Source organism: Holdemania massiliensis AP2 (genome assembly GCF_000327285.1).
Lineage (GTDB): Bacteria > Bacillota_I > Bacilli_A > Erysipelotrichales > Erysipelotrichaceae > Holdemania > Holdemania massiliensis.
Map to the genome: position 1 here is coordinate 87,167 of NZ_HE998572.1, position 57,671 is coordinate 144,837.

Below are 57,671 nucleotides of genomic sequence, written 5' to 3' on the forward strand. Positions count from 1 at the left end.
TACTCCTTATTGCTGTATTATTCCACAAAACAACTGCAATTAAAACTAGTAAAACTGGGTATAAACTGCCAGCAAGATATTTCATAAATTCACCTCAATAGTCATCCCTTATTTTATCCTGTCTATTCAAGTAATGCAAGTTTCTAAAAATTTCATTAATTTCTCTAGTTTTAACATATTTTCAATATATAATTATGAATACAGTATACATATAAAGAGGTTAAATTATGAACTTAAATGATGATTTTTTAGAGCTCGCTTCAAAAAACGAAGACATTCAACTATTAGAAAATAGAACGATCTTAATTACTGGTGCTACTGGTATGTTAGCTCGTTATCTAACGCGTTATCTAATTTATTTGAATGAAGAAAAACATTTAAATATGCGTTTTATTTTAGCTGTTAGGAATATTGAGAAAGCTAAAAAAATATACCACGATCAGCTAAATAACAGGATTCATTTGTTGGCAACGAATTTGAGCTCACCACTCAATGTTGAAGAGCCCACTCATATTATTATTCATGCGGCTTCCCTGGCTGATCCTCAATTCTACAAAACGAATCCAGTTGACGTAGCTTTGCCCAATGTTTTAGGTACATATCACTGCTTAGAACTAGCTAGAAAGAAACAAGCAGAACATTTTCTTTATTTTTCAAGTGCTGAAGTTTATGGAAAACTTTCCGATACAAATCTCATTACTGAATCAATGACAGGACAGATTGATCCGTTAGATATTCGGAGCTGCTATAGTGAAAGTAAACGAATGGGCGAGACATTATGTAAGGCCTATTGTGAACAATATCAAGTTCCTGCAACTTGTTTAAGAATTTTTCACACTTATGGTCCTACTTTAGACTACAAGCATGATCAACGCGTTTTTAGTGAATTTGTAAAGTCTGTAATTGAGGACAATCAGATCATTATGAAATCTTCAGGTGAAGCTAAAAGAGCCTTCTGCTATGCTCTGGATTTGGTTTCCGCTTGTCTCACCGTTCTTTTTCACGGCTGCCCGGGCGAGGCATACAATATGGCTAACGACGACTGTTTCATTTCTATAAAAGAACTAGCACAGGAAATTATTGCGGCATTTCCAGAGCGCTCAATTCAGCTTAAACTTCAACAAAGAGAATTGACTTCTAACTATATTGAAAATAAAACTACTACTTACATAAACGTATCTACTGACAAACTACGGAAACTCGGCTGGAAGCCAACTATCTCTGTGCGAGAAGGTTTCCGCAGAACAATTACATTACTCGAAAATGAAATAAAGCAGCAGAGATAATCAATGCTGCTTTTTAATTCGTTTTTCGTATACGAATAGACTTGCTAAAGCAATTAAGCCAAAAAAGCTGGCGGCCAAGCCTATTTTAAATCCTTGAGGTGTAAAAATCATCTGAATTTCACTATATCCTGACGGTACTGAAAAACCTATCATTCCTCCATTGACTGAATAAATATCTACAGTTTGCCCGTTAACTTTAACATTCCAGCCCTGATCGTAAGGAATCGCTACAGAAATAAAGCTCTCTGCCGAAGAATCAATACCAGCAAAAACAGTATTACCACTATGATTGACGTATGTGCAAGTTACAGTGCCAATCAAGCTTACATTATTACTCAAGAGCTCATAATCTTTCTGAGAAACTATTAGAGTATCCAAAATATCCTCACTTTTTAATTCTGCCTGCTCTAAAATGGAGATTTTGTTATAACTTCGCGAAAAATTCTGATAATGGAGATTCTGATACACTGGAAGATAATTAAATTCACCAACTTGCACAAAATCTTGGTGTGGTAATTGCGAAGCATTCGTCACAATTGCGTATTTCGTACAAAGAAAATCAACCAGAGCGGGATCTTTTATTTCATACGACCAAGGTAAATAAGATTCTATTTTAGATATTTTATTCATATCAACGATTGAAGAAGAAACGGTAGAATCATATGTCATTAATCCCATAATATTAAAATTAAGATTTAAATTAGTTGAATAATCCCAATAAACTGAACTTGGATCAATATATATTCGATAGAATTCATTTTTATTTTGTTCATCCAATTCAAGCAAGTAACGATTTAAATCATTCCGATTTTGAAGTACATGCGTTACACCTTGAATTGTATCTTTACTGAATTGCCGATAATAGCTATTAGAATAAACTGACAAATATGAAACTATAAGCATCTCTGTAAAGGTAAACACGATCAGACCCGTCCTGTTTCCTTTTATAACAATAAAGTAAGCCATCCATAAAAAAGGCAATGTAGTCAAAATCAATGTGTATTCACGGCTATATTCTTCGAAAGGAACATGAGCGAATATCCCTAATAATGGAGTTCCTAATAAGAGTATTCCAGATATAAAAACAACTGAATAAAAGAGAAATTTTTTATTTATGTTCTGAATATTCTCTAAATAGGGTAACACAAATGTTATGTTCATGAATAATGGAAATTGAAGCCATCGGAAAGCAGGTTCACTAAACCCATGCATCATCGAAGAGCCGATTGGAATCAACATCAAAATCCCATTAAGAAACAGGAACAGTTTAGTATTTTTATTTTCTTCTTTCTTTGAGAAAATCTGCGGCAATAAGAGTGAGCATAAGGAACCCGCCCACAAACAAACATAGAGAACAGTGTTGTTTTGAGAAACAAATGTATAAATTGACGAGAATTCATTAGTTCTGTTAATTATTATGCTGGATGGGAAAAATAGTCCTGTTAATACATAAAAGTATGTTTTTATACTATCATATTTTAAAAACGCTGACGAATTACCAATTCTTTGATTTGTAATAATATTAAACGCCTCCGGAACCAAGGCGAAACCAGCTATCATAACAGCGATGAAATAACAGCCAATCAAAGGCAAAGCTTCTTTAAAGAATCCTTTTATAGTTTTGTGCAGACAAGAATATCGGTAAATAAAGTAAAATACACTGAAAATACTCAGTGAATAGAAATGATAGTAATTGGTTACAGCCAAAAAGGCTGTAATAATAATATATCCTAGTTTCTTCTTTTCCTGTAAATACTTATCTATTTTAAGGATATACAAAGGAATAAAAATATAAAACGAAAGGAAAAAAGGATCCTTGAGTGCCTCTAAAGCATAAGAAGAAAAAGCAAACATTAAAGAACCAATAATATTGGTTGCTTCTGAGTAACGATGATATCGTCCATAATGATAAAAACAAAAACCTGCAATAATCAATTTAACGAAAGTTTGAAGCATAATTACTCTGTTATACTCTAAAAATGGAAATAACAACAATGTAAAATAATCAAAAACATCATGATAGTAAAACAACTTGCTTCCCCAAAAATTATTGCCTAAAAATGTTGCCCAGGAATAAAAAGGTAAATTATGGAGTTGCTTCATTTCAATAAACATCGTCTTGAGGTTTTCATAAAATGAACTATATTGGGTTCGCATATCCCAGCCCAACATGAAAGGAGTATCTGTTATTATATATGGAAGCAAAATGCTTCCGGCAAGAACAATCAAACAAAAGGCAAGCAAAATTGAAGGATGCTTTTTACAGATCCTAATCATATACTGATCTCCTTATTTTCTTCGCTCGTAGCAATTCACAACTGATCAATAAAATGTAAGCTGAGAATCCTAGGATTGATAAAATCGCTCCCTGTTTAAATCCAACAGGAGTGAAATACATTTCTATCTGATTTTCGCCTTGAGAAACGCCGAAACCGATAAATCCTCCATTAACATCATAAGTTTTAACTTGAGTACCATTAACTAAAACATTCCAGCCTGCGTCGTAAGGCAACGATAACACTAGGAAACTGGAATCATCAGTATAGCAGCTCCCAGTCAAATGATTTCCTGCATATTTAACATTTTCCAGTTCATTGAGATTAGAACTCTTCATAACCTGCTGTATCTCTGAATAATCTTCCTCATTACATAACACGTGACTCATCAGTATTGACATGGAATTGCCATCTTCCAATTCATTCATTTTTTTAATCTGATTATATGTCACTCCTAATGATCGATAGTCATCATTTCTGTAAACGAGCAAACCTGATCGATAATTGTCAGTTAATAATCGCCAGTTCATACCGCTTGGCAACTGTTCAGAATCCGTTACAATTGCATATTTCACACTTAAGAATTTCAGAATCTCGGGATCTTTTATATTAAATATCCAATCGGACTCATAATCTTTAACTTGCGGAGCAATTTTTTTCATTTTATTAAAGCTTGGCGCGTAGGTTGAATCATAAGTCATCGTTCCTTGTAATTGAACCATTAAACTCATATTATGACTGAAATCCCAATAAATTGGCTCTAGAGGGATGTATGTTCTATAATACTGCATTGGATTAATTGGCTCGATATTCTCTAAAAACTCATTTAATTCATTATCTTCATCCTGCAATACGTGTGTCACTGAGTCTACGAATTCATAACTAATACCTTCACTTTTCATTCTTGAATAATAAAGTGTAAGACCCGATAAAGAATACTCAATGCAAAGTAAAAACAAAAGTAATAAATAAGATTTTTTCTTTAGTATCACCCATGAATTCAGGACTACAAAAAACGCAGCCATTATAAATAGAATAATTTGATTTACATAATCTATAACTGGTTTATTTATTATGTATGCAGTCATAGGAATGATTGTTAATAAAATAAACACGGAGAAAACTGTTGTGATTTTTAAATTTTTAATATCTAAAGAATCTATTTTTTCTAAATAATGACTCATTATAATAATTTGAACTATGATTAGAATAAGTGTACATCGAAATGAATTGCTGCTAAATCCATGAATTACAGAACTAAACACTGGAAAAACCAGAAATAAATTTAAAAATAGATAAAATATCAATGTATTCTTTCTATATCGTTTATCTTTATCAGAAAAAACTTGAGGAAGTAAAAGCGCAGATAACACTCCGCTATATAGGCACAATTCTCGCGTTGTATGTGATGCAGTTTCAAAGATATTGGTACGATAAATATAAATATAATTAGGTACTAACCTAGCACATAATTCATGAAGATAAATGCTAATTTGATTAAAGAATAATTGGAGAGAAAATTGTCCAACACGGTCATTTTGAAGAATATAAGATGCCGTTGGTATCGTTAATATACCAGTCATACAAACACCAATAAGATAACATCCGGCTAATATTAGAGTGTCCTTGACAACATTCTTATAATTAGGTTTCACCAAGGAATATCGATAGAGATAATAAAACGGTGTTATGCATGATAATGTAAAAAAGAAATAAAAATTCGTGAATAAAAGCAGCATACTAGTGAGAGGAAATAGGAGCTTTTTACCTTTCTTCAGATAGAGCTCAATGGCAGCAAAATAGAGAGGCATCCAGCTATAAAAGGATAAAAATGAGAGTTGACCGCTAAAAAAGATTGCCCAAGAACTAAAAGTATAGGCTATAGCACCTATCATTTTGACTTTTGACTTGAATTCAAAGCAGCTCAACAGGTAATACATCGTTAATCCAGAAACTAAAAACTTTAATATCTCCAATATTTGTGCAACATCAAAGAATTGTAAAGGAAACAACAAACCAATATAACTAAATATATCTCCCATCAAGTAATAGCTTTTTGATGCATAAAAGTTGTTCCCTAAAAATAAATTCCAAGAATAAAAAGGTAATTGCTTTGTTTCAAAAAACTGATTAATTAAATTTTTAAATTCTGTATAAAACTCAAACCATTGAGGTTTAATATCAGTGCCATAAGTTAACGGCATATGATTAATCAAATACGGTGAAAATATAATTAAACTGACCAGAATTATTAGAATACTTAATAATATTATTTCTTTTGCATCTTTTCGCTTCATAGCTAGCTCCTTCTTAACAATATACCAAATAAAGTGATTCCTTTTAATTTTTATTACTTTCATTATATTTACTTCTAATAACTTGATAAATTAAATAATTAAATTAACATCGTTTATTCATTTAATATATTTGAATAGTTAAATCTGTTAAATTAATTCTAATATAAACCTTTTTTCCTTCTTTGTACATACTATTTCTTTATTTTAAATATCCAGAAAAATAAAGTAACTAGCGATATGACAGATATAATCCCCCCTAGTTTTAATCCTCTTGGTATATAAATAGCTTGTATTGTATGAAAACCTTCACTCATTTTTAAGGTGGTATAAATTCCTATACATTCGGTTGCCAAAGTCTTTATACCATCTACATAAAAGTGCCAGTTTAGATCATAAGGTACTTGTAACAATAAAAATGAGGATGAATCGACTTCAATTTCACCAGCAATATAACCATTTTTCAATTTTTTTATCCTTAATTGATCTTTAGTAAGTGTTTCATATCCAATAGAATAAGCCTTCATATCTTGATAAAAAATATTAACAGTATTTATATTCATCACATCATTTTCTATTTTTATCTTTAAAGAAAAGGTTTCATCCTTAGCAAATTCACCTAATCTTATAATTTGATGTTGACCATAAGTAAAATAATCACTTAAGTATTGATCATTTATAAATAAACTTACTTTACTTTCATCAGTAGATGTAAAATAAGCAAATGCAGGGGCACTTTCAGGCATAGTGATACTGAATTCAAGATAAGCATCATTTCCTGTTTTATAATAGACTGAATCATTTTCAACTTTAATGTTATTCCTCACAATTTTTGGTTCTAAAACTTTTAATATCTCCAAGTCTGGTTTATTGGTAAGCACTTTCCAAATTTCATTCTGATTTTTCATCCATGAAAAATCAGATGGAATAAAGCTTATTGCATCATCTGGTATCAAATAGCCCAGTGGTAATGAATAATCATTCTTATATAATATGTATTCATTATAAGTCTTTATTTTAGAATAGCCTTTTGTCAATTTTTGATCAGTCAAAACGTATTTTATTCCAAGTAATGAATCATTAACATATGTAGTACCACTATTGTAATATGTCCAATTATCCTCTGTACAAAAGCCTAGCTGTGAATGCAAATAACTACGTACAAATGGAGCCTCTGCAGAGCTATTATGAGATAGGCCTGCATAATTAAATAACATTGAATCATTTTGTGTTCGTTGAAAGGTTTTCTCAAATCTATAAAATCCGCCATCAATACTTTTTATCTCATTAATTACAGGTTCTATTTGGGAAATGAATTCACGATATTCTTGCGTTGACATATGTGGTATTTCTATGAACGTGTAGATCCCATTAACAACCAGTTCAAAAACACTTATAATTAATAATAAATTTACTCTTCTAACTTTTTTATTTGAAAGAAATATTGATATTATACCAACAAATATAATACTTATGACCGTCTTTTTTAAATTCAAATATGCATAAGAACCCATAAATCCATAGAGGATAGCTAGTCCCCATAAAAATCCAATAACAATTACTATATAACTTACATCTTTATTATTTAAAAGTCTATAACCTTTATATCCAAAATATAAAATAAGAAAGCTAAAAATGAAACTATACCGGTAAGGAAACCAATTTGGTTCGCTGAAGCCATGCCATACTAAATTCAATGGTTTTAACATAAATGAGAGTATTAAAATGAGCATAATCAGCAAACAGCCAAGCCTCTCTTTTTTATCAAATTTACTAAATAAAAGATAATATGTAAAACTGATTAAACCTATATAACCACAGTAGATATTAGGAAGCCCAGATATGACTTCTTGAAAGTTATGACTTCCTAAAATTAATTTACTAGAAAAGTCTCTAACTGAAAAATTGAAGTTCCATACTACATCAGATAAATCAAACAACACTTTAGTAGTTTCTAACGAATACTTAACTGGAATCAATAACACTGCTGATAAGCCGCCAGCGATGATTGAAGCTATAGAAAATGTTATAAATACTTTAGATGATCTGAAAAACCTTGTATCTTCTTTAAATAAAACACAAAAAAGAAAGTATATAACAGAAAAAATACAAAGCATGTAACCAATATAATAATTCGTAAAAATACTTAAAGACAAACACAGAATATAGAGTAATGGTGATTTTCCAATTACAAGCTTTTCTATTCCATATACAATTAATGGTAAAAGTATTATTCCATCTAGCCAAATAATATTACTATAATAAGCAATGATAAATGCCATTAAAGCATAACAAGAAGAGTATATTAAAGAGGAATATTCTTCTTTTCTCAGCAACAAGTTAAAACTTACCCCTGCACAGCCAATTTTAAGAATGATGATAATTGTTATAGCGATGGGTAAATCTCCCGTTGAAAAAAACAACGTAATAATATTAAATGGACTAATTAAATAATAAGCGACAAGTCCAATCATATCTCCGCCCAGCGTTTTTGAAAATGTATAAAATAGAGTTGTAGGATCCCTAAAAATTTCTTTTAAATAACTAAAAAAAGAAATATACTGTGAATCTAAATCAAGGCATACAATTGATTGATCTCCAAATGGCCAAAGATGAAAAAAATAAAGAATAAATACGAATCCGATTACAGGAATTACAAAAGAAAGGAACAAAATTATACCTCTCTTAGAAAATGAATTTTTCCGAATAGATTCCATAATATTAATTCCTTTCCTTCTATTACTAATACTTTTTATCTCTATAGTTTATAATACCAATTAATTTAAAAATTAATTTTTTCTTCCTCAACGACAAGCGGTCGGTTCATTAACCTTTTGTTCATCGCTATGATATATTCACCAATGAGCCCTATAAAGAAAAGTTGAAGTGAGCCAAAGACAAATACACCTAATAATATCGGTGCTTGCCCCATAGGAAAGGTATACCAGTTAATTAGCTTCAAAATTAAGTAGATAAAGGCGACAACTAAACTTAATATTGAGAAAATAAATCCAGTAAATGTAGCAATGCGCAATCCAATTGTCGTATAAGAGGTAAAGCTGAGCATTGCTAAATCGTACAACCTAAAAAAATTATTCTTCGTTTTTCCTGCCCTGCGTTCTTGCTGAGTATAAGGAATTTCTTTTCTCTCGGGACCCAATTCTGCAACGATCCCCCGTAAGAATGGCGTAGGATCTTTTAATTCTCGCAATGTTTGGACAAAGCTGGAATCATATAAGCCAAAACCAGTAAAGTGTTCAATTTGTTCAAAATCTGAGAACTTATTCAAGAGTTTGTAGTACATACTGCGCAGAGTATACATTAATTTATTTTCTTTACTTGTTGTTTTTCTACCAATAACAATTTTATATCCGTTTTCCCATTCAGCAACAAATGTATGAATCATCTCAATCGGATCTTGGAAATCCGCACAAATTAAAATTGTACAATCACCTGTACTGGATAAAATACCATAGAAAGGAGAATTAGCTTGACCAAAATTCTTAGTATTGAAGATTGCTTTTATTTTATGATTATCCTGACACAAACTACGAATTATGCTCCGCGTATTATCTTTAGAATTGTTGTCAATAAAAATCAGTTCATAATCGTAGTTACTGCAATGAGTTTGCAATTCATTGATTATAGCTTCTGATAATGGTTTAACATTTTCTTCTTCATTATAAGTCGGTACAACAATGCTAATCTTTTTCATAATTCCAATCCATCCTTTTCAACTCAATAATCATACGTTATTTTTGTTATAGTGACAACTCCGAGTTGTTCTGATCTCTTTATAAGTCATCGCAACTAAAATAAGCAATGCAATTCCACTAACTCCTAATCCAAGCTTCATTCCCACCGGAGTAAACTCCATTTTAATCTGATGCTCTCCCTCTTCTAATTCAAATCCAATAAACACTTGATTTACTTCTGTTACTTTAAGTTCTTTTCCATTATCCCAAACTTTCCATCCCGGATTATAAGGAATTGTGGTTGCTACCCATTTTTTTTCACCTGTGATTGTAATGGAAGCAGAAATGTGCTCTCCATTCACACTTATATTTTCGAATCGGTCTTCTGAATTCAACCGTTGAAAACTATCATTAATTGCATTGCCAGAAATCCAATAAACATTCACAGGAATGTATTCATTGACATTATTGAAGTTCTTGCAGTATATATAGACTTCATCAATATCTTGATCCATTCTAATCGCAGTATAACCAAATTCATAATTTTCTTCATATTTAATTTGTTTACCATCTTTATAGAATTCATAAGCAACAACACCATAGGGATTAGTTTGGCTATAATCAACGAATAAATATCCATCGCTTTGATACCATTTAAACCCAGAGTTGACTAAGCTCTCCGCAATCAAAGGATACATATCATCAATATGTATTTTCTTTTCTGTATTCGGTACAACTATTGAGTTTAACATGATGATATCTTCTTTAGATTTATCAATATTCTGCATTTGTTCAATACCCGAGATTTGAGAGCTGGCATAGCCCAATGCCATATCCAATGAATTCCTGTAAACTTTTTGATGTGAAACCTCATGAATAAGTTCATAGGTATGTGGAATCAGATATTGATTTTCCTCCCAAACAACCATATACTTGGATCCCAATAATGATTTCAACAAAAATTTCGATGGTTGAAATCCTAAAAACCAATTATCAGTAGATCGGTTATCATATAAAGGCCGTGTTTCATGATTATAAATATTAAAATAAGAAGTAAATCCATTGTAGCGTTTTACAATAGGATAATTGTAAGCATAACTGGAATTATCCGCAAAATCAATTCGATAGAAACTCGAATCTTGAGATTTTATAAAATCGATAGCCTCTGTATTAAACATTTTTTGCTGATATGCATCCCAGGTCTCTGTATTAGCCACTAGAATACTGTTACCATTCACTATTCTTAAATACAGACAAAATATTGCCTCGAATAATACTGTCCCCACCAGTAAAAGATTCCATAGGCTATGCTTCGCCTTCAATAAAGAAAGCGTATATAAAATAAGGCAACCCGTTAAAACCAAACATGATCTTTTTATGACTCCTTGATTGATATCGGTTGTCCATCCTAGTTTTAAACTCAGTACAGAGATACCCATTAGTATTATTATGCTGCTTATACCCGAAGCGATTAACAATTTTCTATTTATTTGAGAACCGTGATCTAAAACTATCGCAACAAGCATAATATTAAAGACAATGTAGTAAAAACTCCATCGTATTGATGTATTCCCATTAAAAACTAGATAAAACACGGGGAATAGAAGCATCGCATACAAAATCCCCATTGTCAATGCAAACGGTTTTTTCCCTTTAAATTTAATTTTAATCAACTGTGGCAGTAATAAAACGTAAAGGATAAATGAATAATTATAAACTGTATAAACACGATTATCTAATTTCAAAAAAGGAGAGCTGAATATATTATAGTCATAATCATTGATGACAGGTGAGAATAATGATGTCAGCACGCGAATTAAATCACCACCATACAACGGCGTCAATAAACTTTCTGTTCCATTTCCAATACGATTTGTCGATAATAACATTAAACCTGCTGGAATCAAAGCAAAAGCTGACAAGGCTACACCTAATAAGTAAAAGCCAAAAATAGCAATAAATTTCTGAAAGAAGAAACTGATCGTTACTTTATCGTACTTCATAAAAACTCGGCATGTCATATAAATTAATAACAGCCAGGAGAACATATACAAAATATATGGACTGATAATAGAAGACAGACAAATAATGAGTGAAAATCCTATTCTCTTTCTGTTTTCTAAGATTTCTTCACTGAAATACAGAAGAAGAGCTAGATAAAGATAAGCATCTAAAAAATAATTAAAGTGCAGCCAATACATTGCCCAGCCTGAGAATGTAAAAATTAAAGCTCCAACAAGCTTAGCCCTATCCGTTTGAACTAACTTATCCAACCATAACCAGGCTACCGTTCCAATCAGAAAGAAACGCAACGTATCAATTACAGGAATAAAATAAGGAATCCAATCACTGCTAGGCAACAGTAAATTTAAATAAAATGATGGCGATCCCAAGATAGTATAATAGTATACTAAATTGCTGGCGCCGAGTCCAATTGAATGGTTCCAAAGTGTAAATCCAGTTTCTTTAATTTGTGTATATAAGTCAACCATATAGGGAATTAATGCTTCCGTCTGATCACCCCAAAAAACTAAGGTAAAATGATTGACAACGAAGACATAACAATAGAACACACCTAAAATGACAGCTAAACATCCCCATAGCGGCATTAATTTACGTAATTTATTTTTCATAAGTTCATCAACTTTCTATAAAGATCCCGATCCAATGGAGGCTCTTGATCTGTATTTGGCTTACCAACTGCTAATTTAGGGATTACATAAGTTTCTTCTGGTAAAACAACTTCAATTAAATAAGGCCCCTCTTGGTCGATGCAAGTATTGATCGATTCTCCCATCTCATATTGCATATAAGGAATATCATAAGCTTCAGCTATCTTTTTAAGATCACAGTTAAAATAGCCTCCTGCTGACAAAGTTTGAGTATACCTGGAATCAAAATACATCTCTTGAAAATGCCGAATCATACCTAAAGCGTGATTATTAAAAACGACAATTTTAATCGGTAGTTTTTGCTTAGAAATAAACTGTAACTCCTGAATATTCATTTGGAAGCCACCGTCGCCATTAAAAGAAAGAACAGGCTTCTTTAAAGCATAATAGGCGCCAATTGCTGCAGGAAGTGAGTAGCCCATCGCACCATGTCCACCGGAATACAGAATTCTTTGATTTTCTTTCACATAAAAAGACTGTGAAATCCACACTTGATTTTGTCCAACGTCCGTAGTTATTATTAAATCTTCAGGGAGTTCTTTGCTCAACTGCTGAACAATTTGATTTGGGAGCTGAGCATCAATTTCCAAAAGCTCCTGTTTAATTTGATTACAGGTATTAATCCATGGCTTGCAAGCCTTTAAATTTTCTTTTAATAATTGATGGAAAAGTGGAATTGCTTGATTTAAATCCATATGGATATCGATTTCATCAGTTTTTATTTTATTTGTGCATTCTAAAGGATCGATATCTATGCGAATAAGTTTTGCATAAGGTGCAAAATTCTCTTGATTGACGCCGGTTTGTCGAATATCCAAGCGACTTCCTAATGTAATCAACAAATCGCATTTATCGACAATAAAATTAGCTGTTCGATCTCCATAAGCACCAATAAAACCATATTTTAATGGATGATCACTCGGTAAAGCATCAATAGCAATCATGCTTGTCACAACCGGAATATGAATCTCTTCCATCATTTTTTTAAATAAAGCTGACGAACCACTCTGTCGGATTCCCGCCCCAGCCAATAGACAGGGTTTATGAGCTGCCTTGATCAATTGAATGATCGCTTTCATTTTTTCTTCGTCACTTTCCTGAATATCTTGTTCAGGTATATCATCGATTGAATATTCAATTTCTGATCGCTGAATATTCATGGGTATATCTAAAACTACTGGCCCACAGCGTCCTTCTAACGCAATAGAATAAGCCTTCTTTAACTCCGGTAATAAATCTTCTGGATTTTCAATGTAAGCGCAGTATTTCGTAACTGGATTTACTATACCTAAGATATCCGTTTCCTGAAACCCTTTCTGCCTGCAGGAAAGTCCTTTGCCACTTTCATATGTATTAACCTGACCTGTAATAAATAATGCAGGAATTCCATCAAAATAGGCATTGCATATCCCTGTGATTAAATTTGTTGCTCCAGGGCCACTCGTCGCATAAGCGACACCGGGTTTTAAACTAACCTGAGCGTATCCGCAAGCGGCAAACGAAGCTCCTTGTTCATTATAAGTAACATGAGCTGAAATTTTATCTTTATATTTATCGAAAGAATCCATTAAATGAGTGACCATCCCACCTGGATATCCAAAAACATCTGTAATTTGCTTATCAATTAAGAATTGAACAATCGCCTCAGAAGCTTTCATAATCATTCTCCTTTTACTTCTTTTATTTTACACTAAGAGGAATATGAATAAAAGTGATTCTCATTTACAAAAAGAGAGAAGAGATCAGCACTCTTCTCGTTTAACAAAATATTGATGAATAACTTTACTCATAAAATCCAGCTTTTGTTGATTCATTTTAGGAGATACTCCAATCCAAAATGTATTTTCCATAATATGATCTGTATTCTTAAGTTCTCCAATTACTCGATATCCGGAATGTAATTCCCTTAATTGATCGAAACAAGGATGCTTTATCATATTCCCTGCAAAAAGCATTCTTGTCTGAATGTTATTTTTTTCAATATACTGAACTAAGTTATTTCTGCTTACCCCTTCTTTGACTGTAATTAAAAAACCAAACCAGGAGGGATTAGAATTTTCTGTTGCTTCTGGAAGAATCAAATAAGGTTCAAGATCTTTCAAACTGTCTTTTAAATAGTTAAAATTATTCCGACGCCGTTCTGTAAAGCTATCCAGCTTCTTTAACTGAGCAACGCCAATAGCTGCCTGCATCTCAGTTGCTTTTAAGTTATAACCAAAATGAGAATAAACATATTTATGATCATAGCCTTGCGGCAGCAAACCATACTGCCCATCATATCGATGCCCACAGAAATTATCATGACCACTAGGACAAATGCAGTCTCTGCCCCAATCTCTAAATGAAAGTGCAATTTTATAAAGCAAAGCGTTGTTAGTGTAAACAGCTCCTCCTTCACCCATCGTCATGTGATGCGGTGGATAAAAACTGGATGTACCAATATCCCCAATAGTTCCTGTTAATCTTTCTTCACCTTTATACATATAAGTAGAGCCTAAAGCATCACAGTTATCCTCGATTAACCACAGATTATATTTTTCGCAGAACATTTTTACTTTTTCCAAATTAAACGGATTGCCTAATGTATGCGCGATCATTACTGCTTTAGTTTTCTCACTCACTGCAGCCTCTAATTGGTTTACATCAATGTTATATGTTGGAATGCTAACATCCACAAAAACAGGAACAGCACCGTACTGCAAGATTGGAGAAATTGTCGTAGGAAAACCTGCAGCAACTGTGATCACTTCATCACCACGCTTAATCTGTCTATCTTTCAGCATGGGTGAGGTTAATGTCATAAAAGCAATTAAGTTCGAAGAAGATCCTGAATTGGTCAACAGACAATGTTTTACTTTTAAGAACCTTGAAAAATCTTTTTCAAACTGATTACAATATCTGCCTGATGTAAGCCAGAAATCTAAAGCACTATCGACCAAATTTACCATTTCTTCTTCATCATAAACTCTTCCGGCATAAGCGATCCGATCACCTTCATTATATTCTTCAGACTCTTTATGATAATGATTGCAATACGTTTTTACTAATTCTAAAATTTGCTTCTTATCTTCTACCATTGATGTCATTTCTGTTCCTCCATATATTTTAAAATCTGACGCTGTGTAATTTCCTTTAGATTTTCTTTGTCCGCAAAAGCTTTCGACCATTCCACCGTTAATTTAACAGCTTCATCTACATGCCAACGAGGTTGCCACTGCAAAATACTTTTTGCTTTTGAACAGTTTAATTTTAAGTAATTTGCTTCATGAGGCCCTTGATAATCTATAGCTTTCCATTCAGCCCCATCCCAGAATCGGCAAAATAAATCACAGAGCTGACTTGTGGTTATACAATCCCCATCCTCTGGCCCAATATTGTAATTACCAGCATACGCCTTATCTTTATACTGTTTCATCGCTAACATTAAATAAAACATATCTGCTTCCAATACATGTTGATATGGGCGAACAGAATTAGGATTCCGAACGACAATAGCCTGCTTATTCATTGTATATTTAACGCAGTCAGGAACAATTCGATTTTCAGAAAAATCTCCACCGCCAATTACATTCCCTGCTCTGCATGTAGAGATTGCCAAATCACGCTCTCCAAAAAAAGATTTACAATAAGAGTCCGTTACTAGTTCTGAACAAGATTTACTATTTGAATAGGGATCATATCCATTCAGTCGATCTGTCTCCATATAGCCATAATCCTCTTGTTCGTGATTCTCATAGACTTTATCTGTAGTCACATTGACAAAAGACTTTACACAGTTGTTTAACCGAATACATTCTAAGATATTCACTGTCCCTAAAACATTGACCTCAAACGTGTACACAGGCTTCATATAGGAATCAATGACTAATGGCTGCGCTGCTAAATGTATAACGATTTCCGGATGAAACTTATCAAAAATATCCTTCACTGCTTCAAGATCTCTGATATCTAAGATATGAGATTCTAAACGATTGCCTAAGTCTAGCAGGTGAAATAACGATGGCTTTGTATTCGGCTCTAAGCCAATGCCACAAACCTCCGCACCACATTCTAACAGAATACTGCAAAGCCAGCTCCCTTTAAATCCAGTATGTCCGGTAACTAAGACTTTCTTTCCTTGATAAAATGCTTTCATTAATCCCACACCTTCCATGGCGCTTCATTCTTTTCCAAAAGTTTTTCCAATTTGTTCTTATCATTCATAGTATCCATACATTGCCAAAACCCATAATGTTTATATGCCTGTAATTTGCCCATGCTGGCCAGTGTTTCTAAGGGTTCTCTTTCAAAGACGCATGAATCACCATCTAGATATTTAAATATTTCAGGTTCGATGACCATAAAGCCGCCATTAATCCAACCGCCATCGTCAATATTTTTTTCTTTGAATGACCGTATTTCATTCGTTTCTGATAACTCTAAAGCCCCGAAACGTCCTCCTGGTCTAACTGCGGTTAACGTGAGCGTTTTATTAGCTTGATTATGGTGTTGGATCAAAGCATTAATATCAACATCACTCACCCCATCACCATACGTCATCAAAAAGGGTTCTTGATCAACAAACTTTTGAATTCGTTTTATCCTTCCTCCAGTCATTGTATTCAATCCTGTATCAACACAAGTTACCTTCCATGGCTCAGAGTCATTATTTAGAACTTCTAATCTATTACTCTTTAAATCAAAAGTAATATCTGAATTGTGCAAAAAATAATCAGCAAAGAACTCTTTGATTACATAGCCTTTATATCCGCAGCAAATAATAAAATCTTGGAAACCAAAACTACTGTAGTATTTCATAATATGCCACATAATCGGTTTTCCATCAATTTCAATCATTGGTTTAGGTTTCAAATGAGATTCTTCACTAATTCGAGTACCATAACCACCGGCTAAAATTACAACTTTCATAATAATTCCTAAAAGTAATTGCTTTTAAATGGCAATTGTCTTTCCTTTCATTTCTACGATAAGGCAAAAACATTAAATTGTAAATCATGTTTTATTCGTTTTAAAGATTTTTTGTTTATACTTATTTATCCAAAATAATATAATAAATGTAAAAGTAATTAAAGATATTAACGTTCCTGGAATTTTTAAAGGTGTTTTATATTCCAATTTAATTTTACTATCGCCACCTGGGATATCAAATCCTAAAAAGCCATCATTTACTTTCTGAGTATTCACTTTCATACCATTTACATATACTTGCCAGCCTTTAGAATAAGGGATTGATGTATAGATCAAGGACTCATCAATTGTCTCTATGCTGCAAGTTAATTTATTCTTACTGTATTGAATATTTTCTAGCAATTTCCTATTTTCTTTCTCTCTAAGTAAGCTTTCATGGCTTTTAAGAAATACATTCATGAACAAATTCGTGTCATATATATCTTCACCAATAACAACTATTTTATTAACATATTCAGTGTCATTGATTATTAGGTCTATATAGTCAAATTGCTCTACAGTGACTTTTTTAATTAAAATATCTTCATTCCATAATTCAATAGTAAGACAGGGTATTCCAAAATTTTCAAAATATAGTATTCCATCATGAATAGGGATATCTAGCCATAGCTCCCTATAAGAATCGCTTGTTAATTTTCCTAAAAATTTCAATGAGTTAGTCCAATTACTATTTTCTCCATCTGACGAAATAATAAAATTTTGCATAATCTGATCTTGCTCTAGATAACTACTCGGCATTTTTTCTTCAGAATAAGAAGGTAAAGCATAACCTAATCCTATAGAATAATTATTCACATAAACATTAAAACCGTTCTTATCAAACAAATACTCATAGTCGAGAGGAATACTCTGCGAGCTATTTTCACCATAAGTAATATAGTATTTTGCGGATAACTGATCATACATTTCACTTCTTCCAAATAACGTATCATAAATCCATAAGCCACTATTAATTCTTCTCAAATAATTTGATAAATTTCCTTCATATGTAGAAGTATACATTGACACTCCTGGAAAATCATACGCAAATGGTATATTTGCTTTCTTATAATAATCTGGCATAGATTCTTTATCCAATACAATCCGATAAAAGGATGAATCATTCTCTTTAATAACCTTAATAACATCTTCTAACAAAAATTCAGTTTTAAAAAAGACCTCTTCTAAAGGTGTATTTGATTTACAGTATAAATAACCAGAAATAATCGCCTCAAATGAAAGAATTGCTATTAATACCAAAGATAAACTTTTATATTTCATGTAGTAAATATAGTATAAAATAATACAGAGATACACAGGTATCAATGTTTTTAAAATGTTTTTTATAGATGATAAGTCATTAAATTTAAAAATATAACTACATACAAAAACCATAAATATGCAAGCAATTATCGAAATAAGTGAATATGTAATCTGTTTCCTGGTTATGTTCTCTTTTTCAATTTCTTCGTTAATATATGTTAAAGCAAACGCTGCAAGAAATGTGAACATATAAAACCAGCGACTTTCTAATGTTCTCTGAAAAAGAATATAAAAAGATTTAAAATATAAGAATATGAATAACAACAAAAAACTTGTCAGCAGTATTTTTTTCTTTCTTTTGTCTTTAATAGCAAATAATAAAGGAATCAAAAATGGAAATATTATCAATGAATATAAAGAGCCTCCTCCGTTCCATCCTATATTAATTCCATCCCAAGAACTGATAAATGGATTATATGAAAAAATATTCATTACTGGTGTATATATAGAACTAAACAATCGATATACTTCATTAAAATTAAGATGCGTTAGCAAGGATGTTGCATTATCTGCAAATCTAGGCATAGAAAATACTATATATGCATTAGGTAATAGTGAAAAAGCTGCTAATAGAAGGCCTAAAAAAATAATCCCTATATATTTAATTTCAATAAAAACAATAGGTTTCAATTCGAGCAATTTATTCATCCATATATATCTAAAAAGTATATACAAACAAAGAAAAGGAACCAACATATACATAAAATAATAGTTATGTATTGTTAACAAAAACACCAACATTGTTAGCAAAACTTTTTGTTTTTTTTGCAAATAGTTCTCTGTAGCACCAAGGATTAACGGAAAAAAATAAAAGCATCAATATAATTCATAAAATTTAAATAACGAAAAGTCCAACCTGAGAATGTTATAACGAAGCTTCCTATAAGAATACTTCTGAAATTGTTAGTTATTTTTGAAAACCAATAGTAGTTAGCGATAAAAAGCAATACTATTTTTAACAATTGATAATACAAGAAAAAATACTTTATTAAAAACTTGGGCAATAAACTAAACATAAAAAATAGAGGACTCGAATAAAAAGAATAGCATAGAAAATCATTACCAAACCCACTTGTCCAATCATATGAAGAAAAAGATCCATCTTTTAATTTTGAAAGTCCCCCTAGCAAGAATAGATAACCTTGTTCAAAATTATCACCATCTAAGATAAATAATGATCGATAATTTATTATTGCGTATGAAAAAGCAGCAACAACAATTATAGTCATATAGATAAATAAATTCCTTTTTTATTTTTCATTTTGCTATCTCATTTCTAAAAGTACATATTTATCATCAACAAAGATAGGATCCATACATTCTCTGATATCTAGCCAGATTTTAACATACTCTCCCTCTTTCTCTTTTACTTGATCTTGTCTTAAAATTAAATACTCTATATCTTCACTTTTTAAAACAGGACATGCACTTTTATAGTCAAGATTATTTAAGAATACTTTTTGATCTGCAAACTCCCTGACTATAAATAAATTTAGTATTTCAGATACATTTTGTTTTTCCTCTATTGGTGCATTCCTTATAACATCTCTAGTAGATGGAACTCCAAATGGCGTTTCAACATTATAAAAATAAGCTTTCAATGAGTCTGCTTGAGTTACCACTCTTACTCTATATGTTTTTTTACTTAATTTCTCCTCAAGTACCTTATACATATTCATCTCGGAATTTGTTATTTTATATAAAGGATTAAAATCATCGCTTGGCCTAGATCTCTCCATTTCATAAGTATTCAAACGATTTATAATTAAAAATAGTAAGCATATTATAGGTAGACAATATACGTAATCTGGAAATTTCATATTCCGATAAAAATAAGTGAATAAGTGACCTAATGTGAATGTATTAAAAAGAATGTCAAATGCACGATAGTATACAAAATCACTGATATACTCGATTACAGTTGGCATTGTAATAGGATTAATAAAAAATAAAATAACTAAAAACATATACTTAGTTGTATTTCCTAATTTCTCTCCTTTTAATATTTTTTTTGAAAACATATATAGTATCAATAGAATCCAGCTACTATTAATAAATACGTTTATTGGATTTTTAAAATCAAAAAAATCATTACACACATCATACCAACTATGATTTATAAAAAAGTAATCATAAGAAGTTAACCCCTGTCTTATTAATGGAATAACAACCAGGAAACTTAATAACGCTCCAGCTAAAAAGTAATTCAATATAACAAATTGCTTTCTTAGGTTTTTGTCTAAAATTAATTTAATAATAAATAACACACATAAATAAACTATCAACAAAATGAAAAAAGATATTCCATACATTGATTCAGCCACTAAAAAAAATAAACAAACAAGGAGATATTACATAATATAAATTTCAAAATAAGTGAAGTATAGTCTTTCCTTAATAACATTAAATATAAAGGAAAAGCTAAGAAAATCCCAATAAATAAACCCGATGAGCTCACAGCAATCAGAGATGACATTAATAATCCATAAATGTATAATAATTTCTCATTCCTGCTATTTAACAACTCATTAGTTACCAATAAGATTAGCGATATAATAATATACTTCCATATGTTTCCAATAAATGCTAATGATACATTCCAATACCTACTATTTAAAAATAATATTATTAAAAAAAGGAAGAAAAAACCACAGGATGTTTTAGAAAAAAACGTTTTAAAATAACATATATACTGTCAATCAAACAATAGAAATACATAATTTGAGCACACCAAATATATATAGGAATATTACTAATCTCAAAATAGGTAATACGATTAGCAATCCTTAATAAGGAAGAAAAAACATAATAGAATGATGAATAATTATGCAGAACATCACGTCCTGTTTGTGTACCAGTGTAAAAATTCATGCCCATAAAATTAGAAGATATTGAATTTTCACCAACCATGGATAGGTAGTAAACAGTATCAAACCCACTTTCCCCTAATGTAAATCGAGTTGAAAAAAATATCATAACAATAGTTATCATTAAACAAAAGCAAATTCGATAAATATCATTTCTTGAAGGAATAAGTGGTACTTTTAAAATTAATGGCATTATATATGCCAATACTATTAGAACTATAAGAATATAGCTAAATATTTTAGGAGATAAATCAAACTTCACAAAAAAATAAGAAATCATTTGAACAACTCCTAAAAAAGCAAGAAAACCTACTGCTATAGAAAACTTAAAATCAAATTTGAACTCAATTGTTTTTGCTAGAAAATAAGACATTGATATTAATATTATACAATAGCCTAAAATGAATATAATCATTGCATCCTCCTTTAGTAGCATTTAAATTCTTCACATTGTCTCTACTACAACTTAATTGTATAGAACATTTCATCTGCATATTCTCCGTTTTTCCTTATGCATTCGATTTCCTAGAAACTATTTAGTTTTTTAATAATATAATCAATCTCAATAGAAAGCATTCCGTTATATAATGGTAATGAGATAATATGATCTGCCATATTTTCAGTGATAGGAAAATTTCCTTTTTGATATCCTAAATAACTATATGCTTCACTTAAATGAGGCGGCTGCGGATAGTGTATTTTTAATCCTATCCCCATTTTTTCGCAATAAGCTATGAAATCTTTACGATTCTCAACTTCAACTACAAACAAATGAAAGACATGTCCATCCGTTCCAAATTGAAGCTTAGGCATTTTAATTTTAGAATTTTTAAGTTCATTCAAATATCTCATCGCATCATTTCTTCTATCATTAGTTAATTCGTCAAGATGTTGTAATTTAACCCTTAACAACCCAGCTTGCAATTCATCTAGTCGTGAGTTATAGCCTACTTTTTCAAAATAATAAGTTTTCTTTGAACCATAGTTACGCATCATACGAATTTCATCATCGATTTCTTTATTGTTAGTAATTATTGCACCTCCATCACCAAATCCCCCCAGATTTTTTGTAGGATAGAAACTGAAACATCCAACATCTCCCCAAGTACCACATTTCTTTCCATTTATGGAGGCTCCATGAGATTGCGCACAATCTTCAACTACTTTTAAATTATATTTATTTGCTATTTTCATAATCTCTGGCATATTTGCAATTTGGCCATATAAATGCACAACACAAATCGCTTTAGTTTTAGGTCCAATCGCTTCTTCAATTTTAGTAGCATCCAAGTTGTAATATTCATCAGGCTCTACAAACTTAGGTACAAGCCCATTCCTGGTAAATCCCATTATTGACGCAATATAAGTGTTCGCAGGAGCAATTACCTCATCTCCTGGGTTCAAGTGAAGTGCTTCAAAAGCCAAAATTAATGCATCAAGTCCACTTGCTACCCCTACACAGTATTTGGCTCCATTATATTCAGCGAATTCCTGTTCGAAGTTTTTCACTTCATTTCCAAGAACATACCATCCACTTTCCAAAACTTCTTCAACTTTTTCTAGGTATTCTTCCTTATACATTAAATACTGAGGTAATAATTGATTATTTTCTATTTTCATAATTTTCCTTCTTTCAACTTTTTGAATTCACTATATTCTCTTATATAATCTTCTTCTTCATACCCCTCACTTGCCAAGACCATTAAAATTGCGTCATCATGATATGTTAATGTATGCCATATATGAGGTCCGCATATTAATCCAACATGGGGATCATTCAATTCAAAGGTTTCCTTGTTACCATTTGGATCCTCGCATTGAACAATAATCCTTCCTTTTAAAGCAAAAAATATCTGATTTAAATTCTTATGCGCATGATAACCACGAACATTTCCTTCTTTTGTATTAATAACGGTATACACTCTCTTAATATCAAAGGGAAGACCAGTATTTCTTTCTATTGCACTAAGGTATCCATCATTTACGCTTCCATGTGCTTTAAAAGGCTGCAAATAAACGTTATTCATTATTTTTCACCTCTATTATTTCATCAATAATGTACAAAGGACGTTTTCTTGATTCATCAAGATTCCTCCACATATATTCTCCAATCACTCCAAGCATAATCATTTGTACACCAGCTAGAACAAGAACTACAACCATAAGCGATGTCCACCCTGCAACATCAGAACCATGTGCAAGTTTATCATAAACCAACAATAAGGCTGATATAAATCCACTCACGCTCATCAAAAAACCAAAGCCACTAATCCATCGAATGGGTGTATGCGAAAAAACAATAAAAGTATCAATGAAAAGATCAATCCTCTTTTTATAAGACCACATTGATTTGCCAGCTTCTCTAGCTTTACGAGTATACTCAATTATTTTTGGTTTAAAACCAGTCCAAATCAATTGGACATAAATTGAAGAATTCTTTTCCTGCATATTAACTAATATATCAGCAACACTTCTATCCATTAAGAAAAAATCAAAGCCTTGCTTCGGGTAATCTGCAATAACTAGTTTACGCACTATTTTATAGTAAGTATTAGCAAAAAAATTCTTAATCCAAGGTTCGTCCCGCTTACTTCTCGCAGCAATGACGACTTTCTCCCCCTCTTGCCAATAATGGATCATCTCTGTTATCAAATATGGAGGATCCTGCAAATCTGCACTCATAACCGCAATTGCGTCACCTGATGCCTGACTCATTCCAGCAACAATTGCCCGAAATTCCCCAAAATTTCTGGAAAGTTTAACGATCTTTACTCTTATATCTAGTTGCTGGACTTTCCTTATTTCATCTAGTGTCTTATCTTTTGAACCGTCATCTACAAATATAATTTCAAAATCTATATCTGCTCGTTTATCAAGAACATCCTGCAATAATACTTCATACGTTTCTTTTATATTCATCTCGTTGAAATAACAAGGTATAACTATAGATACTTTCGGCATACAAAACTCCTTTTTATTCAATGTTAATTATATCAAAAAAGTCCATTAGATACCGGACTTTTTTTAAGTTTTTAAGTTTTTTATGCTTTTCGTAATAATTTCATCTTTATAAAGTAAATCTATATCAAGATTTATATGGGAAAATATAATTATATATCATCTCAATTAACTTTAAGATTCATAGAGCTTATTTCTCTAATTATTTCTTGCTTATATTTTTTCTCTCGATAAAGTATAAAATAATTGCCAATACACCTCCAACGCCACTTATTAACAGACCTAATTTAAAGCCAGAAGGCATAAAATACATTTCCACCTTATTCTGACCTTGTTTCACAGGTATACCTATAAATCCGCCATTTACATTGTATTTCTTCGCTTCTTCACCATTTACTAAAATCTTCCATCCCTCATCAAATGGCAATGTAATTATCATAAAACTATTCTCTTCCGAATATAGATCGCCAACAAGCTGATTCCCACCATATTGAATATTCACTAATGCCGATTTATTCTTAGAAGGTAATAAATAATCCTGAATTTCTTCGAGATCACTCTCCTCGCAAACAATTATGTCGTTTAGATCTATCAAATTATTATTTTTTTTAAATTCTTTATAAGTTGTCACTGTATTGTACGTTGTTCCTAACGGTCTATATCCTTCATTTTCATAAATAGAAATATTACCGCGATAATCATCCTGAATTAGTTTCCAATTAACACCTTTAGGTAATTCCTCAGATTTGAGAACTAATGCGTATTTAACATTTAAAAAATTCATTAATTGCCCATCTTTTATATCAAAAATCATTCCGGAATTAAACGCTCTTATATCCGGGTTCATTTCAGCCAGCTTATTGAGTGAAGGTGAATACGTTGAATCATATATCATTAATCCATTCAATTGATATGCTACCGACAGGTTATGACTATAATTCCAGTACAAAGAATCATGAGGAACATATACTCTGTAATACTCTGTATAATTATTTTCATCTAAATAATTGAGATAATTATTTAATTCATGATCTTCATCTTGCAACACATGAGTTACTTTATCAACAAATTCATAACTTCCGCGTTCTGAGGTATCCATTTTATTTATGTAATGAAAGCCCCCAGAGATACTAAATTCAAAGATTGATAATACAATTAATATATTAATCAACTTATGCTTTAATAAGTATGCGTTAATTAAAATCAAAACAGAACAAACTGTAAATAGTATGATTTGATACAGATAATTACTGAAAACATGTTCTAGTTTTCCTTCTATTAATGCTGAAAATGGAATAATTAATAAACAAAATATGCAAATAGCAATCGCTGTAAAATAGATTTTCTTTGTATCAATTATTTCAAAATGCTCTAAAAGATAACATGCAATCAGAATATTAAATAATGTTAGTAAGAAAGTCCATCTAAAGGATGGCTCACTAAACCCATGCAAAGCTGCATCACCAATGGGAAATAATGCAAAAAGCACTAATACAAAATAAAATAATAAAGTTTTCTTTTTAAATACTTTATCTTTAATCCAGAATATCTGACAAATTAACAAAGCTGTTAAGCTTCCTGCCCAAATACATATTTCTCGGGTCACATGCCAATTCGTTTCAAATATATTTACACCATATATATATTGGTAGTTAGGAACAAACATAGATGTAAGCAGATGCAAATAGACCTGCGGATCCTGAAATAATAATGTAACATTCAAGCCTATACGATTATTACCAGTCATGTAACTTAATGTTGGAATAAGCACTACCCCAGCAATCATAACGCCTATGAAATATACTCCAATTAAATTTAGCGTATCTTGCATAAATTTTTTAAAATTTGACTTCAATAAACTATAACGATAGATATAATAAAGCGGCGTGAGGAAAGATAACGTATAGAAAAAATACCAATGTGTAGTCAATAAAAGAGTCACTGAAAATAAAAACAGCATTTTTTTCCCTGATTGAAGATATTTTTCTATGCCGCAAAAGTATAAAGGTGCTAAGCAATAAAAAGAATGAAACATAAGCTGGCCGCTGAAGAAAATTGCCCATCCGCTGAAAGCATAACATAGACTTCCAAAAACGCTTATTTTAGGCGATATATGAATCTCTCTTAGCAAAAAATACATTGAAAAAGAACTGACAAAAAATTTAATTATCTCTAATACTAATGTACGATCAAAAAAATTTAATCCTTGTAAAAGCAAGCTAGCCCAAGTAAAAGGATCACCCATGATATAAAAAGTTTGCGAAGCATAAAAATTGGTGCCTAAAAACATGCTCCACGAATAAAATGGCAATGTTCTAGTCTTAAAAAAAGTATTTAACAGATTAGTAAACTCCATATTAAAGAAAAACTGTTCAGGTTTAAGATCGGTACCATATGTTACCGGTATATGTGCAATTAGATTAGGTAAAAACATACAACTGCATACAATTGCAGTAACTCCAGCTAAGAGTAACAAGTATTTTTTATTTTCTCTCATAATTTCCTCCCTAAAGGCTAAAAAAGCATCAAAGCACAATTGCTATATGATTCCAGATCTAATTATAGCCTAAAATTTAGAATTAAACTATCGCAAAACTTTGTTTATCACATTTGACATTCTAATTTAGTTCATTTTTTCTATAACTTACTTTGATTTATGTAAAATTTTGCTTATAATAATAACCAGGTGATAAATTATGAAAGTGACAAAAAAAATCAGAAAACAATTAGTAAGTAATATAGATGTCTTAATATTTTTCTTTTCTATATTATTTTTTGACTATTATTTTCGATCACAGCTAGCTTTTACCACTACCAATTCCAGGCTTATTTTTGTAAATATTTTTATCGGATTATTCTTAAGTTCATTTCTTTTCCTATTAGGGAAAAAGACTCGGCTTGTAATAGGTTCTTTAATTCTCTTAATTCTTAGTTTACTATGTTTTTGTCAAAATCTTCATTACAATTATTTTACGACATTTTTCTCTTTTTCAAAGGCAAGTATCTTGAAAGAGTTTTTCCAAGTGAAGAATGAAGCAACAGGCAAGATAACCTTAGATTTATTTATTTATTTTATTCCTGTAATTCTTTTTATTCTTAGCAACTGCATTAAAGGTAAACAAATAAAATATAAACCTATTATTAAAATATCTAGCTTTGTTTTTATTTCAATTTTGAGTACTGTTTGTTTGATATTAACTTTTTCGAATTATCCTAATGCTTCTAAAAAAAGTGAAAGTGATGCTTACTTATATGAAACTCTATATAATAAAGTTAGAGCGGTTGAACGTTTGGGTTTATACTCATATACAATAAAAGATGCCCAGTTGACATTGAGTAACAAAGTTTCCAATGCAGATGAAGAAAAAGCATTAATTGATCTTTATATTGAAGAACATGGATATACTTCTGAAACTAATGAATATACTGGATTGTTTAAAGGAAAAAATTTGATACTTATACTTTGTGAGTCATTATCAAATATCGTCGTAGACGAAGACCTTACTCCAACACTTTATATGATGCAAACTCAAGGAATCAATTTTAATAATCATTATGCTCCTGTATATCAATCCGCAACTGCTGACAGTGAGTTCATAAGTTTAATGTCTCAAATTCCATCTATTGAAAACGGTCCGTTAGCTTATGATTTCTATGAAAACACCTTCCCAAATGCACTTCCGCAATTGTTTCGAGAAATCGGTTATTCCGCTAACTCATTTCATTCCTTTAAAAAAGAGTTCTACAATCGTGAGACTTTACATTACACTTATGGTTTTACCTATTTATACGATTGGCTTGATTTAAACTTAGAAAAAAAACCTGAATTTGTAGAAGCTTATAACTGGATTCATGACCGAGAATTATTTACTAAAGCAATAGATGCTACTAATGAAAATGCATCTGAACCTTTCTTCGATTTCTTCATTAGTGTTTCTGGACACGTTCCTTATGTCAGAGAGCGCTATGAATTAGAATATGACCTATGGCAGACGATTGTCTTGCATGGTGAAGCAGGTGAAAAATATTCTACAGAAGCACTTTGTTACTTGGCTGCACAAAAGACTCTGGACACCGGTTTAGAAGCTTTAATAGAAAAACTTAGAAATACGGGACAACTTGAGAATACTGTTATAGCATTGTATGGTGATCATTACCCTTATGGATTGACGAAATCAGCAACAAAAGAATTATTCACTAATCTTAAAAATGATTATGAAATTTACAGAGTTCCTTTCATTATATGGACTCCTGAATTAACAGAAAGTACAACTATTGAAAAAGTAACATCAACTTATGATATTATGCCCACTTTATGTAATCTATTTGATATTAATCTAGATGGTCATCTTATTACTGGGAGAGATGCCTTATCTCAAAAAGATGGTTTAGTTATATTTGAAGATCATTCTTGGCTAAACGACAGAGCTTATTTTAACGCAACAAAAGGTTCTGTAATAAAGTTAGACCCCTCAATTACTGATCAAGAAATTAATGAGATAAATGATCAAGTATTTGAAGAAATCCAAATTAGCCAAAGTATATTAACTACTGATTATTTCTCTGATTCTAAATAATATAGATAATGATTAGTAAATCAAAAAGTAAAATATTTATTGAGTATCTGATATGATCCCACTAGAGTAGATAAGGTAAATAATCAAACGACTTAAAAGCGATTATGTATCTGAAAAACACTCAGTTGAATATTTTTTATTGTTGCTTATGGTACTCAAAACCAACAAGCAGAATTAATGTTACATGAAATCCTACTCATATAGCAGAGTATGATATAAGTTCATCAGAATGTATTTTAAAGGAAAAGACCCTTTAGAAAATCTATCTACATAATAAAACAATGGCTGGATTAGAATGTATAATGCCAATAAAAATCAGTCGAATTGGCCACTTAACAAGAGGTTTTTACCAGCTTGTTATTTCGGTTGAAATGATGACAAGTTGGCATTAAGAAGATTCACCAATGCCATGACTGAAAATATAGAAGTAAGACTGATTTTTACATATCACACCAATACATCATCAGGTCTTCTTAACCAAGCTTCTAGAACAAAGCCTAGAGTAATCCATGTTTATGGCATGACATTGCATAGGTAGTGGTTCAACAAAAGAATCGTGGATTATAATACAGGTATCCAATATCTGACGAAGAGTCTCTTAGTTTAGCTATTAACTGATACTTCAAATTTTTTCGTCGAGAAAAACACTCTCAATCTGTTCTATAAAAGTTGCTTTATGTCAGTTATTACGGGTATATAACTAGTCTGCAACTGTTCACTAGATAGATACTTCTTACACCCAGTGAAAGCTGCCTAACCATCTGAATATAGGGTCAAAACACCACTTAACAAAAACGTCCGCCAAATTAATTTCGATTTGGCAGATAGACTATTTACTTAGTTAAGATTTAACTTTCCTTTTTGACAAGGAACTAGAAACAGAGAATCCGTTTTGTTCCTTACTTCAAGTTTTCATTCAATTCATTTTCACTAATATAGTCCGAATAAACTCCAAAAAAGTGATTATTGTTAATAATTTCCAAGGCCTTGTCAATCTTATTTACAGTATGGATGTAAATTGTAAACTCATCTTCATATTCTTGCATTTCTGCATAAGCGTAGATGTCTGTAATCACTTTAGTAGCCCATTCATTATCCATATGCATAACTACAACCGGAACCTTACGATCTTTTACGAACGCATAAATTTTCTGTCCATCTGAATCTACATAATAGTGATAAAGAGTAAATATAATCTTATCAAAATCATAATTTTCATTCAGAAAATCATACATATCCGGTGTATATGCCTGTGGAACAATACGCTTAACTAACTCTGGATTTACTGTATTAACTTCATCCATCATTCGATTGTACATGACTTCAGACCCTTCAATATCAAATGTCTTCGAGTCGATTATAATATAAAAATCAGGTATCTCTTCCATTAGTTCAAGAAGATCCTTAAACATCACCGTTGTATATTTCCCGTGAATTTTTGCTTGTTTAAATTCTTCCGTCGACATTGGCCAATCTCCACCTATATCTGTTAATTTATTACGGAAGTCTTCCCAAGTATGAATTAAACAAATATCTCCATCAGAGGTTGTATCCAAGTCTATCTCAAATAACCTAGTTCCAGCATTATAATTCTGATAAAACGCTTCTAATGAATTTGTATAATCATAATTATCAATTCCGCCAAGGGCATGAGCCATAACTCTATAAGTGTGATTCCAATCCTCGATAAGTTCTCCAGGTATAGAAGTAATGATTAATGGTACTGGCGTTTCTAATGGAATATCAACTTTGCTCAGCTCATTGTCTGGAGCACTTAAAATTCTTTGATAGATAAGAATTCCAAAACCACCTAATGCACAAATAGCTAATGCAATAACTAAAGCTACAAATAATTTTTTCACTTCTTAATCCCTCGATTCTTCTCAGCTTCATGATATTCAAATTGATTAAGCTGATTTTCAAATAAAATACAAGACTGATTTTTTATCGCATCTAATATAACACCGACAAAAAACAATAAAAAGGCTATAATAAATAAAGCCGCCGCAAGCACTGCACTGGGTACTTTGGTTATGTAAGCAGTTTTTATAAACTCAACAATCACGGGGATACCAACGATAATTCCTAGCAACAAGAATAGAAAACACAAACCGCTGAAAAAAAGCATTGGTCTGTAGTTCTTAAATAGATCAAATAATGTCATAAGAACTTTGAACCCATCTGAAAAAGTATTCAACTTTGATTCACTTCCCTCAGGTCGGTCACGATACGTAATAGGTATTTCAACAATCTTCATTCTATACACTAAAGAGAAAATAGTCATTTCTGTTTCTATTTGAAAACCAGCACTCATAATCGGCATATTCTTAACAAAACGCCTGCTATATGCGCGATATCCCGTCATAATATCTCTTATATCACTCTTAAAAAGCCAATTAATTAAGTTTCTTACTAAATGATTACCAAATCCATGAAATCCTCTTTTATTCTCCGCAAAATAAGTACCGTTGGATAACCTGTCTCCAATAACCATATCAGCTTCTCCATCTAACACTGGCTTTATCAACTTCCCAACTTCTTCTGCAGGGTAAGTGTCATCTCCATCAACAAGAATATAAACATCCGCGTCAATTTCTTTAAACATAGTGCGCACTACATTGCCTTTTCCCTGCTTTGTTTCCTTGCGTACGTCAGCACCTGCTGCCTTCGCTAATTCTACAGTTTTATCTTTGGAATTATTATCATAGACATAAATATCTGCTTTGGGTAGTTCTCGTTTAAAATCATTAATAACTTTGCTTACTGTTAGTTCTTCATTATAACAAGGTACAAGAACAGCAACTTTTTGATTAGTATTCATAAATATTTATTCACCAATATACTATAATTGACTGTTTTACACACAGTTTATAATATATCTTTCCTTTCTATTAATACAAATTATATACAATTTATCAAACTGTTTTTAATAACAGCGATAAGTTCTATTTATTCTATGAATAACACATAATTATCAATCAAGTGGCTAACTAGTATTAAGAATACATTATTCATATTTTTTCCCTCTTAAACTGTAATTTATTTTTATTATAACCTAAAACTAATACAATTAACAGACAGAATATAGAAATCATTTTACTAACTTTTTGCACAAAAGTGTCTTCATATTTGATAGTGTATTGGACATCAATTTTTGTTTGTCTGTTTTGAAAAGCAATATATCCTTCTTCACTTGGATAAGCAACAATTTCTAGTTTTATACCATTGTACTCTTGAAGAATTTTATATCCTTTATAATAAATTAAAGGAACCACATATTCAACAATTGCTTCACTACTATCTGTAAAACTCAGTAAATTATATCCCTGTTCAAAATTTGTAATTTTTCGATCATTGCTTATAAATATGCATTTTTCTCTACTTTCTATCTCAGTATAAATACTTGATGGCATATAGTCTAGAGCTCCTAAAGCCCATATTTCTTTACTAAGCTGATCACCTCTACCATAATAATATAGATCTAACGTTCTTAAATTAGTCTCATTGATCTTAGATAAAGATACAACAGGTACGATATGAATTAATCCAAATGTAACACAAAGAAACATCAAAAGAATAGTAATTCTTTTCCTTCCTTTGCATACAGCACCTCCAATTAATGCGCAAATTGGTATTGCTATAATTAATAATCGACAGCTAAATTGTATAAAATTAGGTCTAGGCATAATTCTCCAGGGAAATATATTTGATGTCATCAAAATTATCAGAATGACGCTAAAAGAACAAATAAGAACTTTAGGATTCTTTTTCATTAAAAATAGAGATATAATGACTACTAAAATTTGGATGATACCAATGCTCATATTAATTGCATTGTTTTTTTCACCCCAAATTAAACCTGTTCCTGAACGAATATCTATAATTTGCGATAAAGAAAGTAGACTATTAATGAAACTATCATCAAAAAAATATGTGGAAACTCTATATATTCCTAACTGTAATTGCTCTATCATTGGAAAGAGGAAAAAAGCCGTCAATCCTAAAGCCAATACTATAGCTTTAAATAAGCTTTTCCACTTTTCTACATTCATTTTTTTTAGATTTAGCATTATATAGATTCCAAAAGCTATACAAATTAAGAAAAAACTTATATTATGAGTCAAGAGCAAAAGAGAAAAACCAATGCTGAGCAATAGCCACGGATTATCATTTTTTTCTATTAAATAGTAAGCACCCAGTATAATAATTGGAACTATTGCAAAAGCGAACACTTCACCTAAGGCCCCTCTATAAAAAACATCTGTTATATAGTAACCGGAAAAAATATATAAAGTGCTAGAAATTGCACCACTCAATAAACTATTAAATATTTTATAAGAGCACATAAACATAAAAAGCGCAGAAATCATCACACATAAAAGCAGTAACACTTTATAACTAATAGTTATATTTAATCCTAGCACATTCAAGAAGGATGGTATATATATTAAAAAATTTGAATAAAACAAAGGTGAAGCATAGCCATAACCATAACATTGATTGTAAAATAACGAAGGAAAATAATCGTGATATCTAATTGCCTGTGCCAGAGAATAGATTCTTGCTATATGATAATCTGTATCATGTCCAGTATACAGTGAAACAGAAGTAAATAGAGGCAAACAAAATATCAATGTTATGAACAAGATAAATAATAATATTAGCATTTTTTTCTTCATGATGTTTTTTTCACACTTTTCAGTTTAAACTTTGATGTCGTCACTTCTGTTATCGAGCAAGCCTCCGTTGCTTCATCGAACTCAGGGTTTTCCCAATACTGAACAATTAGATAATCAACATCATAATAATCTAAATAGCCACAAGATCGAGCATAATCTTCCGTAGCCGGATCTTCCCAATCATAATGCCTGCGAGCGAGATCATAGAAAATCCAATCAACACGATTCCAGATATAATAATAATCTCTTGCTGTAAAAATCTGATATACATTAGGCAGGAAAGTTCTTACTCCCTCTGCATGAGAAATAATTGTTGGCTGGTGTGCTTCATTAAATCGATCCTGATCCCGCTCAATTAATTTCTCAAGAATATGAATCGCCTCAATCTCTTCATCACTGATTTTAACAATTGGATTGACTGTTTTCCCGCCATTAACATGGAAAGTGTACAATCCCCAGTCAGAATTTAAATAGGATGCAATATGGCCCACAAGAATCTCAGCGCAAAGGATTAATAGTAAGCCTTGTTTTAACCATTCACGCTGTTCCAGCCATTGTATAACAGCCAAAATAATCAACATCTCTGTAAATGGATTAAATAAAACTTCAACAGTTCGATAAAAAACATTAGATGCTATCAAATAGGCCACAGCTGTCGTTGCTAAAGGATTTAAGAAAAGAATAAGCATCATAACAAACAATGATTTTATATACTTTTGCTCTTCAGAATGTGCTTTCCAAAGAATCAATATTACTCCGAACCAGCGTATTACATTCAAAATGTTATCAAAAGCATGGGAATAAATAAAATAATAATCTTTAACCATATCATAATCTTGATGGTTATTAAAATAATACGCGTAGTCATATAAGTAATCAGGCTTAAAGAAATTAACATATGCTGAAAATAACATCATGAGTATTGGAATAAGAACAAAGAAAATAAATTTGCCATATCTAAAAAAGAATTCCTCAATTTTCTCAATGATTCTCTTCATCAGCTTAGTAAATCGCAAACTATAATAGGCGATGAAAACAATTGCTATTGTCGGAGCAATCCAGGGTACTTCTTTATTCCGACTAAACATCGCTACGGCATAAACAGCCATAGGCAGGACAATAATGGACATATCAACAAATGCATTTGTTTTCTGACTCACAAAAAGGTAAGCTGCCAGGCTGAATAAAATCGCAAAGGAAATAAACAGATATGAAGAAGAACAAGCCAATCCAGCACCAACAATGAACATCATAACATACTTCAAAGGTTCTTCTTTATCCCGCAGCCAACAATAGGCCGTATAAATTAAATACGCTGCAAGTAAAGTGCGGTATGTGTTGCCATAAAACGCAAAAGCAACACGCCAATAATAGAAATTACTGAAAAACAAAGTAAAAGCGATCAGTACATATTTTACACTTTTTTGTTTGATCTTTAATCCTTCCGCAAAATTAGCAATCAACATCGAGGATATTAGAGAGTAAATCATTCCTAATCCCCATGTTGAAATTACAATATTATCAATTTGACCACCAATCCCCAACAACGTCGAAGGAACATTAATCGCATGACATAAGAATGTGCCAAAATGATAATATCCTTGAAACAAATATAATGCATCCCATTCTGCCCCAATTTGTCCTGAATACAAGTTAAACAAATTCAAATGCTGATTATCAATATTCTGGGCAATATAATTCAGGTACATTGGCGAATCAGAAAAACCGATATCAATAAACAAGTGATAGAACACAGCTACAAAGACAAGAAACGACACAAGAATCCAACATAGATTCCAGTGCCAATAGCGTTTAAATAATTCTCGAATATGAAATAAAGAATAAACGATCAAGCAGCCTAAAATAAGATAGCTGCTCGCATAGATCCAATAAACAGAGCCGTTAAAGAACTGAACAGGATAGTAACACAACTGCAGCGTACATAGTAAGAGAACAAAGCCCAGCGGGGCAGTAAAGCCTGAAGGCTTCAGTTTTAACATTTTTTCTGCCAACAAGCCATAGCCCGCACTGCAGAATATAACTAGCATCACCGCTAATAGTATTTTAATCATATTCCAATCACCTTGTAAATCATATCATAGATTAATGGTACTTTCTATAAAAGCCGGCCCAGAAAACACTGGAACCGGCCTGATTTTGCTCATTTTTTATCTTTGTTGGATGTTAATTTTACAATCAACGACATCGTTAAATAATTAATTGGAATGGTCAGCGGCAAGGCAAAGGCTTTGGCAAACAGCTTGTCAACGCCTAACCAATTTACGAAAATCACTGTCATCACCATATTAATTATGATTCCTGGAAGATAACTGATTGGAAAAGAAATAAAGCTTTTCCAATTTGGCTTTTCATGATAAGTAAAGCGCATATTCAAAAAGTACGAAAAGAACATTGGAACGACATCCCCAAGCAAGCTTGAAGTAGATACTGCAATACTGAAGCTAACGAAAATCATATATAATATTTGCGATAAAATAGTATTGAACGCCCCGATAAACGCAAATGACAAAAAACTCTTACTTAGAAATTTATCTTTAATTTTTTCAATCATATTGAACTCCTTAACTCATTAACCTTATCTAGTTTATCATATTTTAGCTTAGAAAGCTCTCTTAAAATTCAAATAAAAAGGCTTGAATGCGATAAGCAAACAAGTCCTTAGTAATTATTCAGTTTTAATTCAGTAAGATCACGATAGACTTTCTTGTAATCAGCCTCTAAGTCATGAATCACAAACATCAATTCTTCTGGGACCTGTTTATGCTTGTCCGTAAAATCATGACAAGCTTTTAATCCCATATCCATAGCTTTGATTGACTGATTCAAAATTTCTTCATCACTATCTGCCATCATGGTTTTAATTTTTTCCGCCATTTCAGACATCATTGCCATAATTCCAGTAGAATCTGCCGCATTTTCTCCATAGGAATTAATCCGACTCGTCAGTTCTGTTTCATGCTTTTGAAAGACATCTAATGAATGCTTCAGGGTTTCTCTTAGTTTCTCCGATTGTGCTTCAACTAGATATTCCTTAAAAGTAGAAGCGCCCATATGACATCCTCTTAATAATTCGTTTAAATCTTTTACGATTTCACTATCCATAGAATTCATTTTCACTCACCTCTGGAAATAGTATTACCCATTTTGAAATGATTCTATCCTTTTTCCTATCGGTAATTGCTTAAATATCCACAAACAGCAGGTTAACAACGAAATCAGGGCTGAAACTTTTTGAATTCCTGTTCCGGAATAAATGACAACAATTTTCCCAGAGGTTACATTGTTATTGTTGACTTCAATCAGTCCAAGATCTTTATTTTTCGTTAAAATGAGATGAACTTTATTTCCGCTGTTATCTATGGCATATGCCGAATACCCTTTATAATAAGTCATAGGAACTAACAATTTGGCATTCGCTTGAACATTGGTGATTTCAAAGCTTGTTTGGATACCCTTTTTTTCCAGCAAACAGGCAATTTCCTGGTGATCAACAGTCACACAGCGCGAGGCCGTTCTATAATCCGTCTGCGCTGCAGGCAGATAATCCGCTCCCGCAATTTCCGGCCTAACGTAAAAGGAATCACCATAATAAGGATCCAGTAAAGTACCATCAATTAACGACTCATACGGCATATCAATGCCGAATACAATTGGCCGCTCAATCACTGGCAAGATTCGGATCAGACCGAGCCCTGCTCCAGCAATCATCAAAACAGAGATCACCGCTGAACTTCTTTTATTAAAGAAACGAACAGTGATTACCGCAGCAACAGGACATAAAAATAAATCCGCAAGGCTCATCAAACGCCATGGGAATTGAATGATCCTCATCCATGCAAAATATTCCCAGGGAAATAATCGACTGCATAGAAAATAGCAAAAATAGCCTAAACCGCAAAGCAAACAGAGGAACTTCCTTTCTTCCGTTTTCTTCTGGTCAAACAGAAAAATTCCAAGCAAGGGCAGTACGAGAATTAAAAGCCCTAAATTCGTGCTTAATGCCTGACCCGGCTCATTGAAAACACTGGAAACCGCAAAATTCATTGTCATTTCAGTATACTGCCAAGCATTCAGGGCTGTAGCTGCTAAGTCGGAGCTTCCTGCATAATAATGCAAATATAATTCCTGACTGGTTATTTGTTCCAACATGGGCCAAAGATAAAAAGAACACAAACCAAGCGACCACAATACTGCTTTGACAATTGCAACAATTCTGTGCTTTTGCTGACTTAGTTCATGATGACGAAAGAGAATAAACACGCCAAAGCTCAAAACCATTAAATAAAAGGAAATAGTATGGGAGAGCAACAGCCCCGAATATCCTGCTGCCAGCCACGGCCACTTTTTATTATCAGCCCAAAGGACTTCATAGATACCGATTAAAGCCACTGGCATAAAGACAAAGGCCAATACTTCCCCCAATGCTCCACGTACGTAAATATCCGTCAATCGATAAAGCGAGAAAATATAAAGAAAGGAAGAAAAGTATGCTGCCAATTGTCGCTTACTAATCTTCATTGTCAAAATTCCCATAAATCCTGCTGAAAAGAAACCGCAAAGCAACAACAGGAATTGATAACTGCGCGCCAGACTTAAGCCGGCATTATAGAGCAAAGCAGGTAGTACCAGGAAAAAATCACTATAAAAGAGTGGGCTGGCATAGCCAAAATTGTTATTCTTGTAGGGATAAATCCTCGGCAAAAAAACGCCTTCTTTAAAACTCTGTGCCAAGCCTTCAATTCGGCTTAAATGAAAACATGTGTCATGTTCTAAATTTACGCCATGAAACCAATAAGGGGCCAACGAGATCAGGGCTATGCCAAAACAGAACAGGGCAAAAAGCAACCATTGTTTTCGCTTCATCATATATCCCCCTTACCCAAAATACCAGCTCGGAAACCAGCGCATAAATCCATCAATATAGGTCTGCGTTGTTCCAAACCCCGCCGTTGCTGGCAGGAATAAAACAAAAAGCAAAATACAAACAAGCGTAAAAATCCTTATGCGCTTTTCATATCGGACATCCTTCTCCACTAAACATTTCAAACCATATACAAGTGCAATGATCAAAAAAGGGACAGATGGATAATAGTGATAAATGAATACACAGCGGGTAACCAACATCCAAGGAATGAGCTGAGCCAGGTAGCATACTAAGATCATTCCTGCCATCTTCGACTTATTCTTAATTAACTGATAAGCGCAAAAGAAGATCGCCACCAATCCCGACCACCAGAGGAGCGGATGACCAAAAGCGGATATTGTATAAACAACGTTTTGACTGATGTGATGATAATACCAAATTGGACGGGCATCCAGGATCCATTGCCACCATACCGATTGGAATGGGTGAGTCGCATCCAGATTCGCGTGGTAATTATACATCCCCATTGTCTGCTTGAAAACTCCGCTTAGACTCCAGCCTTCTCCACGATAAAGTATACAAGGCAAATAGGATAGCGCATAAATTATTAACGGAACAAGCACAAACCACAAACAGCACCAAAGTAGAGTAATCCAGCAATATCGTGGAAAGACTTCTATTCTGTGCTTTTCCTCTATAGTTGGCTCCTTGCTTTTCTTCGCTCGCTGATATTCACAATACCGCTGAATCAAGCTGCTGAAAAAAAGAACGGCCAATCCAATTCCTGCATATACACCAGTCCATTTAACCGCGATTCCAATTCCCATACTGATTCCAGCAGCAGCCAATAAACCCAATGTTTTTTTGAAATCATCTTCATAAAAACTCATCCTCCAATAACGGATCATGAAATAAGTCATCAGCAAAATAAAGAACACAGAGAAAGGTTCTAAGGTTGCAATTCGCGCTGTCGTTAGATGCATAAAATCGCAAGCCAGGAAAATTGCACCTAACGCAGCATAAAATGTTTTCTTAAACAATCTTCGGCAAAGATCATAGATTAGTGGAATCATCGCGGCACTGAATAAAACTCCGCCGATCCGCCATGCAAACGGATTGTTGCCAAGCAGTTTGATAAAGAACGCTATCACTTGGGTTCCCAAAAGCGGATGGACAAAAGCATATAAAACTTGTCCTTCCGCAATTTCCTGAGCGTTTCTTACATGATAAATCTCGTCAAAGTAAGTTTCATTTAAATATAACGGATCAATTTTTAGCATCGACTGCTCGTCAATAACCCATTGTGGATCATAAGTACTTTCAAGATCACTGGAATAAACTGCTAAGGGTAAAAATTCATCAAATCCTGCACGTTTTAAACCAATTTCATTAATTACGTTATTTTTTTCTCCCGCAGTTATGCGAAGATAACGGTAATTCCACTGGCCCTCTATTTTTTTCCATTGCAAATAACTGCTGTTATCAATTTGTGTGATCTTATCCCAGGAAGATAAATCATTCGATCCTTCGATTAACACATTCTTTAAACCAAGCTGATATCCGCTGCTTAACGCGTTATTATTCCCTTCTCCAGATAGTAAATAGATCGTATCAAAAGCACTGCTGCCATCCGTCACTTCCAAAATGAAAGAGTCATTGGCTTGATCCGGCTGCCAGCGTGTCTGGGGTAATTGCCAATCACCTAACTGCCACAAGGCAACGACGAGGAACAGGACTGTGATCGTGCCGCAAATTAAACTGTCAAGTTTCGTCCAATGCAGATCCTTAAACTTTTTATCGCTCGAATCGCTTACGATCTTATTACTAGGTTTCAATTTCTTGTATAGCACATAAGAACCAAACAGAATAATGCTTTCAACCAAAAGTAAACTAATTAATTCTTGATTATGAAAAAGTGATAAACTTATCTCTTTAAACATGACAGAGGACTCCTTTTGATTAATAGTATAGCAGATTCATCTCATGCTTTCTACTCAGTACCTTATTACAATTATTTTACAACTTCACACTTGGTATAGAATTTCTGCAATAAATTGTGTATTATTTTTTTAGTATTACTTTGGGGATTTATTTATACAGGGGAGAAGAAAATGAAGAAGAAATTTTACCCTTATTTCATTTTTTTACTAGCATGTTTAGCAATTGAAATTATTATATGTAATGGACGAACCTGGGAATCACTAATTTTTCCTCAGGCCAAACCGGGTTATCAAATTACCATTCTTGGAAATACCACCTCTGATAATAACGTATTTCCTGATCAAAGCCTACAAACAATACGATTTCAATATTTAAACCAAAATGTTCAAAATATCAAACTCGATCTGCATTGTGAAGGAACCGGATGTCCGACGCCCCTTCAGCTTAATGTCAGCTTCAGTGATGAAGGCCGAGCTCAAATGACTTATAAAGGCCAACATTCCTACGTAGCATCGCTTGAACAGACACACATTCTCCGCCTTCATCCTTATGGCGACATGAGTAATCTTCAAATCTCTTTTTCTAATCCGGATGACGCTCAATTCAAGCTTATAACTGCGGAAGTGAATGTCCGTGTTCCATTAATAATACAACCGCTTAGAATGCTAAGTCTGTTCCTGCTCCTTACAACAGCCTATCAAGTTTACAAGCATCGGGAGTTCTTTCTTCTCCCTTATCGAGGAAGCGAGAAAAGACGGCAACATTGGATCATCTTTGCTGCATCGCTTCACATCTTATTATTTGTACTTGTTCTTTTTTCGAACCCTTTTTTCTGGAAAAACACTGCTTATCCCCATCCTCAGGAATATCATTATTTAGCGGAGGCGCTGGCTCAGGGACAAACATCATTGTTGGTCGAACCAACAGAAGAACTGAAGCAGCTTTCAAATCCTTATGACAGTTCGCTTCGAATCCAGGAAGATGTCTATTATTTCTGGGATTTTGCTTACTACGAAGGAAAATATTATGTCTATTTAGGCATCGGTCCTGAGCTTGTTTTCTATTTACCTTATTTTCTGATGACTGGTAATCATCTGCCTAATCCTATCCCAATAATGATTTCAGAGATCTTTTTTATCCTGGGAATCTTTTTGTTTATAGAAGAAATCGTGAGCCGGTATTATCAAAGAAAAGTCCCATTCGGTTTAAGTCTATTACTGAGCTCAGTCGCGGTTTTAGGCTGTGGAGCGTTCTTTATCGCCCGGCGCCCAGACATTTATTCTGTTCCTATTATGATGGCTTTAGCGCTTACCCTATGGGGATGGCTGTTCTGGAACCGTGCACGACGTTCTGATCACACACTGAAGATTAAAAATTTATTGATCGGATCCAGCTGCATGGCTTTCGTTGCTGCATGCAGACCACAATTAATATTGGGTTCATTTTTAGCACTTCTATTCTTTTCCCCAGAATTAAAAAATCTCAAAAAAAGGCAAAATCAAAAATATCTTATCCTTGCTTTACTTCCATTTTTTGTCGTTGCAGCAGGATTGATGTTTTATAATTGGACACGCTTTGATTCTCCATTTGATTTTGGCTCCAATTATAACCTGACTACCAATGACATGACTCGCCGCGGATTCGTTTTTGATCGGTTCTTTACCGGAATCTTCACTTATCTATTCCAACTACCGAATATACAGACAACCTTTCCTTACCTCCAATATGTGTCATTCGAAACAAACTATATCGGAGAGATCACCCGTGAATCAACGACAGGCGGTTTATTATCGTGTAATCCTGTTCTTTATTTTGCATTCCTTTTGCCCCTTCTAAAGAAAAATAAAAATCAAAACTTTATTTATTTACCAATCGCATTTCTGATTACGGGTATCCTTATTATGTTTATTGATATCCAAGGTGCTGGCCTGCTGCAGCGATATATCTCTGACTTTGCACTCTTTATTTTTATAGGAATGATCCTCATTCTCTTTTCTCTTTACACGCAAACTAAAAGACTTGAGGTAAAGAAAATCCTGTTTTACTCAACATTAGTTCTCTGTTTAATCAGTCTTCTTTATAACTTATCGCTATTCTTACTTCCGGACGCCGATAATATTGCATTGACAAATCCTCAGCTTTATTCACAAATTTTCAGCTTATTCCATTAAAGAAAGGGGAAGAACCATGCAGCCAATGTCTTTAGCCTTCTTAGCTTTCTTTTTATTCAGTTTGTTTCTATATTATGTCATCCCACACCGAATCCAACGATACGTACTTGCGCTTATCAATTTATTCTATGTTAGTACCTTTGGAGTTTTGAGTCTAATTTATTTACTGATTGCAAGCTTCGCTGTCTATATTTTTGGGATGCGACTAAGCAAAACAAGAAGGAGAAATTCAGGTTCTGATTTAAGCTTCGCTATCTGTTTGTTTGTAGCAGGTCTTGCTATTTTTAAGTATTCCCGGCTTTTATTTCCAATTCTTCATTTTTCATGGCTTGCCCCTGTCGGCATTTCATTTTATACCTTTAAAGCGATCAGTTACTGTGTAGACGTTGCAAAAGGAAGATTAGAAGCAGAGTCCAGTTACTTAAATTGTTGGCTTTATCTCTCTTTCTTTCCTGTTTTTACTGCTGGCCCGATTAATCGTCCGAAATCATTTTTCGCACAGCTCAAAAAAAGACGTACTTGGAAACCACAACGTGTCGAAGCAGGCTTAATTCGAGCCGCCTTCGGATGCTTTGAAAAGGTAGTGATTGCTGATAATCTCTTAATTTTAATCGATTCAATTTATTTACAGTGGCAAAGCGCTTCTGGTGGATTACTATGGATCGCTATGCTTTTATATTCATTTCAAATTTATTTAGACTTTGATGCTTATTCCAATATCGCAATCGGACTCTCCCGTTGTTTGGGTTTTAAGATTGAAGAAAACTTTAAAACTCCCTACCTTGCTGAAAATATCTCAGAATTCTGGAGACGTTGGCATATTTCCTTAAGTTCCTGGCTGCGTGATTATATCTATATTCCTCTAGGCGGAAATCGAAAAGGGACCTCGAAAAAATACAGAAACTTAATCATTGTTTTCTTGATCAGCGGATTATGGCACGGCGCCTCTTGGTCCTTTGTTTTCTGGGGGCTCTTTCATGGGCTGCTGCAAATTGTTGAACAGCTTATACATTTATCAAAGGAAACTTCAAATTCTTGGGTTCGTTGCTTAAAGATCCTATTGAATTTTATTTTAGTCACTATTTCTTGGGTCTTCTTTAAAGTTACTGACATTCATCAAGCATTGGCAATGCTGCAAAAAGCTTTGTTTTTTCCATCTTTTAAGCTTGATCTAAATGTACTTAAAATCTCGCCTACAGAATTAATGATTGCTTTATTCTTTATATCCGTCATCATTATCTTAGATATTCTGCGAAACCGCGCAGACATGATTAAATGGTTTAGAAAAAGAAATTTGATTATCCGCTTCTTCGTTTATATTATATTATTTTCCACGTTCTTAATACTTGGCGTCTATGGAACTGGCTATGATGCAAATCAGTTCATTTATATTCAATTTTAACAGAAGAAGGTGATGAATATGAAAAAAACAATTCAATTCTTGATTAAATGTCTATTGCTTATCTTAATCGCTTGTATGTTGATGACCTATTTTTCCATTGTCCTGCGTCCTAAATACTACGAAGCGCCGGATGATACGACAAACAAAACGGAAGGCTTCTATGCGCTTGAAAAGAATTCGTTGGACGCTCTTTTTCTTGGCTCTAGTCATTCTTACTACGCCTTTAACCCCGCCGTTCTCTGGAAAAAAACAGGGGCTTACAGTTACGTCTTCGCAGGAGAATGTCAGCCGTTCTCTCAGACCTATTACTATCTCAAGCAAGCATTAAACACGCAGACCCCACAAGTCATTGTGCTCGATGTTTTCGGCCTTCTAGACAGTGCAAAAGCCTGTCAGACAGATGGAATTTATAAAAAGAATTCCGAAGGTCTGCGTAATGAAATCTATCGTGCACAGTCTTTAAAAGAGATCAGTGATCAGTCCTTGAAATTAGATTACTTGTTTGATTTAAGACTCTATCACTCACGATGGAATGAAATGACCCTAGATGATTTTAAGTTTCCCTTCGAAAAACATTTTAATCCCTTCTTCGGCTGGACCCTGGGTTATCCAGAATCTGATAAAAAAATAGAACGAGACATTTATCAACAAACTGAAACTGTAAAACCTGATAAAACAAATTTACAGTACTTAGACAAAATAATTGAGCTGTGTAAGAAAAATGATTTACCACTTTTATTAGTTAAAACCCCATTTTATGTGACTCAGCACGAATACAATATGCTTCAATCTATAAAACAATATGTTCAAGGCAAAGGCCTTCAGTTTATTGACTTCAATGATCTGTATGAAGAAATGAATTTTCATTTCGATCAAGATGGAGATATCTGGCATACTAACATTCGTGGATCCACTAAATTAATGAATAAATTAATTGGCATTCTAGAGCAGGAGTATCATTTAGGTACAGCAAAAACAAATAAAATCGAGTCTTATGAAACAGCTTTAGACCAGCTTTATAACGATACGATGGAGAAGCTGTTACAAAGTGTCGATGATATTTACAATTATTTCGATTATATTCAGAAATCCGGTTTTACTTTTGCCATCAGTTATCAAGGGACGGAAGAACGCTCCTTTATCGGCGAATATGAAAATCAAATGTTGAATGAGACTGGTATCCAATTTGACTTTATCGAGAACAAAGATAAAGATTTCATTATGGTTACACAAAATGATCAAGTTTTGTTTTATAATGACGACGATCAGTCAAATCAAGAATACAAGACTGATAAAAACATTATAGAATTTAAAGACAATTGCATCCTTGTTGATAATAAGCAAGAAGCTTCAGAAGAACCTGGACTTAAAATAGTAATTATAGATACCCAGGGAAGAGTTCTTGATTCTTTATATATTGACTATTCGATGGTATTTTGGTTGAAAAATCGTTGACTTAACCTAGTTCGAGTTAATGTAATTAATAAGCTCTTCAACGCATTTTTCATTCTCAAATTGATTAATATCATAAGACAACTTCTCATATTCTCCACTTATTAAATTTTTAAGTTGATTCTTAATTTCGCTTACTTCATAAGGAGTACACGTATAATTTAATTCAGAAAAGATTCTAAAAGTTGGGCTATTTTTCATCGCTAAAATAAATAATGGTTTTTTAAGAAGAATGTATTCTAAACTTTTTGAAGGAAAATAAGGCTGCAATGAATCTGTTTCCAAAATTGTATCAAACAATAGTAATACATCTGAAGATATCATTTCCTGCATAGCTTCTGCATAAGGAATTTTATCATATACTTTTATTATTGAAGTCAATTTAAAAGTTTCTATTTGTTTCTTATACCTCTCTATTAACTCCCCATAAAAAGTAATCTGCAATTTATCTTTTAAATTAGGGATTTCATCTTTCAACTGATTCAAAGCAATCAGAAATTTATCAATTTTTCTAAGCCCATAGATTCTGCCAAAGTGAGCAAGCTTCAATTTATTATCACTTTTTTCTATATTTGAACTTGAAGCTATAATCAGATCTTCATAAAGCTTCCAGCCTTCTATATAATTTAATGGAATTATAATTGATTTCTTTCTTAATTCATCTTTGTTTTTGTAATGCGAAATCATAAAATCACGCTGTTCTTCACATATAAAAATTAATTTATCAGCTTTTTTCATTGCGATCTTTTCATAAAACCCATTCATATATATAAAGATATATACTAAAAACCCAACTTTATTCAATAATGAATATTCCCTAAAACTCTCTTTATCATATTTATATGGTGATTTGTAAAGCGGATCAGAAAAAGACGCTATCCACTTAACATTTTTGCGCAATTTAACTAAATACGCTGCTAAATGAGTAAATGCAGGAACTGAAGATGAATAAACAAAATCATAAGAGATTTTATTTGTTTTCTTCACACAAAAAAAACAATATCTTATGATATTATAAATTCCTTCAAGAACATTCCTTTTATCAGCGGTAGCAATAGCTTGCTCATATTTACAAACATATTCAATCGAAAACTTCTTCCAATTATCGTCCTTATTAAGTTCTTCTTCGAGTCCTTCATCATTCTTTCCTTTTAAAGCCACTACATCCATCATGCAATCTAAATTTCGCAAGTGTTTATAGCTAATCAAAGTAACTGTATCATTAAAAGGAATGAATCCCCCTGGAATTATAAGCATTCTTTTTTTAGTCATGCCGTTCACTTAGCTCCTTTTTTAACATAGCTATTTCATATGTCATATTTTTTATTTGTTCATTTAACAAAGATATTTTAAGAAACAAATAAAAGCTAAGTAAATATAGCAGGAATATCATAATTAGAAAAAGAGTGTTTACAGCAACAGCTATATTTAAAGCATTTGAAATGGAATATACTATCTGCGGAAATATACTGATAAAGATAATCCCTAGAGACCACAAAGTCCAAACTATTGAATACTTTATATTCATCTTATGCTTTTTTGAACATGAAATAACAAATATAAATGTTAATATAGAAGCTGCACATAACGCTATTTGTAAATATAAAGACATATCATAACGCCCCCTGTCACTGAATGAAGATTATACTAATCAATACATTAATCATAAATTTGCCTGACTTAAATATTCCATCAAAATAGCTAACTCCACTTTCTCTCTGTTCCATAGAAACTTGTGTTTCACAAACCTTTAAATTATTTTTTAAAATATGTGTTAGTGCGTCAGATTCACTAACAAAATTCATTTCATACGCAAATTCTTTAAGCACTCTTTTACCTAAAGCTCTCATACCACTTGTAGGATCATCAATTCTTTTTCCTGTTTTAAGTTTTATGGCTAAACTAATCAATCTGCTGCCTATCATGCGTAAACTCCAAGGCTTTTTTTGATTTATATATCTTGAGCCAATTACGTAATCATACCCCTCATTTAATTTATCCAGTAAGCTTTTAATATAAACTGGAGGATGCTGACCATCACCATCAATAACTATAGCTGCATCATAGTTATTCTCATATGCATATCTAAATCCCATTTGAGTCACACCCGCTAATCCAATATTTACAGGCAAATCTAAATGATTTATTTTCATCGAATTAAGCAAATAAGCAGAATTATCCACACTGCAATCATTTATAACAAGATAATCATAACTTAATTCGTTAATTTTCCCCATAAGATTAGGAATGTTTTCTGATTCATTATAGGCAGGAATTATTACAAGAACTTTCATTTTTGATCACCCTATTAAGTTTAGCATATTTTTTCATAATATGAAAATAAAACCTGAGTAGCAAGTAGAAAGAGGAAATAAGAGAAAGAAATTAAGCATAGAAGCAAGAAACATCCTCCAAGCCGAGATTTTGTAACTCATACAAAAAAGATTGTTCCGCTGAAACGTAGCCAAGAATCTTTCTTTTTTTATTGTTGATTTGTATATTGATGGATAAAGATTTTACTTTAATGATGGTATTGGCGTTTGTCCCTTTTTAATGAAGCGCCGGATAAGTCCGTTACAGTTTTCATTACTTGCACGATCGCATGAATGATAGGGTCTGCCAAAATATATAGAGATACGTTTCTCATTTGTGCCTCATTTACACTCAATATCAACGGATGACAGAGCATTTGATTTGACTTCACTTACAATCAAATCAATAAGATCTTTCGTTTTATCCTGCTTTGATATATTGGAAGCTTAATTGACTTTCGTCCGCTTTTGAAAAGCAGCAGAAGCAGATAATTCATGGCGTTTGATAAGGTCTGAATCTCGAACAGAGATGAAGCATTTTTGATGATCGAATATACATTGGAAACAGAAGTGCCGACGTCAAAGGCAAGAGAGCAAATAAGAACAGTTCTTCCTGTATTCCGTTTTATGCACTTGCGAAAAACATCACACGCTCATAATGTTCAAAGGACAGATATTTATATTTATTGGTAGTTGTAATAGAATCGGATTTGTCCATAGAATAATATCTCTTCTGTTTTAGTCGACATAATGATACTACTTCTATGGGCTTTTTTCATGCATTCTTAATTTCACTTTCATTTTACAATTAACATTATGAAAATAAATACATTTTCACTTAAGTGATTTTATTTGTATTTTACTATATTAGCCCTTTAGCCAAACAGTTCTATTAATAATATCTCTGTAGCTTTGGATAATTTTAACTACTTTAATGGAAATACTATCATCACTATAATCCTCTGCTTCTATAGAAATTTCTTTATTCTCATTTATAGCGAACGCCATATTTACACTTTGAATAAAAGTTTCAGTTGATATACCTCCAATAAATAAAGATCCCTTATCTAAGACCTCAGGTATCTCTGTACTTGTTCTTATTAAGACAGCCGGAAATCTTAAAATAGAACTTTCATCAGATAGAGTACCACTATCACAAAGAACACAAAAAGTATTTTTTTGAAACTTATTATAATCAAAAAAACAAATGGTTTCATATTTTTTACAAGTGAGTCAAATATGAAATCGCGTTTATCTAACCTTTTTTTCTAGGATGTGTACTATATATAGTAGGTAAGTTATAAGTTTAAGCTACTTTATTTATGGCATTCATTAGAGAAATATAATTAGATTCAATATCAACATTTTCTTCTCGGTGTGCTGATACGAGTATATATTTTCCATTATGTAAGTTCAATTGTTCTAGTATATTTGATTCTTCAATTTCATCCCGATAGGCGATAAAACCTCTTTCATAGGAAAAACCATAACGAAAATTGTTTTTCCGTCTATACCTTCATTAAATAAATATCTTCTACTATGCTCTTTGATAAACAAATAATTTCAGGACGAGTTTCCAAAATAGTCATTAGTTTAAATTTCTTCATATTCTCCCTCTCTACTAGCCCACATAATCGTAACTAAGTCAGTTGTTCTTATATTTCCTTTACAATGAGTATATCCTACAGGTATATCAACAACTTGAATCTCTTTTCCAGAGACGTAATACTCTCCAATCTCGTCATTACATAAAGAACGTAATTGTATAACCCCTTCTCCTGCAACTACGATAATTTTTCATTTTTAGTATGGTGCCAATGATTTCTTTAGCTATACCCGGATGACTAATATTTACTGATATTTGACCTTGTATAATTGTTTTAATCAATTCAGTAAAGGGATTTCTACTATCTTTATTCATCTTTGGAGGATAGGAGAATTCATCTAATAGTAAATAACTTAAATATGTTGCATATAAATTTTTGCAAAACTCATCCTTCATATTAGCAATTGATAGATTTTCTCTACTTTTTTAAATTTCTTAATTAATGAAGCTATTTCTGACAAAGATTTTTTATAAGAAGGCTCAATCTTATTGATTTCATTATTGCTCTACGTTTCTATACAATTTATAAAAGCAGCCACGATATCATCTATATAAGCAAACTCAATTACACGTTCAGTATCATTAATTACAATATCAATATTATGTGCTATGTTGTAGCAAAATGTTGCAAGCACACTATTATAATTAGATTTCCACCATTTTCCGAAAGCGTTGGTTAATCGAAAAATATAAATATTCGCTCCAGTCTCACGGTGAGTAATTTCTTAATAGTTCCACAGCTTTTTTTGCTTTTTCCATAATCATTATTCTGAATTGCGTAATAGATGAACTAAATAGAATTGGCAAGTATCTCTGATGCAATTTGCATAAATCTATTTTAAATTGGTGTTAACTGCATAAAATTCATTTGAATCTTTAGGCCGATTTACTTCTGCTAGATGCATTATAAAATCACAAGAACATATTGTGTCTTCTAAAGATATTTCTCCTATATTATCAAAGCAAATTACCTCATATCCTTCGGTTCTTAGAGTCAAGCATAAATTCTTACCAATAAAACCACCTGCCTCTATTACTAATATTTTCTTTTTTTGAACTACCTTCTATATAAATATACTCCTTCTAATTATTTATTTCATCTTTGAATAATTCTAACTTTAATAATAATTGCTTCATACTATTTATATCTAAACGATTAGTATTATGAGAAGTGTAGTCTACTAATTCCGCTAATTCATGATTACCTGAACTTATGTATTTATCATAATTTAAATCACGATTATCAGCAGGAATCCTAAAATAATCACCTAAATCAATAGCTTTTATCATTTCTTCTGAAGTTATCAAAGTTTCATATAATTTTTCCCCATGTCTAGTTCCTATATATGAAATTTTCGAATCTGATTTTTTCAACTCTAAAACTGCTTTAGCTAATGTTTCTATAGTCGCGGATGGGGCTTTCTGTACGAAAAGATCACCCTGTTTACCATGTTCAAAAGCATACAAAACCAATTCTACCGCTTCTTCTAGAGTCATCATGAAGCGCGTCATGTCAGGATTAGTAATCGTTATTTCTTTGCCATGATCTATCTGATCACAGAAAAGCGGAATAACGCTCCCTCTTGAAGCCATGACATTTCCATATCTTGTTAAACAGAGAATTGTATCATCTTCCTGTAATTGCCTGCTTCGTGCGATCACATTCTTTTCCATTAAAGCTTTAGTCATCCCCATAGCGTTTATAGGGTAAGCTGCTTTATCCGTACTAAGAAAAATTGCTTTTTTTACTTTATTTTCAACACAAGCATTTATAACATTATCGCTTCCATGAACATTAGTTTTAACCGCTTCCATAGGATAAAACTCACATGAAGGAACCTGTTTCAATGCAGCCGCATGAAAAACATAATCAACGCCGCGAAATACACCTTTAATTGAATTATAATCGCGAACATCACCTATAAAAAACTTTAATTTGTCACTATTATAATATTTTCTCATATCATCTTGTTTTTTTTCATCGCGTGATAATATTCTAATTTCTTTAATACCCGTTTTTAAAAACCTTTGGCATACAGCATTTCCAAACGAACCAGTTCCACCAGTGATTAACAAAACCTTATTATTAAACATTCTATTACACTCCTTTTTCACTTTAATTATATCCTATTTTTTTAGATTTTTAATCTTTTTTTCATAATAACTTTAACATCATAAATTAATTTGCTTTGATTATATTAATTTCTTCTTCTAGTAATCTCATAGAGTCTCCGTATAATAGTCAGACAACATGTTTCTTAACTTCAGAATATTCGTCTGTTTTTTTTTACTATGATGCACTTTTTTATTGGTAATTTTAGTTTGAATATAGAGATCGTGATCTTGCTCATCGTTATTTTAAAAACTCTGAAGTGGCGGTGGACCCATTTCACGTAGTGGAACATCTTACCCTAGATTTCACACGTATTCGTATGGATCTAATGAATCGATCCGCCTATCATAGCCCCGCTTATTCTCTGTTGAAGCACTGGCGTGTTGAAATTATCAACAGCTCCATCGTTCTTACCAGAATCGCAAGCAAACCAACGCCTTAACTGAAAAAGCCTCAATGAAAAGATTCGTGAATTAATCGTTGTTTCTCACGGCTTTTCTAACCTTGATCGCTTTCGCGCTCGCGCTCTTTATTGCTTAAACCCTTCTCTTTTTTATTCCCTAATCCCTATGCTATCTTCAAAGCGACAGAAAAGCACAAAACGCGGCCATTATCGCAAATCCAACCCACAGCCGCCCGCTGATAACACTTCTGATCTTCAATAAACTTGATCTCATTTTACTTATTTTACTTACTTTGAACCTTTAGCAAATCAAAACCACCCGTAAAACGGATGGTTTGCTCTGAGCCTATAAGGCTCTGTTCCTAGCCAGCGCCTCAAGGCGCTGGCTTTCACTTTGTTCAAGCCCCTATTACATTTTGTCTCTTTTGCTGCCCCTAAAGGAGCGTTCGGATTACTTGCCCTGACCCTTAAAAGGGTCTTCGTATTCCTTTACGCTCAGTTTATCCAACACTTTATCTCTTTCTTCTTGTTCCCTTATGTATTTTGCTATTGTCGCTTCATTCAATCCCACTGTACTTACGTAGTATCCTTCCGCCCAAAAGTGTCGGTTCCCAAACTTGTATTTCAAATTTGCATGCTGATCAAACATCATCAGCGCTGATTTTCCTTTCAAATACACCATGAACGAGGATACACTGTATTTTGGCGGAATAGCTAGCAGTAAATGTACATGATCTGGCATCCTATGCCCCTCAATGAACTCCACCCCTTTGTATTTACACAGAGCTTTGATGATATCGATTAAATCTTTTCGATATTGATTATAGATCACTTTTCTTCTATACTTGGGGATGAACACAATGTGATATTTGCACATCCATGCTGTGTGGGCTAATGAATTGTATTTCTTAGCCATTTGAATCACCTTTCCTTTCTTAATAGTAGCTTGAACAACTCTATTCTATTCGGAAAGGTGATTCCACTGTATAACTTTTTTTGTCCACCCGCATAGCGGGTGGTTTTTTGTTTCGCGGGCTTCGCCTGCCCAACCGACTTAAGTCTTCCCGAAATCCACCTTCTGTGGATTTCTCCGTATGATAAAAAACACAGATTTCTCTGTGTTTTCAATGAATGTAATAAAAATGGATATTCAGTCTTTTTGCGCTTTATCGCTTTGACTTTCTATCTATTTTTTCTTTTTTCAAACCCTATACGATTTTATATTACCTTAATTCCTTAGCCTATTTTAAGGCAAGTTTAAAAGATGATTATCAATGTCTGATCGGTATTTACTGGACAAAGAATGTGGTAAACAAGATAGCTCACATTGGATCACCCACTTCGCCTATGCTATAAGCAACGCGAACCTATAATCATAACAGATTACTGGACTTTTTAACTTGTTAAAATTTCGCTTTGATTTATCGGGTTAATTGTAGAGTGCAAACAATATTTCAGGTTAGCAAATTCAACTTCATTTTCTTTTGGATTGGTGATCGGCTCTCTTTCCTATAAAATGCTATTCTACGAAATGAAAACATCCTTTGCATATAAAATTTCAATGATTTATACAGAAACTACAAACAAAATCTGAAGCAACAATTTCTAAATTTGCCGTTGTTGTAATAGGCAATAATCCTTTATTTGCACTACTATCTAGGTAAACACGCAAAACTAATTCTTCAAGAATACTCCAATTACTTACAGTTAGCTATTAAAGACTTAAATACTGAATTTGTTGCTTCTTTTTTCATTTGTAGCTGAACTTAAACCTGAATGCTCAATTTTTTCATTACCCGAAACCAATTAACATTGTAAAGTTCCATTCCGTCTTATTTTCTAAGTTGTTTTTTACTCTACGATGCATCTCAATTGAAATTTTCTAAATCTCTTCGGGATTGTTGTCAACCTTTATTATTTTAAAACTAATTTGAGCACCAGACCACTTTTTTGAAGCGTCCTTTTTTAAAACTCTATACTGTTTTATTACCTATTTGAAAAAGATGTCGATTTCCATTAGCTTTTAATGCGCTCATTTTTATGCATTTTTCATATACATATTATAAAAAAGTCAATACAGCATAGACACGAGGAGCAATTTCTACAACTTATCAGCATTTTTGACCTTATTTTATCTCATTTATACGAGTAAATTCAAAGTTCTATTTTCATCTTTCAGAAGTGAAACTTAACTTTTCAATTGAGCCTCATTTAATTACTCTTTCTTTGTTCTTTATTTTTATTATATTTATTTTAAAAGCTTCAACAACAAAAATATTCATTGCTAAAAAGAAAACTAAAATATTTCTATATGTCATATAATAGTGTATTTGCGAATGATTTCCTAATATCAAAAGCCAAATAAAAGGATATGAAGCTACAAATAATAAAGGAAGCAACGATATAATCTCTTTCTTCAATTTAAAGCAAAGATACAGAAATGAAGAACAAACAATGCCAATATAGCAGTAAAAATATTCTTTTTTTCCAAAATAATTCAAAATATTATCGTGTAGCATTCTTTTATAGTCAATAACATATTCAGTACTGCCATTTATTCTAAATAAACTTTGTTTAACCCCTTCCACAATGATTTCCTATTTAGAATTAAGGATCCGACAATCCATTTTAAAATCCAGGTTAGTCCATATCCTAAACACCAATAAACAGAAAGTAAAATCACTTCTTTCATTAAAATACTGAATGTTTTTTCATTATAATTTATATAAATATAAATTATAATAGGCACTCCCATTGATAATATCGGCACTGTTAAAAAATCAAAAAAATTGACAATTGAACCAACAGTAAATAATATCAAATAGAGCCTTTTTATATTTCCTTTATTTTTCAGCACTAATAGCGAACATATTAGCATAATAATAAAAACACTCATATATTGCATACTGATAGGAATAATATATATGTAGCACATAATGAGACCTATTAATAAAGATAATGGTAACATATAGGATTGACACGTCTCTTTTAAATTAATTAATAAATACATAATTAAAGTATAAAAAATAACCATGTTTATTATCCTGATACCCTGAATATCTGTAAACATGAGTAATGGTTTTAATAGAATTAAATACCCGTGCCAATATCGTGCATAATTATTCACATTCATTGCATTATAAAGACAGTTTTGTCCATTTAACTGCATACTGTTTTGCAACATAAGAATATCTGTTGGATTATCTGCTGAACTTGCAAGAGTATAAAATCTGAATGTACTCCATCCATACCCCTCATTCATTAGTTTGTCTATTGATTTAAGAGCATTATCAGTAATTGAGCTAGTATTTATTGCCATGGAAATAGTTAGTGAAAATATGTAGAATAGCATTAAGAATATAAATAAATATATGATTTTTTTATAAATTTTTTATTAGCACCAACTGAACTCATATTAATTCCCCCTTATAGATTATATTAAACTAATCGCTCTTGACTTCTTTTATCATCACAGTGACATCTATATACTTAAAATATATAATGAAATCAACTAGTTCGATTTTTCAAAATTAAAGAATTTTAAATGATCAAGAACCATATTTTCTATCGTATACTTATCATTAATTTCACTGCAATTTCTGGAAAATTCATATCTAGCATCTTTATCGTGATAAATAATCATGATTTTATCAACCAGATCTTGGATATCTTCATTTTTAAATATTAATCCAATATTGTTCTTCAAACAGAATTCTTTCCCGGCTATACAATTATCAGAGGTTATTACTGGAATATTATATGATGCTGCTTCGTTAATCACTAATCCCCATATTTCTTCCCTTGAAGGTAATACGAATAGATCAGCACTTCTAAAATACCTATCTAGATCTACTTTATCCATATATTGAAAAAAATGAATATTACCTTTTTTCTTTACTGAAATACGATTTAATAACTGTTCTGATGGGATACCTCCTATAATATTTAAAACAATTGGTATATCTAATTTATTTACTGCGTCAATTAATATATCATAGCCTTTTCTGTAAATTTGTTGTCCTATTGACAGAATATTAAAATTTTCATTCCTTTCTGATTTAGACACTAATCTATTTCTACTAATTTCTTTTTCTGTAAGAGACGAAAATCGATAATGCCATATTTTTTCGTTCTTAACACCATAATAGAAAAAATAATCGTCAGTGTATTTACCTGTACTAAAATAGTAACTGTGAAGCAACATGACACCTGAAATCAGTTTATTCATAATGAATCCTCTGTTTACTGGTATCCCCCCATCTGCTTCAAGAATTACAGACACACCATTTAATTTACATAATCCTAAAAATATTAGACCATTTATGCTAGAATAATCTGTATTGAATGCCCATGTAAATTTCCTGCTTTTTAATACTTTTCTAATTGATATAATATTTTTTTATAATCATTTTCTAAAAAGAGACTTTCGAAATTTTTAAAATCATAATTAAACCAATTAGCATCTCTGTCTTCGCTTCTATTTCCTTCAAAAATAACAAACAATTCAACATATTTTCCTAGTTGATTAAAAAACTCTATACGATAAGGCGCTGGTAAATTTGTCAACCATAATATTTTTTCCATAAACTTTAAATACTTGCTCTTACTAAATTAGAGTTTATTATCAAGTATCCCTTTCTTCACTTTAAATTTTTTTGTGCTCTTTTGATTCATTGAGTTTATCCTTTTAATACATATATTTACAATTAGTCCAATTTTCACACTTTTATTCATTTTTGGCACAATCTAGTTCCAAAAGTTTATTCTTCACTTGAATAACATCTAATAAAATCGTATTATTGGACTAAATTTCTTAAATCTAACTCTATCCTGATCACTATCGACAAAGTATTTATCGCAAGGTACACGATAGAAATTTCCAAAATCAATTGTATGAACATATTCTTTCTTCATTTTTTAGCAATGTTTCATATAGTTTCTCTCTATTTCAGAATCCAATTATTCAATTCTCTCTTTTACAATTAAACAATTCTTTAATAACAGTTGCAAGAACTTTAATACTTCAAGACGTTTTTTTACACTAATAGATCACCACTATTATCATTTTCAAATGCAAATACAATTAGTTCAGCAGCTTCTTCATGAAATTTATGTTTATTATTATAATATAATCTACACATATCATCTTGTTTTTTTCTCATCTATTAAAAAAATACGTATTTCCTTTATTTCACTTTCTAAAAATCGATTTTCAACTGTATTTCCAAAACTACTTATGCCTCCTGTTATCATTATCACTTTATTCTTAAACATATTCCACTTTTAAGCTATACGCCCAGTTCTCCTTTCATCTTAATAAATAAGCTAGGTTAAATAGATTAATCACCCATTTAACGTTTACTAATTGATTATAACATTTTCCTGCTAATCTTTCATTAAATCTATCATTTTACGAGTTTGTATTACATTGTTTTTTTCTTTTAATATAAATTCCCGAGCCTTTAATCCAGTTTTTTTACGGGTTTCTTCCGACAAACTCAATACTTCATCTATTTTCTTTGACATTCCTTCAACACTTTCGTCATCAAACAGATATACATATTCATAATATTCCTCTGGCATTCCCACTAACTTTGTTGTTAATAAAGGTGTACCCGATGTCATATACTCCATATTTTTTGAAGGAAACGAATATTTTGTAAATTCTTCTTCTGATGGCCTAGGATTTATTAATAGATCAGAATTACTTTGATATACAAGCACTTCGTCATTCGGTTGAATGCCATGATATTGGATTTGTTTCTCTTTTTTTGCCACTTTTTCTATATAGCCAACTTCATCTCCTGAACCA

The 57,671-nt window shown here is 32.2% G+C and carries 42 protein-coding genes and 1 pseudogene (2 of these 43 running past the window's edge); 5 read left to right on the plus strand and 38 right to left on the minus strand.

Going from position 1 to position 57,671, the window contains the following annotated elements; all coding sequences use genetic code 11:
* Positions 1–85: the beginning of a hypothetical protein gene (locus BN162_RS16870; protein ID WP_020226312.1), read on the minus strand. The gene continues 1,709 nt to the left of window position 1, outside the view; only the first 85 of its 1,794 coding nucleotides appear in the window; its start codon is at positions 83–85; its stop codon lies off the left edge, out of view.
* A gap of 142 nt (positions 86–227) precedes the next feature.
* Here BN162_RS16870 and BN162_RS16875 point away from each other — a divergent pair, with 142 nt between their 5' ends.
* Entirely contained in the window at positions 228–1,286 is a 1,059-nt protein-coding gene (locus BN162_RS16875) for an NAD-dependent epimerase/dehydratase family protein (protein ID WP_020226313.1), read from the plus strand.
* Here BN162_RS16875 and BN162_RS16880 read toward each other — a convergent pair whose 3' ends face one another.
* The 16 genes and pseudogenes from BN162_RS16880 to BN162_RS16960 form a co-directional block, all read right to left on the minus strand.
* Positions 1,287–3,563 (minus strand): YfhO family protein, encoded by a 2,277-nt coding sequence (locus BN162_RS16880; protein ID WP_020226314.1) that lies wholly within the window; start codon positions 3,561–3,563, stop codon positions 1,287–1,289.
* A complete protein-coding gene (locus BN162_RS16885; protein ID WP_167540032.1) occupies positions 3,556–5,859 on the minus strand; it encodes a YfhO family protein in 2,304 nt (767 codons plus the stop codon). Before BN162_RS16885 ends, BN162_RS16880 begins: the two co-directional genes overlap by 8 nt.
* 191 nt (positions 5,860–6,050) lie before the next feature.
* On the minus strand, positions 6,051–8,573 hold the full coding sequence (locus BN162_RS16890) for a YfhO family protein (protein ID WP_020226316.1): 2,523 nt from the start codon (positions 8,571–8,573) through the stop codon (positions 6,051–6,053).
* 65 nt (positions 8,574–8,638) lie between these two features.
* Entirely contained in the window at positions 8,639–9,571 is a 933-nt protein-coding gene (locus BN162_RS16895; protein ID WP_020226317.1) for a glycosyltransferase family 2 protein, read from the minus strand.
* Between the two features lie 30 nt (positions 9,572–9,601).
* Positions 9,602–12,184, minus strand: coding sequence for a YfhO family protein (locus tag BN162_RS16900; RefSeq protein WP_020226318.1), 2,583 nt, complete (start codon positions 12,182–12,184; stop codon positions 9,602–9,604).
* Entirely contained in the window at positions 12,181–13,881 is a 1,701-nt protein-coding gene (locus tag BN162_RS16905) for a thiamine pyrophosphate-binding protein (RefSeq protein ID WP_020226319.1), read from the minus strand. The genes BN162_RS16900 and BN162_RS16905 overlap by 4 nt, the downstream gene beginning before the upstream one ends.
* An 84-nt stretch (positions 13,882–13,965) precedes the next feature.
* Positions 13,966–15,309 (minus strand): lipopolysaccharide biosynthesis protein RfbH, encoded by a 1,344-nt coding sequence (gene rfbH, locus BN162_RS16910; protein WP_020226320.1) that lies wholly within the window; start codon positions 15,307–15,309, stop codon positions 13,966–13,968.
* Positions 15,306–16,376: a CDP-glucose 4,6-dehydratase gene (gene rfbG / locus BN162_RS16915; protein WP_040452449.1), complete on the minus strand. Its 1,071-nt coding sequence runs from the start codon at positions 16,374–16,376 to the stop codon at positions 15,306–15,308. The genes rfbH and rfbG overlap by 4 nt, the downstream gene beginning before the upstream one ends.
* Positions 16,358–17,131, minus strand: a complete 774-nt coding sequence (rfbF, locus tag BN162_RS16920; protein ID WP_020226322.1) for a glucose-1-phosphate cytidylyltransferase — start codon at positions 17,129–17,131, stop codon at positions 16,358–16,360. The genes rfbG and rfbF overlap by 19 nt, the downstream gene beginning before the upstream one ends.
* Positions 17,132–17,215: 84 nt before the next feature.
* Positions 17,216–19,294: pseudogene (locus tag BN162_RS16925) on the minus strand (YfhO family protein); the annotation flags it as partial.
* Positions 19,295–19,758: 464 nt separating this feature from the next.
* Positions 19,759–20,805, minus strand: coding sequence for a hypothetical protein (locus BN162_RS16935; protein WP_020226325.1), 1,047 nt, complete (start codon positions 20,803–20,805; stop codon positions 19,759–19,761).
* 316 nt (positions 20,806–21,121) lie between these two features.
* Complete coding sequence (locus BN162_RS16940) at positions 21,122–21,775, minus strand: hypothetical protein (RefSeq protein ID WP_020226326.1); 654 nt, start codon at positions 21,773–21,775, stop codon at positions 21,122–21,124.
* Between the two features lie 110 nt (positions 21,776–21,885).
* Positions 21,886–22,980, minus strand: a complete 1,095-nt coding sequence (locus tag BN162_RS16945) for a DegT/DnrJ/EryC1/StrS family aminotransferase (protein ID WP_020226327.1) — start codon at positions 22,978–22,980, stop codon at positions 21,886–21,888.
* Entirely contained in the window at positions 22,977–23,387 is a 411-nt protein-coding gene (locus tag BN162_RS16950) for a sugar 3,4-ketoisomerase (protein ID WP_020226328.1), read from the minus strand. The genes BN162_RS16945 and BN162_RS16950 overlap by 4 nt, the downstream gene beginning before the upstream one ends.
* Positions 23,380–24,321 (minus strand): glycosyltransferase family 2 protein, encoded by a 942-nt coding sequence (locus BN162_RS16955; protein WP_020226329.1) that lies wholly within the window; start codon positions 24,319–24,321, stop codon positions 23,380–23,382. Before BN162_RS16955 ends, BN162_RS16950 begins: the two co-directional genes overlap by 8 nt.
* A 199-nt stretch (positions 24,322–24,520) precedes the next feature.
* Positions 24,521–26,815 (minus strand): YfhO family protein, encoded by a 2,295-nt coding sequence (locus BN162_RS16960; protein WP_020226330.1) that lies wholly within the window; start codon positions 26,813–26,815, stop codon positions 24,521–24,523.
* A 199-nt stretch (positions 26,816–27,014) separates the two neighbouring features.
* Here BN162_RS16960 and BN162_RS16965 point away from each other — a divergent pair, with 199 nt between their 5' ends.
* Positions 27,015–28,895, plus strand: a complete 1,881-nt coding sequence (locus tag BN162_RS16965) for an LTA synthase family protein (protein ID WP_020226331.1) — start codon at positions 27,015–27,017, stop codon at positions 28,893–28,895.
* 899 nt (positions 28,896–29,794) lie between these two features.
* Here BN162_RS16965 and BN162_RS16970 read toward each other — a convergent pair.
* From BN162_RS16970 to BN162_RS17005, 8 genes are all read right to left on the minus strand, one after another.
* Positions 29,795–30,757 carry a glycerophosphodiester phosphodiesterase family protein gene (locus BN162_RS16970; protein WP_020226332.1) on the minus strand — a complete coding sequence of 321 codons (963 nt, stop codon included), beginning with the start codon at positions 30,755–30,757 and terminating at the stop codon, positions 29,795–29,797.
* Complete coding sequence (locus BN162_RS16975; protein ID WP_020226333.1) at positions 30,754–31,716, minus strand: glycosyltransferase family 2 protein; 963 nt, start codon at positions 31,714–31,716, stop codon at positions 30,754–30,756. The genes BN162_RS16970 and BN162_RS16975 overlap by 4 nt, the downstream gene beginning before the upstream one ends.
* A gap of 190 nt (positions 31,717–31,906) precedes the next feature.
* On the minus strand, positions 31,907–33,574 hold the full coding sequence (locus tag BN162_RS16980) for a 6-pyruvoyl-tetrahydropterin synthase-related protein (protein WP_020226334.1): 1,668 nt from the start codon (positions 33,572–33,574) through the stop codon (positions 31,907–31,909).
* A complete protein-coding gene (locus BN162_RS16985; protein WP_020226335.1) occupies positions 33,571–35,646 on the minus strand; it encodes a DUF6077 domain-containing protein in 2,076 nt (691 codons plus the stop codon). Before BN162_RS16985 ends, BN162_RS16980 begins: the two co-directional genes overlap by 4 nt.
* Positions 35,647–35,735: 89 nt before the next feature.
* Positions 35,736–36,146, minus strand: a complete 411-nt coding sequence (locus tag BN162_RS16990; protein ID WP_040452451.1) for a GtrA family protein — start codon at positions 36,144–36,146, stop codon at positions 35,736–35,738.
* 107 nt (positions 36,147–36,253) lie between these two features.
* Positions 36,254–36,706 (minus strand): DUF2383 domain-containing protein, encoded by a 453-nt coding sequence (locus tag BN162_RS16995; RefSeq protein ID WP_081587996.1) that lies wholly within the window; start codon positions 36,704–36,706, stop codon positions 36,254–36,256.
* Between the two features lie 24 nt (positions 36,707–36,730).
* The gene (locus tag BN162_RS17000; RefSeq protein ID WP_020226338.1) at positions 36,731–38,458 is read right to left on the minus strand and encodes a hypothetical protein; all 1,728 of its coding nucleotides are present in this window, start codon (positions 38,456–38,458) and stop codon (positions 36,731–36,733) included.
* Positions 38,459–38,470: 12 nt separating this feature from the next.
* Positions 38,471–40,399, minus strand: coding sequence for a phospholipid carrier-dependent glycosyltransferase (locus BN162_RS17005; protein ID WP_020226339.1), 1,929 nt, complete (start codon positions 40,397–40,399; stop codon positions 38,471–38,473).
* A gap of 171 nt (positions 40,400–40,570) precedes the next feature.
* On the opposite strand from BN162_RS17005, the gene BN162_RS17010 reads away from it, so the two are divergent.
* The 3 genes from BN162_RS17010 to BN162_RS17020 are packed head-to-tail and all read left to right on the plus strand — an operon-like array spanning position 40,571 to position 45,428.
* A complete protein-coding gene (locus tag BN162_RS17010) occupies positions 40,571–42,571 on the plus strand; it encodes a hypothetical protein (RefSeq protein ID WP_020226340.1) in 2,001 nt (666 codons plus the stop codon).
* Between the two features lie 16 nt (positions 42,572–42,587).
* Positions 42,588–43,973 carry an MBOAT family O-acyltransferase gene (locus BN162_RS17015; RefSeq protein ID WP_020226341.1) on the plus strand — a complete coding sequence of 462 codons (1,386 nt, stop codon included), beginning with the start codon at positions 42,588–42,590 and terminating at the stop codon, positions 43,971–43,973.
* 18 nt (positions 43,974–43,991) lie between these two features.
* Positions 43,992–45,428 (plus strand): hypothetical protein, encoded by a 1,437-nt coding sequence (locus BN162_RS17020; RefSeq protein ID WP_020226342.1) that lies wholly within the window; start codon positions 43,992–43,994, stop codon positions 45,426–45,428.
* Positions 45,429–45,434: 6 nt separating this feature from the next.
* Here BN162_RS17020 and BN162_RS17025 read toward each other — a convergent pair whose 3' ends face one another.
* From BN162_RS17025 to BN162_RS17075, 13 genes are all read right to left on the minus strand, one after another.
* Complete coding sequence (locus tag BN162_RS17025) at positions 45,435–46,697, minus strand: glycosyltransferase family protein (RefSeq protein WP_020226343.1); 1,263 nt, start codon at positions 46,695–46,697, stop codon at positions 45,435–45,437.
* Positions 46,690–47,037: a DUF2304 domain-containing protein gene (locus BN162_RS19305; RefSeq protein ID WP_020226344.1), complete on the minus strand. Its 348-nt coding sequence runs from the start codon at positions 47,035–47,037 to the stop codon at positions 46,690–46,692. The genes BN162_RS17025 and BN162_RS19305 overlap by 8 nt, the downstream gene beginning before the upstream one ends.
* Positions 47,038–47,053: 16 nt before the next feature.
* A complete protein-coding gene (locus tag BN162_RS17035) occupies positions 47,054–47,719 on the minus strand; it encodes a glycosyltransferase family 2 protein (RefSeq protein ID WP_020226345.1) in 666 nt (221 codons plus the stop codon).
* Between the two features lie 885 nt (positions 47,720–48,604).
* Entirely contained in the window at positions 48,605–48,946 is a 342-nt protein-coding gene (locus tag BN162_RS19165; protein ID WP_280109970.1) for a UDP-N-acetylglucosamine 2-epimerase, read from the minus strand.
* A 384-nt stretch (positions 48,947–49,330) separates the two neighbouring features.
* Complete coding sequence (locus BN162_RS19325; RefSeq protein ID WP_455708942.1) at positions 49,331–49,531, minus strand: polysaccharide biosynthesis C-terminal domain-containing protein; 201 nt, start codon at positions 49,529–49,531, stop codon at positions 49,331–49,333.
* Positions 49,532–49,849: 318 nt separating this feature from the next.
* The gene (locus BN162_RS19310; protein WP_208854778.1) at positions 49,850–50,065 is read right to left on the minus strand and encodes an NAD-dependent epimerase/dehydratase family protein; all 216 of its coding nucleotides are present in this window, start codon (positions 50,063–50,065) and stop codon (positions 49,850–49,852) included.
* Positions 50,066–50,426: 361 nt separating this feature from the next.
* Positions 50,427–51,437 carry an SDR family NAD(P)-dependent oxidoreductase gene (locus BN162_RS17045; RefSeq protein WP_020226347.1) on the minus strand — a complete coding sequence of 337 codons (1,011 nt, stop codon included), beginning with the start codon at positions 51,435–51,437 and terminating at the stop codon, positions 50,427–50,429.
* Positions 51,438–52,310: 873 nt separating this feature from the next.
* Positions 52,311–52,775 carry an IS200/IS605 family transposase gene (tnpA, locus tag BN162_RS17050; protein ID WP_020226348.1) on the minus strand — a complete coding sequence of 155 codons (465 nt, stop codon included), beginning with the start codon at positions 52,773–52,775 and terminating at the stop codon, positions 52,311–52,313.
* A gap of 1,291 nt (positions 52,776–54,066) precedes the next feature.
* Complete coding sequence (locus BN162_RS17055) at positions 54,067–54,447, minus strand: hypothetical protein (protein ID WP_020226349.1); 381 nt, start codon at positions 54,445–54,447, stop codon at positions 54,067–54,069.
* A 923-nt stretch (positions 54,448–55,370) separates the two neighbouring features.
* Positions 55,371–56,087 carry a glycosyltransferase family 4 protein gene (locus tag BN162_RS17065; protein ID WP_040452454.1) on the minus strand — a complete coding sequence of 239 codons (717 nt, stop codon included), beginning with the start codon at positions 56,085–56,087 and terminating at the stop codon, positions 55,371–55,373.
* 140 nt (positions 56,088–56,227) lie between these two features.
* Positions 56,228–56,443: a hypothetical protein gene (locus tag BN162_RS17070; RefSeq protein ID WP_040452456.1), complete on the minus strand. Its 216-nt coding sequence runs from the start codon at positions 56,441–56,443 to the stop codon at positions 56,228–56,230.
* Positions 56,444–57,001: 558 nt separating this feature from the next.
* Positions 57,002–57,133 carry a polysaccharide biosynthesis protein gene (locus BN162_RS19330; RefSeq protein WP_020226351.1) on the minus strand — a complete coding sequence of 44 codons (132 nt, stop codon included), beginning with the start codon at positions 57,131–57,133 and terminating at the stop codon, positions 57,002–57,004.
* A gap of 111 nt (positions 57,134–57,244) precedes the next feature.
* Positions 57,245–57,671, minus strand: the 3' portion of a protein-coding gene (locus BN162_RS17075; RefSeq protein ID WP_020226352.1) for a glycosyltransferase. The gene runs 746 nt beyond the window's last position; 427 of the gene's 1,173 nt are visible here — the last part of the coding sequence; its start codon lies off the right edge, out of view; it ends in the stop codon at positions 57,245–57,247.

What these genes read in the sequence shown, in the direction of transcription:
- BN162_RS17045 (WP_020226347.1), bottom strand. Translation starts at nt 51,437, where the DNA reads ATGTTTAATAATAAGGTTTTGTTAATCACTGGTGGAACTGGTTCGTTT.
- BN162_RS17005 (WP_020226339.1), bottom strand. Translation starts at nt 40,399, where the DNA reads ATGTTTAAAGAGATAAGTTTATCACTTTTTCATAATCAAGAATTAATT.
- BN162_RS17035 (WP_020226345.1), bottom strand. Translation starts at nt 47,719, where the DNA reads ATGAAAGTTCTTGTAATAATTCCTGCCTATAATGAATCAGAAAACATT.
- BN162_RS16995 (WP_081587996.1), bottom strand. Translation starts at nt 36,706, where the DNA reads ATGAATTCTATGGATAGTGAAATCGTAAAAGATTTAAACGAATTATTA.
- rfbH (WP_020226320.1), bottom strand. Translation starts at nt 15,309, where the DNA reads ATGACATCAATGGTAGAAGATAAGAAGCAAATTTTAGAATTAGTAAAA.
- rfbF (WP_020226322.1), bottom strand. Translation starts at nt 17,131, where the DNA reads ATGAAAGTTGTAATTTTAGCCGGTGGTTATGGTACTCGAATTAGTGAA.
- BN162_RS16905 (WP_020226319.1), bottom strand. Translation starts at nt 13,881, where the DNA reads ATGAAAGCTTCTGAGGCGATTGTTCAATTCTTAATTGATAAGCAAATT.
- BN162_RS16940 (WP_020226326.1), bottom strand. Translation starts at nt 21,775, where the DNA reads ATGATTATATTCATTTTAGGCTATTGTATAATATTAATATCAATGTCT.
- BN162_RS19305 (WP_020226344.1), bottom strand. Translation starts at nt 47,037, where the DNA reads ATGTCTTTATATTTACAAATAGCGTTATGTGCAGCTTCTATATTAACA.
- BN162_RS17010 (WP_020226340.1), top strand. Translation starts at nt 40,571, where the DNA reads ATGAAGAAGAAATTTTACCCTTATTTCATTTTTTTACTAGCATGTTTA.
- rfbG (WP_040452449.1), bottom strand. Translation starts at nt 16,376, where the DNA reads ATGGAAGGTGTGGGATTAATGAAAGCATTTTATCAAGGAAAGAAAGTC.
- BN162_RS16960 (WP_020226330.1), bottom strand. Translation starts at nt 26,815, where the DNA reads ATGAGAGAAAATAAAAAATACTTGTTACTCTTAGCTGGAGTTACTGCA.
- BN162_RS16990 (WP_040452451.1), bottom strand. Translation starts at nt 36,146, where the DNA reads ATGATTGAAAAAATTAAAGATAAATTTCTAAGTAAGAGTTTTTTGTCA.
- BN162_RS16945 (WP_020226327.1), bottom strand. Translation starts at nt 22,980, where the DNA reads ATGAAAATAGAAAATAATCAATTATTACCTCAGTATTTAATGTATAAG.
- BN162_RS16955 (WP_020226329.1), bottom strand. Translation starts at nt 24,321, where the DNA reads ATGCCGAAAGTATCTATAGTTATACCTTGTTATTTCAACGAGATGAAT.
- BN162_RS16935 (WP_020226325.1), bottom strand. Translation starts at nt 20,805, where the DNA reads ATGTATGGAATATCTTTTTTCATTTTGTTGATAGTTTATTTATGTGTG.
- BN162_RS17020 (WP_020226342.1), top strand. Translation starts at nt 43,992, where the DNA reads ATGAAAAAAACAATTCAATTCTTGATTAAATGTCTATTGCTTATCTTA.
- BN162_RS17025 (WP_020226343.1), bottom strand. Translation starts at nt 46,697, where the DNA reads ATGACTAAAAAAAGAATGCTTATAATTCCAGGGGGATTCATTCCTTTT.
- BN162_RS17015 (WP_020226341.1), top strand. Translation starts at nt 42,588, where the DNA reads ATGCAGCCAATGTCTTTAGCCTTCTTAGCTTTCTTTTTATTCAGTTTG.
- BN162_RS16890 (WP_020226316.1), bottom strand. Translation starts at nt 8,573, where the DNA reads ATGGAATCTATTCGGAAAAATTCATTTTCTAAGAGAGGTATAATTTTG.
- BN162_RS16880 (WP_020226314.1), bottom strand. Translation starts at nt 3,563, where the DNA reads ATGATTAGGATCTGTAAAAAGCATCCTTCAATTTTGCTTGCCTTTTGT.
- BN162_RS16900 (WP_020226318.1), bottom strand. Translation starts at nt 12,184, where the DNA reads ATGAAAAATAAATTACGTAAATTAATGCCGCTATGGGGATGTTTAGCT.
- BN162_RS16980 (WP_020226334.1), bottom strand. Translation starts at nt 33,574, where the DNA reads ATGAAGAAAAAAATGCTAATATTATTATTTATCTTGTTCATAACATTG.
- BN162_RS16965 (WP_020226331.1), top strand. Translation starts at nt 27,015, where the DNA reads ATGAAAGTGACAAAAAAAATCAGAAAACAATTAGTAAGTAATATAGAT.
- BN162_RS16950 (WP_020226328.1), bottom strand. Translation starts at nt 23,387, where the DNA reads ATGAATAACGTTTATTTGCAGCCTTTTAAAGCACATGGAAGCGTAAAT.
- BN162_RS16875 (WP_020226313.1), top strand. Translation starts at nt 228, where the DNA reads ATGAACTTAAATGATGATTTTTTAGAGCTCGCTTCAAAAAACGAAGAC.
- BN162_RS17070 (WP_040452456.1), bottom strand. Translation starts at nt 56,443, where the DNA reads ATGGAAAAAATATTATGGTTGACAAATTTACCAGCGCCTTATCGTATA.
- BN162_RS16895 (WP_020226317.1), bottom strand. Translation starts at nt 9,571, where the DNA reads ATGAAAAAGATTAGCATTGTTGTACCGACTTATAATGAAGAAGAAAAT.
- BN162_RS16975 (WP_020226333.1), bottom strand. Translation starts at nt 31,716, where the DNA reads ATGAATACTAATCAAAAAGTTGCTGTTCTTGTACCTTGTTATAATGAA.
- BN162_RS16885 (WP_167540032.1), bottom strand. Translation starts at nt 5,859, where the DNA reads ATGAAGCGAAAAGATGCAAAAGAAATAATATTATTAAGTATTCTAATA.
- BN162_RS17065 (WP_040452454.1), bottom strand. Translation starts at nt 56,087, where the DNA reads ATGAATAAACTGATTTCAGGTGTCATGTTGCTTCACAGTTACTATTTT.
- BN162_RS19330 (WP_020226351.1), bottom strand. Translation starts at nt 57,133, where the DNA reads ATGTTTAAGAATAAAGTGATAATGATAACAGGAGGCATAAGTAGTTTT.
- BN162_RS17000 (WP_020226338.1), bottom strand. Translation starts at nt 38,458, where the DNA reads ATGAAGCGAAAACAATGGTTGCTTTTTGCCCTGTTCTGTTTTGGCATA.
- tnpA (WP_020226348.1), bottom strand. Translation starts at nt 52,775, where the DNA reads ATGGCTAAGAAATACAATTCATTAGCCCACACAGCATGGATGTGCAAA.
- BN162_RS16985 (WP_020226335.1), bottom strand. Translation starts at nt 35,646, where the DNA reads ATGATTAAAATACTATTAGCGGTGATGCTAGTTATATTCTGCAGTGCG.